This window comes from Streptomyces sp. NPDC048211, from assembly GCF_043202315.1.
In the GTDB taxonomy this organism is placed as follows: Bacteria; Actinomycetota; Actinomycetes; order Streptomycetales; family Streptomycetaceae; genus Streptomyces.
Window position 1 is genome coordinate 743053 of sequence record NZ_JBIDAD010000003.1, and the last position, 55560, is coordinate 798612.

Sequence of the window (55560 nt, forward strand, 5' to 3'; positions counted from 1 at the left end):
GAGGAGGTACTGCCCCACGGGCTCACGGTCTCCCTGGAGGGCCAGTTGACCAGCTACCGGGTGCAGCTGTGGCAGGACGCGACGCGGCTGGCCGGGCAGCAGCCGTGGCTCGGCGTCGGCCCCGACCGCTTCGCCGACCTGAGCCCCACCGCGCAGCAGACCCTGGGTTCGGACGGGAAGCCGCACTCGGCGGCGCTGCAGCAGGCGGCCGAGCAGGGGGTGGTCGGTGTGGTGCTTCTGGCGGCCGCGTTCGGCTGGCTTCTGTACGTCCTGTGGCGCTCACCCCGCAGCACCGCGGTGGCTCTGACCGCCGGCGCCGCGCTCACGGCCCTGGCGGGGCTGGCGAGCGTCGGCAACGCGCTGAGCTTCACACCCGTGACGGCCGGGGCGGGGCTGCTCGCCGGGCTGGCGTCGGCCAGGCGGCCGATCGGGGAGGCCGACCCCGCGGGCGGCGTCGCCGTGGAGCGGTTGCCGCACGGCGGGGACGGTGTACCGGGGTCCGAAGCGCAGGCGGACCGCGCGGGACGGTGAGACCGGCCGGGGAACCGCTTGGCTGCGGGCTTCACGCCGGGCGGCGCCGAGGCGTCGGCGGACTCCTCACGGACCGGAGCGGCGACGTCCCGAAGGTCAGGCGCCAGCCGCTGCACCGGTGGACGGCAGGTGCAGGCGGTCGCGGATGAACCGGACGCCCGCCTCGGCGTCGTCGACCGTGACGGTGAAGGTCCTGCCGTCGCCGAGCCTGAGCACCAGGCCCTCGCCTCGGCGCACGACCACGGCCGTGCCCTGCTCGGGCCGCCAGCGGTAGCCCCAGCCGCCCCACTGGCGCGGGGTGACGCGGGGTGCGAACTCCGCGCCCACCACATGGGTGAGCAGGATGCGGCGGCGCGGCAGCCCCATGTGGCCGCAGCGCACTTCGAGGGCGTCGCCGTCGACACGGACCGCCACGTTCACGAAGGCGAGGGTCCCGAACAGCATGAGCAGTCCGGCCGCCACGCAGCCGATCACCGACATGAGCAGCGGAGCGATGCCGGAGGTCCAGGTGGAGCTGACGGCGAGCTGGATGCCGAGCGCCAGACAGGCGGCGCCTGCGGCCGCGAGTACCCACTGGGTCCGGTTGGTGGCCCGGCCGACCCAGACCGCTGTGTGGGTATCGGCACCGGTACGCGTCGGTTTGCGGGGGTGGTCCCTCATGCCAAGCAGCGTACTGAACAATGCGCACGAGGGGACGGGTCTCACGGCCCCGTTCGGGCCGCCGGGCGGTCAGCGGGCGGTGGTGACGGTGGCGAGCCCGCGCCCTTCCGCGTAGGCCAGGGCGGCTTCCGGCAGCTCGGCCGGCTGTCCGCCGAGGAGTACGGCGAGTCCGGCGGACGGTTCGGCCGACGGAGCGGGCTCGGCCCCGATCCGGCGCAGGGCCTGGGCGGCCACGGCGCCGGCGGAGCCGTGCAGGACGACGGGCGGGCGGCCGGGCTGCTGCACGGCGCCCCGGATGCGTTCGGCGACCAGTTCGTAGTGAGTACAGCCCAGCACCACGGCCTGCACATCGGGCGGCGTGAGCGCGGCGGCGGCGGCCAGGGCCTTCTCGATCCCGGCCTCGTCCGCGTACTGCACTGCGTCGGCCAGCCCGGGGCAGGGCACCTCGGTGACGGCGGCGGTCCCGGCGAAGTCACGGATCAGTCCGCGCTGGTAAGGGCTGCCGGTGGTGGCCGGGGTCGCCCAGATCGCGACCGGGCCGCCTGCCGCGGCGGCCGGCTTGATCGCGGGGACGGTCCCGATGACCGGCAGCGCGGGCTCCAGCGCGGCCCTGAGCGTGGCCAGTGCGTGGACGGAGGCCGTGTTGCAGGCGACGATCAGCGCGTCCGGCCGGTGGTCCGCGGCGGCCCGGGCAACGGCCAGGGCGCGTGCCGTGACGTCCTCGGGCGTCCGGGGCCCCCAGGGCATGCTGGCGGGGTCGGAGGAGAGCACCAGATCGGCGTCCGGCCTCAGCCGGCGTACTGCGGCGGCGGCGGCGAGGAGGCCGATTCCGGAGTCCATGAGCGCGATCTTCACCCAGTCACCATAGTCGACCGCCCTTGCGGTCCCGGCTCAGTGGGGCAGACTTCGGCCAATGAGCGCCGTTGCCTGGATCGCCGTGGGTTCGCTGGTCGTGTGGGTGTGGCTGCTGCTGGGGCAGGGGTTCTTCTGGCGGACCGACCAGCGGCTGCCGAGCCGCGCCGCCCCGGCGCAGTGGCCCTCGGTCGCCGTCGTCGTGCCCGCCCGCGACGAGGCGGACATGCTTCCGGTGAGCCTGCCGTCGCTGCTGGCGCAGGACTATCCGGGCACCGCCGAGATCTTCCTGGTCGACGACTGCAGCAAGGACGGCACGGGCGGTCTCGCCCGTGAGCTGTCCGTACGGTGCGCGGGGCTGCCCGTCACCGTGGTGTCCCCCGGGGAGCCCGAACCCGGCTGGACGGGCAAGCTCTGGGCGGTCCGGCACGGGATCGCGCTGGCCCGGTCCCGGGATCCCGAGTACCTGCTGCTGACGGATGCCGACATCGCGCACGAGCCCGACAGCCTGCGGGAACTGGTGGCGGCCGCCGAGTCGGGCGGCTTCGATCTGGTCTCGCAGATGGCGCGGCTGCGGGTGGAGAGCGTCTGGGAACGGCTCGTCGTGCCGGCCTTCGTCTACTTCTTCTCGCAGCTCTATCCGTTCCGGTGGGTGAACCGGGCGGGGACGCGCACGGCCGCCGCGGCGGGCGGATGCGTGCTGCTGCGGACCGAGGCGGCGGTACGGGCACGGGTGCCGGAGTCGATCCGGCAGGCGGTGATCGACGACGTGTCCCTTGCGCGGGCGGTGCGGCGCAGCGGTGGACGGATCTGGCTGGGGCTCGCGGAACGGGTGGACAGCGTGCGGCCGTACCCGCGCCTGGCCGACCTGTGGCACATGGTCTCGCGGAGCGCGTACGCGCAGCTGCGGCACAATCCGCTGGTGCTGCTCGGCACGGTGCTCGGCCTCGCACTCATCTACCTGGCGCCGCCCGTGACGCTGGTGGCGGGGCTGCTGGGCGGGGATCCGGCGGCCGCGTGGGCCGGGGGCGCCGCGTGGGCCGTGATGGCCGGGACGTACATGCCGATGCTGGGGTACTACCGTCAGTCGCTGTGGCTCGCTCCGCTGCTGCCGTTCACCGCACTGCTGTATCTGGTGATGACGGTCGATTCCGCGATGCAGCACTATCGCGGCCGCGGCGCGGCCTGGAAGGGGCGTACGTACGCCCGTCCCGAGGCCGCACCGGATCAGTGACCGCCTGCCGGTCTCACTTGCGGCCGGGGGTCCAGTTCATGCCCCAGCCGTATGCCTGGTCGATGGTGCGCTGGGGGCTCACACCGCGTTGCGGCACGAGGTAGCGGGCTTCGCGCTGCACGGTGAGGTCGTTCCCGTTGGTGGTGATGAGCGCGAGCGCGCAGACCGTCGAGGGGACGGTGCATTCGTCGAGCGAGAAGTCGATCGCCGCGCCGTGCTGGGGCTGGAGGGTGACGGTCGCATGGAGATCGGCGAAACTCCGGGCCCCTTCATAAATGGTGACGAAGATGAGGACCCGGCGGATCCTGGCCTTCTGGTCGAGGTTGATCGTCAGGTTCTCGCCGGAGGCGACGGCGCCCGTGCGGTCGTCGCCGTCGAGCTGGATGTAGGGCGGCTGGTGGAGGGCGCCGAAGGCGTTTCCGAGCGCCTGCACCACTCCCTTGCGGCCGTCGGTCAGTTCGTAGAGGGCGCAGAGGTCAAGATCGAGATCCGCGTGCTGCGCAACGGCCCTGCCGAGCTTGCTGCCCCATCCCTTGAATTGCTTGCGCACTTCCCAGTTGAGATTGACGCGCATGGCTCCCGACGTACCGCCCTGCTTCGCGAGCGAGACGGACGGCGCGTCCTTCGTGAGGGTCACCTTGGTGAGACGGACGGGCTGGGTGACGGGGGGCGCGGGAGGAACCGGCGGGGCCATCGGGGCGGCCAGCGTCGGCTGGGGGTACTGGGGCGGAGGCGGCGTGGCGGCAACCCGCGTTGCCGGGTGGGGCGGTTGGGGTTGCACGGGCGTGTGAGGCTGAGGTGCCCGTGCGGGCTGCTGCGGTTCGTCGACGGAGATCCCGAAGTCCGTGGCGAGCCCTTCGAGCCCGGTGCCGTAGCCCTGGCCGACCGCCCGGAACTTCCAGGAACCCTGGCGTCGGTAGAGCTCCCCCAGGATGAACGCGGTCTCGACCGTCGCGTCCGTGCTGTCGAAGCGCGCCAGTTCCGTGCCGTTCGCCGCGTCCGTGATCCGCACGTAGAGCCCGGTCACCCGGCCGAACGAACCGCCGTCCGCGGAGGCCGCCAGCACCACGCGGTCGACGGAGGGCTCCACCCCGGCCAGGTCGACGGCGAGCGTGTCGGTGGCTGATCCGGCAACGGTCCGCTTCCCCTCGTGACGCACCGCTCCGGACGCGTGGACCGGCTGGTTGTAAAAGACGAAGTCCGCGTCGCTGCGCACCTTCCCGGACCCGAGGAGAAGGAGTGCCGAGGCGTCCACGTCCGGGGTTCCGGGGGCGGTGCGCCACCCCAATTCGACACGCACGGCCTGAGCCGCCACTGGAACATTGGTTCCTTTTAGCATGGTCATGCTCGCCCCCATTGTGAGTCCGGCTGCCGAGACCTTTCCCGGTCAACCTAATGCCCCTCCTGTCACGAGGCCCACAGTGGTGCGCGCGCGGGCACGCGGACCCGTCGGCAACTCCCCGTGAACTCGCCCTCTACACGATCAGCACATCGCGGCCACCGCAGAAAGTGGCCCTCCACCGTTGGTAGCCGACGACCACCAGATGTTCCCGGAACAGCGTCACCTGACCTGGATCGGCTGAGTGAGGTTCACGGGGTTGCCGTCGGGGTCCTGGATATGGGCGACGCGCTGCCCCCACGGCATGTCGTTGGGGCTGCCGCTGACCGAGCCGCCCAGCGCCTCCACCCGGCCGAGCGTCTCGTCGACGTCGTCGACACCGATGCTGAGCAGGATCCGCGGCGCCGCCCCAGGTCCCAGGTCCTCCTTGGCCACCAGCCCGAGGTCGGTGTCGCCGATGCGCAGGCCGAGGTAGAAGGGCGGGCCCTCCGCCGGAATCCGGAAGATCTCCTCGGCTCCGAACAATTTCGTATAGAAGCCGAGCAGAACGTCCTGGTCGGCGGTCACGATCACTGGCTGGATGGTGGACATGGCACTCCTGTCACGAACGGTCGCGTCATTGGGTAGACCGTTCGAGGACGGTGAAATCATCGGCGGAACCATTCCGCCGGACGATCTGCCACACGGAATGCCGCCCACCATCAGCACGAGCACCCCGAACGAGGTCACGCCACCCTGCTGACCGGCGGCTTCACGATGTCGCCGCTTCACTGATCGTGGTCGGGAAGCCGGCCTCCAGCGGCGGCGCCTCGCTCGGCGGCGCATGGAGAAGCGCACGAGAACTCGGTGTTGAGGTCTGCATCGATCATGAGCCGGGCGAACCCCAGGTCTCCCACAACAGGACTTGGCGGAACGGGTGGCCCCCAGTCCGGCCGCAGGAGTGCCCAGGAACCGTAATCCAACCACTGCCCGAATCGAACAGGCCGGGCGCCGTCGACGTGATCCAAGGACAGCGGGACGAACAGGCCACAGGTAGCCCGTCCATCCCACCACACCGTGCCCGCCAGAGAGCCGGTCAGAGCCAGCAAGGTGGAGAAGCCGCAGCCATGTTCCTGGATGACGACCGCACCGGCCGTCTTCAGGTCCTCGAACCTGTCGGCCTCCTCGACCCACACACGCCTGGCCTCCCGGTACGCGGCATCGTCCTCGAACGCCTCAGGCTGTGGTTCACGCGCCATCAGCTCGTCGTCCGCCTCTGCGTAGGAGTCGGGATGCGGAAAGGGAGTTGCCAGCAACTCACGCTGTTCCTCGTCGTTCCCGGCCCACCACCAACCACGCCCGGTCCGCTCAAGCCGGAAGAGTGCCCCGCCGGCGCTCACCTCGCGCAGATACACCCGGTACTCATCGGGAAAGGAAACGCCGAGTTCCCATTCGGCCTCGACGATCTCGGCTTCGGTGAGGGGCGGCTCTGTCATGGAACGAGCCTAAGGGTGTCGTGCGGACCATCGGCCCACTCATGCAGACTCCAGGCAGTGAGGACAGCGTCCGCGCGTGCGAGGGGCACCCGGTAGTCGGCGAAGACCTCCCTCGGTTGACCTTCACCTTGGGGGAGCCCACAGCATGAGCGGGCCGGGCGACGTGCCCGGCATGAGGAGGAGCGGGCATGAGGTTGCTGACCATCGGGGCGTTCGCGAAGGCGTCCCGGCTGTCGCCGAAGGCGCTGCGTCTCTACGACGAACTCGGTCTGCTGACCCCCGCTCGTGTCGACCCGGTGACCGGATACCGCCTCTACGCACCGGAACAACTGGACCAGGCCCGGCTGGTCGCCTGGCTCCGCCGTCTGGGGATGCCCCTCGCCCGAATCCAGCAGATCCGCACGCTGGAGGCAGGTCGGGCAGCCCAGGAGATCCGCTCGTTCTGGGCCCAGGTCGAGGCCGACACCGCCGCTCGGCGGGACCTGGCCGCCTTCCTCATCGACCATCTGTCCTGGAAGGACCCTGCTATGTCCCCGACCACTGTGCCCCTGGGAATCCGATACGCCGCACTGTCCGACACCGGCCTTGTCCGTGAGAGCAACCAGGACACCGCCTACGCCGGACCCCGTCTGCTCGCCGTCGCCGACGGCTGCGGCAGCCGAGGAGCCACTGCCAGCGCAGCCGCCGTGAACGCGCTCAGGCACCTCGAAGCCGACAGCATCCCGGCCGGCAGCCTCCTCAACGTCCTCGAAGAGGTCGTCGAACAGGCCGGGCAGGCTGTGCGCGGCATCGCCGGGAACAGCCCTTCACCCGAGGAGACCGGCACGACACTCACCGCGATGCTCTGGACCGGATCGCAGCTGGCCCTCGTTCACATAGGCGACTCCCGTGTCTACCTCCTGCGGGACGGAGAGCTGTTCCAGATCACCCAGGACCACACCATGGTCCAGTCCATGGTCGACGAGGGACGCCTCAGCCCGGAGGAAGCCGCCTCCCACCCCCAACGGTCGTTGTTGGTCCGGGCCCTGGGCCAGGGAGCCCACACCACCCCCGACATGCGTCTCCGCGACGCCCAGCGGGAAGACCGCTATCTGCTCTGCTCCGACGGCCTGTCGACCGTCGTACCGACCGAAGAGATGCGTCGTGTGCTCTCCGAGATCCGGGAACCCGAGCAGGCGGTCCGCGAACTCATCGCCCTCGCCAACGGCGCAGGCGGCCCGGACAACGTCAGCTGCGTGGTTGCCGACGTCCTGGAGCTCCCGCAGTAGGAGCGAGCGGTGCGGGCGTGGAGTTGCGCCGGGCTTCGGCCGTTCGTCGTACCCGTGGAGAGGCCGGGCGGCATCACCGGGGCACCCGGGACGGCAGGAGACGCTGACGGCCAGTCAGTACGGCGCCGGCCGACCGGACGTGGCCCCGGCCGCGTCGAGAGCAGGAGGCTCGGCGGGCCGGCGCGTCGGCATCGGGAGGCTCAGCGGGCCAGCAGAGCCTGGATCGCCGCCACGATCTCGTCGGGTGCCTCCTCGGCCATGAAGTGCCCCGCTCGTGTCAGCCGGTGGTCCAGGTCCGGCGCCCACGCCTTCCACACCTCGGCAGCGTCGTAGCCCAACTGCGCGCCCCAGTCCTGCTGGATGACCGTCACGGGCATGGCCAGCTGCGTCCCGGCATCCAGGTCCGCCTGATCGTGCACGACGTCGATCTCCGCCGAGGCCCGGTAGTCCGCGACGATCGACGTCACCGCCGCGGCGCTCGCGCGCAGGTATTCGGCACGCACGTCCCCGGGCATGGCGGTCGGGTCGGTGGCCCAGGTGTCGAGGAACGAGCCGAAGAACGCGTCCGCGCTGCCTGTGATCATCGCCTCGGGCAGGCCCGGAGGCTGCGCCATCAGGAAGAGGTGGTATCCGACCGCCGCCGAGGCGCCGTGCAGGACGTTCCACATGTCGAGTGTCGGCACGATGTCGAGGATGCCCAGGTGCGTGACGGTCTCGGGGTGGTCCAACCCCGCCCGGAAGGCGACCAGGGCGCCCCGGTCGTGACCGACGAGGGCAAAGCGCTCGTGTCCGAGCGCCGCCGCCAGGGTCACGACATCGGTGGCCATGGTCCGCTTGGCGTACGCATCCGGGCAGGTGGCCATCGGCTTGTCGCTGGCGCCGTAGCCCCGCAGGTCGGGGCAGATCACCGTGTGCTCGTCGGCGAGGTACTCGGCGACGTGCCGCCACATCAGGTGGGTCTGGGGAAAGCCGTGCAACAGCACGACCGGGCTGCCGCTGCCGCCGACGGCTGCGGCCAGCTCCACACCGTCCGCACCGGGCAGCCGGATGTGATCGAAGCCCGGAATGGTGAGCGTCATGAGAGACCATCTTTTCGGGTCGGGGACTTGACCGGATTCACCGTGGACGACGGCGATCAGCAACCGATCAGTACGGTCGGGCGCAGCCGGCCCTCGGCACGGAGGATGGGGGCATGCAAATCGATGTGCTCGGTGCGGTGCGGGCCCTCCGCGACGACGGCAGCCCGGTTGACCTGGGCGGCCCTCGCCATCGCGAGGTACTCGCCCGGCTCGTCGCCGCCGAGGGACGCATGGTCACCACCGACGCCCTCGTCGATGACCTGTGGACCGATCCGCCCGTCCGCGCCGTGGGCGCTTTGCGGACGTTCGTCGCCGCGCTGCGCCGTGCCCTCGAACCTGACCGGCCGCCCCGCAATCCGCCGCGCGTCATCGTCACCGAAGGCCCCGGCTACGTGCTGCGCCTGCCGCGCGAGGACGTGGACGTCCATCGGTTCCAGGACACCCTGGCCCGCGCCCGCCGCTCCCCCGACGCGGTGACCGCGCTGGGCGCGGCACTCGCGGACTGGCGCGGACCCGCCTACGCCGATGTGACCTCCTCCGCCTGGGCGCAGCGCGAGCGGGCCCGGTTGGAGGAACTGAGGTTGGAAGGGGTGGAACTGCGCGCCCGCATACTCCTCGGCTCCGGGGCAGGGGCAGACCTCGTCGCCGAACTGGGTGCCCATGTCGCAGAACACCCGTGGCGCGAGCCGGCCTGGGAGCTGCTTGCCCGCGCCCAGTACCGCGCGGGCCGCCAGGCCGACGCGCTGGCCACCCTCCGCCGCGCCCGCGCCATGCTCGTTGACCAGCTCGGACTCGACCCCGGGGCAGACCTCCAGCGTCTGGAGACGGACATCCTCAACGGGTCCGTGCCCCCCGAAGGAGCCCCTGCCGCGTGGAGCGGCGCTGGTGTCCGGCTCGGTCCGCGCACCACCGTGGATCTGGCCCGCACCCTCGCGCTGGCGGGTGGGGACGCCCTCGTCCACTCACGGCGCGACCGCCTCGCCGCCATCCAGGCGGCGGAACGCACAGGTGACCTCGCCCTGACCGCCCGGATCATCGGCGCCTACGACGTACCCGCCATCTGGAGCCGGGCGGACGACCCCGAGCAGTCCCGCGCCGTCGTCGCCGCTGCCGAGCGCACGCTCACCGGGCTCGGCCCGGACGGCCCCGCCGACCTGCGCGCCCGCCTCCTGGCCACGGTCGCTGTCGAAAGCCGCAGCGCCGATCTCTCCGGGGCCGAGCTGAAGCACGCGCGGCACGCGGCGCGTCAGGCCGAGGAACTCGCACGGCACCTCGCCGATCCCGCCCTGCTGGCCTTCGCCCTCAACGGAGTGTTCCTGCACTCCTTCACCCGCCCCGGGCTCGCGCCGGAGCGGGACAGGACCGGCGCCGAGATCCTCGATCTGGCCACCCGGCACGACCTGCCGAACTTCGCCGTGCTCGGCCGGCTCGTCCGCCTGCAATCCGCCTCGGCCCTCGGCGACCTCGACGCCGCGACCTCGCATGCCAAGGCGGTCGACCAACTCGCCGCCACCAGCGAGGCGCCCCTCGTCCCCGTCCTCACGGGGTGGTTCAGGGCCCGGGTCACGGCCGCCCGCAGCGCGGAACCCGGCGGACCGACCGCTGCCACGGCCGCAGCGCACTACCGCGCTGCCGAGAACGCCCTCCGGGCGGCCGGAATGCCGGGGCTGCACCGGGGCCTCTTCCCGCTCGCCCTGCTGGGGCTGCGCCTTTTGCACGGCCGGCCGGCGCCCACCGACCCGCACCTCGACTGGGGCCCGTACCGCCCCTGGGCGCGCCCCCTCGTGCTCCTCGCACAGGGCCGGGACGAGGAGGCTCGTGCCGCCCTCGCCGCGGTGCCCGAACCACCGCGTGACCATGTGCAGGAGGCGCTGTGGTGCCTGACCGCGCGCGCCGCGGCACTCCTCGGTGAGGGCGGCACCGCCGTGCGCGCCGCGGCTGCTCTGCGTACCGCCGGTGCAGAGCACGCCGGCGCCGCCAGCGGAATGCTGACCCTGGGCCCGGTGGCGCGGTACCTGGCTGAGGCGGAGGCGTGCGCCGCGGGGTGAGCGTCCGCGATTCCCGAGCCCCCGTCCGCGCCCGCCCGCGGCCCCGCTGGAATCTGCTCGCCATGCCGTTCAGCCGACCGACCCAACGGGTGCGCCGTCTGGGTTCCGCCGCACCATCCCCGACCAGGCCGCCAAGCACGCGACCGTAAGCGGCGCAACTCCCGCAGGGGCCGGCCTTCGCGATTCGATCCGGCCGACGGCCGCGAGTGCCACATTGTCGAGTGCGGGATCCACCGCTTCGAGAAACACCACGCTGTCGCCATGCGAGAGGACGGGCTCACGGTCCGCCACGAGGCAGCCGTTCTCGTCTCTGCCGTCAGCGAGCGACTACGCCCCTCGGCCGTCATGCGGCGGGATCCACGTTCCACACCACAGGCAGGCCGCTGCCACAGAAGACGCAGACGAAGTCGTCCTCGCGCACGATGTTGTGTTCCTGGCAGTCGGGGCACCGCCGGAACACCATCTCGTGAGTGAAGCCGGAGGGCCGCCCGAGCTCCACGTCGTCCAGAGCACGGGCGACTTCCGGCCAGGAGCTGCCGTCCGGGCAGTATCCGGTGGACTGGTTGCTGACCTCGCTCACGGTCCAGCGGTCCGCCTCACGGATGAAGCTGATCTCGCCGGCGCTCAGAACCATGTCTCCGCCGGCGCAGGCCACGTGCTCGCTCCGTCGGGGCGCCAGGCGAAGAGCAGCGTCCATACCGACCACGAAGGTGAACGGTTCGGCCAGTTCCGCCGACAACCGCCCAGCGATCCAGGCGTCGAAGTCAGCCGCCGAGCCGATCCGGCACCCGCCGCCACCAGGCCGGATCGCGTTCCTCAGCTCCACCGGTCCGACATTCCGTAACTCCGCCCCCGCGCACTCACGTCAGCCAATTCAGAGCACGCCCGACAGCCCTTAGCAGAGCGCCGGTCGGCTGTCACCGTTACGGACCATCCCGCACAGCCCCTCGGCCATGATCGGCCCCACGGGCAGCCCTCTCCCGACGCCGGTCACGCCGACGATTCAGCAGGTCAGGTGGTAAGAATCAGCAAAAAACAGATGACCACAAGATTGGGGCTCCCCAATCAGCACATCGTGGGCTTAACTTAGGTGGCATGACCTCCCCCCGCTCCACCTACGGCGGCGGCTACTACGCCGCGCCGTCGTTCCCCGACACTCCGATCTACGACTCCCTGGTCGCGGAGCGGGGCACGCCTCAGATCGCACCGATCCGAGTGCCCGCCGCGTATGACACCGGCAACAGCTACCTGCCGGCGCTCCCGTCGGCCCTGCCGGCGCTGCCCGCGGCACCCTCCCAGCAGAATCCGGCGTACGGCTACCAGCAGCCGATGGCGCAGCAGGGCTACGCGCCCATGCAGCCGGCGCAGCTGCAGCACGCCCCGGCGCCGTACATCCCGCAGCAGCCTTCCGCCGGCCGCGGGGGCTATCAGTCGCCGCCGCAGTACCAGCAGCAGCGGCCCGCACCGGGTACCGGGTACGAGTCGATGCGTCCGGCGTCGCCGCGGCCCGCACCCGCGCCCGCGCAATCTCCGTACGAGGACCCGTACAACCGCCCGTACCAGGGCCGGGGCTACTAGACCGGAGCTGCGGGAGGGGTGTCCGACACCTCTGGGAGCACCGCCCGCAGGCAGCGAGGGGCCGGTGGGGAGTGGCTGGCAGGATAGGGGCATGCCCTCCCCCGAACTGAGTGCCGTCCACATCCACCCGGTCAAATCGCTGGCCGCGTGCACAGTCGGCGAGGCCGCCGTCGAGCCATGGGGACTCGACGGCGACCGTCGCTGGATGCTGGTCGACACCACGGGCAAGGTGATCACGCAGCGTCAGCAGCCCCGCATGGCGCTGATCTCCGCCACCCCCGTGCCGGGTGGCGGAATCGTGCTGGCCGCGCCAGGGAGCGCGGCGCTCACCGTGGAGGTCCCCGAGCCGCGGGAAACGATCGACGTGCTGCTGCACAGCAGCCGGCTCGACGTGGTCGAGGCCGCGCGGAGTGCCCACGCCTGGCTGGGCGGGTTCCTCGGCACGGAGGTCAGGCTGGTCCATCTCGACGCGCCGGACCGGCGCAGACTCATCAACCCCGCCTACGCACGGCCGGGTGAGACCGTCAGCCTGGCCGACGGCTTCCCCCTGCTGCTCACCACCCTCGCCTCGCTCGACGCCTTGAACGCGCTCATCGCGCAGGGCGACCGCCCCGGCGAGGGGCCGCTGCCGATGGACCGCTTCCGGCCCAACGTCGTCGTGGCCGGCACGGCCGCGTGGGAGGAGGACGGCTGGTCCCGGCTCTCGATCGGCGACGTGACGTTCCGCGTGGTCAAGCCGAGCGCCCGCTGTGTCATCACCACGACCGATCAGCTCACCGCACGCCGGGGCGCCGAGCCCCTGCGCACGCTCGCCCGGCACCGCCGGTCCGGCAAGGAACTGCTCTTCGGCCAGAATCTGATCCCGGACACGTCGGGGGTCATCCGGATCGGGGACCCGGTGCGCGTCCTGTAACCGACAAATCCCGGGGACCCGATAAATCCGGGAGAACCGGGAACTCCCGGGGAGGCGGGGCGGGTTGACGGGGTGAGGTTGCTCTCTCTTCGCCGCTCCGGCGCGCGGACCGCGCCGTATCGGGTTATGACGGATACGGAAGGGGGTGCAGGACTGTGCGAACGTTCACGGGAGTCTGGCGTTGGCGTCACAATCCCCTGCGCCGCGCCACGGACAGGCGCGAGGCGTGGGTGGCTCTGGTGGCGTTTCTTCTGCTCGTGCTGGTGGCGCCGGCGCTCGGCTGGTACTGCGGTGCGCGTACCGACCACGCGCTGCAGGCGTCGGTACGGGCCCAGCAGGCGGACCGCCGGCTCACCGACGCCGTCGTGCTGCGCCGCGTGGCCGACCGGCACCACGTGTCGGACCCCGAGGTCTCCACGGACCGGATGGCGCAGACCACCGTGCTGGCCCGCTGGCACACTCAGGACGGTACGGCGCGCAGCGCCACGGTGACGACCACTTCGCGTGACACCGCGCCCGGCGCACGGGTTCGGATCTGGACCGACCTCGCGGGCAACCCCGCGCTCCGCCCCATGGACGCGCCGACGGCGCACACCCATGCCGCGCTGGCCGGATTCGGGGCGGCGATGCTGACCGTCCTGCTGATCGAGGGCGGGCGGCGTCTGATCGTATGGCGCATGGTGCAACGGCGGTACGAGCGGCTCGACCAAGCATGGGCCAAGGCCGGTCCGGACTGGGGCAGGACGGGCACCGGCAGCTGAAGACCTGCTGATCGGGTCAACTCCCGCCCTTCGCGCGCGCTACGGTGGACCGGCCCGCCCGTCACTCCTTCGAGGGGACCCGGGTGGTCGCTGCCGCGAGGCCGGTGACACGGGCATCACACACGCACGAGGTGGGGGCACAACAGCGCCATGGCACAGGGCACGGTCCAGGTGACGCACACCGGCACATCGCGGTGGCGGCGCCGCACAGGCGAATACGCCTCCCTCACCGCGGCTCTGGAAGCGGCGGCGGACGGTGACGTGCTCACCGTCGCCCCGGGCACCTACCGGGAGAATCTGGTCATCGAACGCGCGGTGACGCTGCGCGGGCCCGAGGGCTCCGTCGGTTCGGTGCGGATCGCCCCTGCCGACGGCGTCCCGCTGACCCTGCGCGCCTCCGCCGTCGTCCAGGACCTGCATGTGGAGGGTCAGGACTCCGCCGCCCCGGCCCTGCTGGTCGAGGAGGGCGCCCCGGAGATCGCCGATCTGCGGATCGTGACGCGCTCGGCCGCCGGGATAGAGGTGCGCGGCGCGGCCCGGCCCACCGTGCGCCGTTGCACCGTCGACAATCCGGCCGGCGTCGGCATTGCCGTACTCGACGGGGCGGGCGGGGTGTTCGAGGAGTGCGAGATCGTCTCGGCCGGGCAGTCGGGCGTCTCGGTGCGCGACGGGGCGCACCCGCGGCTGGAGCGCTGCCGCGTCCATCACGCCTCGGGCGCGGGCCTGTCCGTCACGGGCGAGGGCAGTGGCCTGGAGGCGGTCGGCTGCGAGATCTACGAGATCAAGGGCAGCGGGATACAGGTGTCCGCCCGGGCCGCGGCCCACCTCACCGACTGCACGGTGCACCGGACTTCCGCGGACGGTGTCACGCTGGACACCGATGCCGTGCTCACGCTGGCCGACTGCGACATCCACGACATTCCCGAGAACGCGGTGGACCTGCGGTCCCGTTCGGTCCTCACGCTGACCCGCTCGACGGTGCGGCGGTTCGGCCGCAACGGACTCTCGGTCTGGGACCCGGGCACCCGGGTCGACGCCAACCAGTGCGAGATCCACGACAGCACCGGCGACTACCCCGCGGTCTGGGTGAGCGACGGGGCCACGGTGATACTGGATGCGTGCCGCGTCCACGACGTGCCGGACGCCCTCTTCGTCCTCGACCGGGGCTCGCGCGCCGATGTCGTGGACAGTGATCTGTCCCAGGTCCGCAACACGGCGGTGTCGGTCAGCGACGGGGCGACCGCGCAGCTCGACGACTGCCGGATCCGGGAGGCGTCCACGGGTGCCTGGTTCCGTGACCACGGCAGCGGCGGGACCTTGAACAACTGCACCATCGACGCGGTACAGACCGGAGTGATCGTCACCAAGGGCGCCGATCCGACGATCGAGCGTTGCACCGTCACCTCCCCCGCCGAGGCAGGCTTCTACGTATCTGCCGAGGGGCGCGGAACCTTCCACAGCTGCCGGGTCACCGGCAGCGAGGGGTACGGCTTCCATGTCATGGACGGCTGCCGTACGACGCTGACGCGCTGCCGCACCGAGCGGTGTGCCCGCGGCGGTTACGAGTTCGCGGAGGGCGGGGCCCATGGCGATGCCTCGGCCACCGGGCCGGTCGTCGAGGACTGCAGCAGCGACGAGAGCGGTCTGCGTACCGCCACTCCCCCGCCGCCCACCGTCCTGACCGCCACCCAGTCGACGCCCGGACTGCTGGGCGCGGTCCCCGCACCGCGCTCCGCGGAGCCGGTGGCGGCCGAGCCCGCGCGTACGTCCCAGGCGGTGCTCGGCGAACTGGACGCGCTGGTCGGCCTCGACAGCGTCAAGCGCGAGGTGCGTGCCCTCACCGACATGATCGAGGTGGGGCGCCGGCGTCAGCTCGCCGGCCTGAAGGCGGCTTCGGTCCGCCGCCATCTCGTCTTCACCGGCTCCCCCGGCACCGGCAAGACCACGGTGGCCCGGCTGTACGGCGAGATCCTGGCCTCCCTCGGAGTGCTGGAGCGGGGTCATCTCGTCGAGGTGTCCCGGGTCGACCTGGTCGGCGAGCACATCGGCTCGACGGCCATCCGCACCCAGGAGGCCTTCGACCGGGCACGCGGCGGGGTGCTGTTCGTCGACGAGGCGTACGCCCTGTCGCCCGAGGACTCCGGCCGGGACTTCGGCCGGGAGGCGATCGACACGCTGGTGAAGCTGATGGAGGACCACCGCGACGCGGTGGTCGTCATCGTCGCCGGTTACACCCATGAGATGGAGCGGTTCCTCACCGTCAACCCCGGCGTGGCGTCCCGCTTCTCACGGACGATCACCTTCAGTGACTACGCGCCCGACGAGCTCCTGCGTATCGTCGAGCAGCAGACCGAGGAGCAGGAGTACAGCCTGGCCTCCGGGACCGGGGACGCGCTGCTGAAGTACTTCACCGAGCTTCCCAAGGGGCCCGCCTTCGGCAACGGCCGCACGGCCCGCCAGACCTTCGAGTCGATGGTCGAACGCCATGCGGGCCGCGTCGCGCAGCTTGCCGAGATGAGCACGGACGACCTCACTCTGCTGTTCCCGGAAGACCTTCCGCAACTCCCCTGACGCGTCTCCCGGCCTCGTCCGCCTGATGGGGCACTACGGGGACGAGCCGGGCCAGGAGCGCGGCACGCTCCTCGGCGAAGACGGGGTCCGCCTGGTAGTCGGAGTGCCCCAGCACCGGCTCGGGGAGCGGGTGTTCGGGGGTGCGCCCGTAGACCAGCGGATCCCTCAGCGGGCCCCGGTCCACCTCCGGGCCTGACTCCTCACCGAGGCGGACCTCGCCGCCGATCGGGTCGGTGGCACGCCACAGGTTGCGCCAGCAGTGCACCGACCGGTGCAGCCCGTGCAACTGGACGGGCCCGAAGTAGGCAGGGAACCAGCGCCCGTAGAGTCGTTCGATCGGCGAGCCGTAGGTGAGCAGGGCGACCCGGCCACGGGTCTCGGCAGGCAGTTGCCAGACCGCGGAGGCGGCCAGAACGCTGCCCTGGGAGTGGCCCGAGATGACGAGCCGGCCGCGGGTGCGCGCGGTCCAGCCGGACATGCGTGAGGCCAGGTCGGGAACGGCCCGCTCCGCGTAGCAGGGCGGGGCGAAGGGGTGTGCGGCGCGCGGCCAGAACGTCCCCACGTCCCAGAGGATGCCGATGGTGCGCCGCGCGGAGGCGTCCCGGTAGGCGCGCCGTCCGCAGGCGACGAACAGCAGGAAGCCGAAGCCGATCAGCCAGGATCCGGTGGACTGTGCCGCCTCGGCCACCGATTCCACGAAGGGGCTGCTGCCGTCCATCGCGAGCCCGGGAACCTGCCCGCTCGCCCACGCCCCGCCGACCGCCGCCGCGCCGAGCAGCAGGGTGGCGCCGGAGACCAGGCCCAGCATGCCGGGTGCGGAGTCGGTGAGTGCGGCGGTGGCCCGGGTCCTGGCGATCTGCTTCGTGCGCGCCGGGTCGGGCCGCTCCTCCTCGTACTCCGTGTCGATCTGCGGCTCCAGACGGCGGGCCACGCGATAGGTGCGTACGCCGAGCGCGAGGCCCGGGACCAGGAGGAGGACCAGCAGCACGGGAATGACGGAGGCCTGCCAGCTGAGGAGCACCGGCGGTCCGTCTATGACGGCGCTGCGCCCCATGCCGGGGCTGCCGGGACCGTCGAGCCAGTCCGCGACGCGCTGGGCCACTCCGCCGGTCATCACGCCGCCGAGCGCGCAGGCGAGCATCGCGACGGCGGGGCCGCCGAGGCCGCGCAGCACGGTGCGGGGCTCGGGACTGCGCCGGTACAGGTTCAGTGACACGACGGCGAGGACGACGACGAGCGCGCCCTGGGCGAGCGTGACGACGCGGAACATGACGTCACCGGGGAGCGTGCCGGCGCTGACCCAGCCGGGGCGTGACCAGGCGGCGTGCAGTGCGGCGAGGACGAGCAGGGCCAGGGCGGTCGTGGGCAGGTAGGTGACGACGGCGCGGTCGAGGCGGTTGTCCAGGCGCCGTTCGCTCCGTCCGCGCCGGCAGACCACCCAGATCACGACGAGCGTCCCCGCGATGAGCAGCGCCTCGATCAGCCTCCCGAACACCTCGGGCACCGGTCCGGCGACGGACCGGTCCTGGCGGGCCGCCGCGCCGGTGACGAAGGCGGTGACGGTGAGGAATCCGGCCGCGGTGTGGGCGGCGCGCAGTCGTGCGACGAGCCGGCGTCCGTACCAGAATCCGGGCCGTCCGAGCGCGGGCCGCACCGCGGGAGCCGTGTCCGTGCCGGGGGCCGGCGGCGGTGTGTCCTCCTCCGGGTCCGTGCCGGTGAGCGGTCGCTGCGATTCGTACGCGCTCCAGGTCCGGTTGGACAGGTACCAGAGCAGGACCACCAGCGCGGCCGGCGCCAGGGCGGCCAGGGCGAGACGGCGGCCCGGCTGGGACCACCACCCGCCCTGCGCCGCCGACAGGAACCCCAGCCAGGACCGCTGGTCGGAACAGTCCGGCACGCCCGCGCACTGCCAGGCGGTCAGATCGAGCGCGACTTCGCAGACGGCAGCGGTCAGCAGGACGGTGAGGCTCAGCGCGATGAGGCGGACGACCACCCCGTACAGCCGGATCGCCCGGGGGCGGCGCGCGGCTGCCGGGCGCATCCAGTGGGCGAGGTTGATCACCATGAACGGGAGCAGCAGGAGCCAGAGCGCGCGGGAGCCGTTGCCGGATGTCAGGTTGGACCAGCAGTACGCCTCGGCGATGGGCCGGTCCCGGTAGCGCTCGGGGTGCGCCTCCGCGTCGAGGTCTCCGGAACGCCGGAAGATGGCCGCGGTGGCGTCGCCGGTGACCCGGACGGTGCGCGGATCGACGAGCATCTCCTGAGGCGTCGCTCCTCCCACGCCGTGGACCAGCAGCTCCAGTGCGGGCCCCTCGCTCTGCGGGGCCGGGGTGACAGATGGCACGGGGGTGACTCGCTCTCGAAGGTGGAAGCCCGAAGGGGACGCTGCTGATGCCCGGTCACCAGAGTGCTGGACGGGGCCGGGTGCCCGCATCGTTCCTACGGAATCTCCCCAGTGCGGCGGCCCGCGACACCGCGTGGCAGGATGAGCCGTCGGCATGGAGTGCCGCACGGCCAGAGGGAAGGACCGGGCACAGCGTTGAGCGAGAATCAGAATCTGCTCGCGGAGCAGCGGCGTGCGCTGATCCTCGACGAGGTGCGCAGGCGTGGCGGGGTCAGGGTCAACGAGCTGACCAGGAAGCTGAACGTCTCGGACATGACCGTCCGCCGGGACCTGGACGCGCTGGCCCGCCAGGGCGTCATCGAGAAGGTGCACGGCGGCGCGGTGCCCGTGGTCGAGGCGAGTACGCACGAGCCCGGCTTCGAGGCGAAGTCGGCGCTCGAGCTGACCGCGAAGGAGGACATCGCGCGGGCCGCCGCGTCGATGGCCGTGCCCGGCAGCGCCATCGCGCTCTCCGGCGGTACCACCACCTACGCCCTGGCCCAGCATCTGCTGGACGTGCCGGACCTGACGGTGGTGACCAACTCGGTTAGGGTGGCCGACGTGTTCCATGCGGCGCAGCGTCCGGGCTCGCCCGGCGCGCGGCCCGGTGCCGCGACCGTGGTGCTCACCGGCGGGGTACGGACGCCGTCCGACTCGCTGGTCGGCCCCGTCGCCGACCGGGCCATCGCCTCGCTCCACTTCGATGTGCTCTTTCTCGGTGTGCACGGGATCTCGGTGGAGGGCGGGCTGTCCACGCCGAATCTGGCGGAGGCCGAGACCAACCGCCGCTTCGTCCAGTCGGCGCGGCGCGTGGTGGTGGTCGCCGACCACACCAAGTGGGGCACGGTGGGCCTGAGTTCGTTCGCCACACTGGAACAGGTGCACACGTTCGTCACGGACGCGGGCCTGTCCGGGGGCGCCCGCGAGGAGATGGAGGAACATCTTCCGGGTCTCGTGGTGGCGGGCCGGAGCACGGACGGCGAGCCGTCGCAGGACTGAGCCACGATTCCGCTCAGCTCGCGCCGGGGCCATGACGTCCTAGGATCGTCTTGTGGCCGTCTTCCGCATCGAGCGCTTCACCCCTCTGCCCGCAGCCGAGTCCTGGCGCCGCGTGACGGACTGGGAGCGGCACGCCGCTCATGTCCCGCTGACGACGATCACGGTGCCCACCGGGGTGCCGACCCGGAGCGGAACGGTATTCGTGGCCCGCACCGGACTCGGCCCGCTGGCGTTCGACGATCCGATGGAAGTGGTCCGGTGGTCGCCGCCGGCCGGCAGCCGGGCGGGGATGTGCCGGCTGGAGAAGCGCGGCCGGGTGGTGCGGGGCCGGGCGTCGATCGATGTCTATCCGACCCATGCCGGCTCCCATGTGGTGTGGGTGGAGGAGCTGAGCGTGCGGCTGCTGCCGCGGTGGGGCGATCCGCTGATCGCCGGCGCGGGCCGTCGGATCTTCGGCCGGGTGCTGGACTCCATGCTGGACAGGCCCGCGCAGCCGCACCCCTGAGGGACGGGGCCCGGTCCGCCGCGGCGCGGGTCCGGGCACAGGCGCCATGAGCAGGTGATGTGACCGTCACACGATCGAGTCGTTTGTCGGTGTGACGTCTTTCGCCCACGGCTCAGAAGGCACCGAATCATGCCGATCCACCCACCGCGACAGCGGTCCACCGGCAGTAACGAGCGCCCCGGCGTGCAACAGGCCGAGTCCGCGCTCGTGGAGCACTACCCCCGTCTGGTCCGGATCGCCTATCTGGTCCTGCCGCCACCCCTCGGCCGGCACCGCCGGGTGCTCGCCGCACACGCGCTGGTACAGCGCGCGCTGCCCGGCGGGCGAACCGCGCCCGAAACCCCGGCCCTTACGCGGATCCCGGCGCAGACCCGTGGTACTGCCCACCGTACGGCCGCGGACAGCACCGCCCCGGCGTACGCCTGGATGCGGCTGCGCGTGCTGCGCGCCGCCCTGGCGTATGAACGGCGGCCGCGCTGGTGGCCGGGGCAGCTCCCGGTGCCCGCGGCGCTGCGCCCCTCGCTCCCGGCCGTCTGGGGCCTGCGGCTCCACCCACGGGCCGGCGGTGCGGGTGAACTGGCACTGGACCAGGCGCTGTCGGCGGTTCCCGGGGCCGTACGGGCCGCGTGCGCGCTGCGGCTGCTGGAGGACCTGGACGTCCCCGAGGCGCAGGCCCTGCTGACCCAGGCAGGTGCGACGGACCCGGCAGGGGCGGTGCGGGCCGCGATGCGGCTGGAGGGCGCCGACCGGGCGGAGACCGGGGAACTCCTGCGTTCCGGCGAGTTCGACCCGTGTGTGCTGCAGACGCGTCCCAGCGATCTGCTGCGGCGCAGGCACCGGATGCGGGCGGTCGCGGTGGTCGCGGCGCTGTGCGTGGCGGCCGGCGGTCTGGGCGCGCTGACGGAGCAGGGTACGCCGGCCCCGGCACCCGGCGGCGGCGAGCGCAGCGCGGTCGCTCCCGCACTCGATCCGGCGCAGCTGCTGAGGACCGCGGCCGAGGAGTGGGCGGACACCTCCCGCATCGACTTCACGGCCTGGCCGGCCCGCGGCAGCCGCACCGGGGATCAAGCTCTGTTGCGCCGGGCCTTGCGGGCCTGGGGCCGTGCCCAGGGCGGCACCGCTGTCTCGGCCACACCCGGGACGCTCGCGGTGCCGCCGGCGCAGCCGCCGCAGCTGTTGTACGCGGGTGAGGTGGACGGCGCCGCCGTGGTGCTGTTCCATGACCGCGGCGTGCGGGTGGTGCGCTACGCGGAGCCGCGGGCCGGGTCCGGGGCGCCTGCACTGGACTTCGCCCGGACGGACGGCGCGGATGTGACGACGGGCGCCGCTCTGGTCGTCAGCCGCGACGGAGACCGGGCCCGGTTCCTGATGGCTCCCTGGATTGCGCGAACCACGACGCGCGACCTGCTGTCGCCCAACAGCCCGGCGCGCGCCCTGGAGGTGAACGCGGACGGGGTCACCGCTGCCGTACCGCGGCCGTCACCGGGCGGACGCTGTGACTCCTGGCCGGTGCTCCAGTTGCGCTCGTCCGAACGCATCGTGGAGAACCACGCGTTCCTCCTCACCGACCTGGGCGACCTCGCCCCGGTCCACCTGACGTTCACTCCGGGTCCGGCCGCTCGCGCCGGGGCGCGGCAGCCGAGGGAGGCTACGAGCACTCCCGCCCTGCTGGCCTGGGCCCGCACCGCCTGTTCGCTGACGGCGCTGCGGGGCTCCGGTGTCCGCGCAGTGAACAACTGGAACTTCGCCGAGCAGCGTCTGCCGGAGTCCGGCACTCCGGCCCAGTGGCTCTGCACCCGCGCCGACACCTGGCAGGGGCCCGGGCGCGTGATGGTGCAGTTCTTGCCGCCCAGCGCCTCGCTCACCGGGCCGGGGACGGTGGTGGGGGACGAGCGCGACACCGCACGGTGCAGCAGATTCGGACAGCACGTCCTGGCGGGTACGCGCTGGAGGGCGCCGTCCGGACACTGGTACGTGCTGGCGGCGGGCAGCCGTGCGGTGAGCCGGATCGAGGCCACCGGGGCCGTGCGGGAATCGGCGGCCGGGACGGCGCTCGCGGTCCGGGCGCCGCGGGACGCGCCGGTGGAGCTGACGGCCCGGCTGAAGGAGGGCGGATCGCTCACCGCAGTGCGCTGACCCCGTCCGCGGAGCGCTGGCGATCCGGTTCCGTTGCACCTGACGACTTCTGACGGCCTGCCGGTTATGGTGTGCGCGGCCCCGTCCGCCGCCGATCGCACGGGAGGTGCGTTCCATGGCACGCCGACTCCGCTCCGTGGACCTCGACTTCGTCGAGTCCGCTCCGGTCAGGCTGGTCTTCGCCGCCGATGTGTCCGCACCGCCCGACACCGTGTACCGGGCGCTGGCCGACGACGTCGAGGGCTGGCCCGGATGGTTCACCCAGGTGACCGCGGCGCTGCCGCTCGACGGCGGCGCCGGCCGCGAGGTGCGGCTGCGGGGCGGGATCGCTTTCCGGGAGACGGTCGTCGCCGCCGATCCCGGCGAGCGGTACGCCTACCGCGTCGACCAGACCAACGCCCCCGGTATGCGAGCCCTGTTGGAGGAGTGGCGGCTGACGCCGTCCGGGACCGGCACCCGGGTGCAGTGGACCTTCGCCGCCGACGGTTCGGCGCTGTTCCGGTTCACGTTGCGGCGGGCGCGGGGTGCGGTCGGCCGGTCGTTCCGGGACGCGGTGCGCAATCTGGACCGCCGGCTGTCGGCAGCTGCCGCATGAGGGCCGGATCCCGTCCGGGCGGTTCGCTCACGCCGGACACTCCTCCTGCCCCGGCCAGTTGCCCGTGGCGAGGAAGTGGTCGATCGTCCGCGTGTACGGGGCGATGTCGAGGCCCTGGGCGGCCAGCCAGGTGTCGGAGTAGTACTTGTCGAGGTAGCGGTCGCCCGGGTCGCAGATCAGGGTGACGATACTGCCGGTACGGCCCTGCGCGAGCATCTCGGCGACCAGCTTGAAGGCGCTCCACAGCCCCGTTCCGGTGGAGCCGCCCGCCTTGCGGCCGATGGAGCGCTCCAGGGCACGCACGGCCGCGACGCTGGCCGCGTCCGGGACCTTCATCATCCGGTCGATGGCGCCCGGGACGAAGCTCGGCTCCATCCGCGGCCTGCCGATCCCCTCGATGCGGGAGCCGCGGTCACTGGTGGCGTGGGGGTCGTGGTGCGTCCAGCCGTCGAAGAAGCAGGAGTTCTCGGGATCGGGTACGCAGATACGGGTGTCGTGCTGCATGTAGTGCACGTACCGCGCGATGGTGGCCGAGGTGCCGCCCGTGCCCGCCGTGGCGACGATCCAGGCCGGCTCGGGGTACCGCTCCAGCCTGAGCTGCTGGTAGATGGACTCCGCGATGTTGTTGTTGCCCCGCCAGTCCGTGGCCCGCTCGGCGTACGTGAACTGGTCCATGTAGTGACCGCCGGACTCCGCCGCGAGACCGGCCGACTCCTCGTAGAGCTTGCGCGAGTCGTCGACGAAGTGGCAGCGGCCGCCGTGGAATTCGATGAGCCGGCACTTCTCGGGGCTGGTGGTGCGGGGCATCACGGCGATGAACGGGACGCCGATCAGCTTCGCGAAGTACGCCTCCGACACGGCGGTCGAACCGCTCGACGCCTCGATCACGGGCTTGCCGGGTCGGATCCAGCCGTTGCAGAGCCCGTAGAGGAACAGCGACCGGGCCAGCCGGTGCTTGAGGCTGCCGGTGGGGTGCGTCGACTCGTCCTTGAGATAGAGGTCGATGCCCCAGCTCTCGGGCAGCGGGAACCTCAGCAGATGGGTGTCGGCGGAGCGGTTGGCGTCGGCCTGGACCTTGCGGACGGCCTCCTTGAGCCATGCGCGGTACGTCAGGTCGGTACGGTCGATGTCGACGGTCGCCACGGCTTCGACGTCGTGTCTGTGCTCACTCGTGCCCATCAGCGCGCTTCTCCTCGTACGACCGGTCTCGACGGGCCCCACGATATGCCCCCTACCTGGGCAAACATTGACTTTGATACTCCATAGCCCTGCCTTGGTGCCGCGGGGCGCGACCGGCGGTCCATGGCGTCGGGAATGGACATGTGCGTCCCGTTCCGCCCTGGTGCATACGCCCCTGGATGTGCACACTTCCTCTCAGGGGTGCGATGAAGGGGGCGAAGGGGCCGTGCAGGAACTCGAGTTCAGCGAGACGGGCGTGCGCATCGACCGGTGGGCGCGCTCGCTCACCCGGGCCGGGCAGGTCACCGTCAAGGACGGCAGGGTGGCCCTGCTCACCAGCTACGGCGTGGAGATCGACAGTGCGCCGGTGGGAACGGTGAGCGCGGGCAGACCGTGGTTCGCGGGCGAGAACGCGACGGTGGCGCGGGTCAACGGGACGCGGTACCGGCTGACGATGCCGCGACAGCGCGGCAAGCCCGACGACGCCGCCCCCGCCCACCGTTTCCTCGAAGCGGTGCGCAGGGCGGGGGGCGGGACCGGCTGACGGAGCGGCACGGGAGGGACACCGCGAGTTGCGGAGCCGTGGCGGCTGGGCGACATTGGAGACACGTCACTCATGGTTCACCGGCGGTGACACTGCGATCCAGGCCGCCGGGCCAGAATCAGCAGCCAGCCATCTGCTGGATCCGTTCCTTCGTCTTCTTCCGGACCTACTTCGGGGAGTCGCAGCCGTGATCAGCGAGCCAAGCAGGCACTGCACGGTGGAGCTCCAGGCCCTGCCGTCGCGGATCGGTCAGGTCCGCAGAATCATCTCGGCGCAACTGCGCTACTGGCATCTCGATCCTTTGATCGACCAGGCAGCGCTCGGCGTCACCGAACTGCTGACCAATGTCCACCGGCATGCACAGCCGGACAAATCATGCACCGTCGAGGTCGAGTTGCTGCTCGAACGGCTGACGGTGTCCGTCCATGACCACGACCCACGGATGCCGACCGTGCGCGAGGCCAGTGACTCCAGTACGTCGGGGCGCGGACTCGCACTGATTGCCGCGGTCAGCGAGAGCTGGGGCGTCCGCCCCCGGGACGGTACGGGGAAGGTGGTCTGGTTCACTCTTCCCACTCCCTCCCTGTTCGCCACGCAGCCACCGCACGCGCTGTACGGGGCGACGACCGACGGTCCGTTCGAGTGGAACGGCATCACGGCCACGGAAGGTGTGACGCCTTCCGCGGCACGATCGGTGGTCGTCGGCTGACCCGACGGGACGGGGCGCCCAGCCACGGGCGCCCGACTCAACGGAGCGGGACGCCCCTCCACGGGGCGCCCCGCTCCTGTCGTGTGCCTGAGGCCGCTCTCAGTCTGCGGCGATGGCGCGGAGCACGTCCAGCCGCGCCGCCCGCCGGGCCGGCCGCCCGCCGGCCAGTGCGCCCGCCGCGATGCCCACCAGGGCGACCACGAGCAGCCGCGTCGGCGGGAGCGCGAAGGCGAACGCGGTGTCGCCCGTGCCTTCCGACGCCTTGACCAGCACCCAGCCGAGGAAGCCGCCCAGCAGGAGACCGCCGGCCGTGCCGAACGCGGCGACCAGGACGGACTCCCAGCGGACCATGGCCCGCAGCTGCCGCCTGGTCTGCCCGACGGCCCGCAACAGGCCCAGTTCCCTGGTGCGTTCGTGAACGGCCAGCGTCAGGGTGTTGGCGATGCCGAGCAGCGCGATCAGTACCGCCAGGGCCAGCAGCGCGTAGACCAGAGTGAGCATCATGTCGATACCGCCCGCCGAGGACTGCGCGTACTCACCGCGGGTCTGCACCTGCGGGTTCCCGTACGCGGCGACGGCCTGCTCGACCGCGGCCCTGCCGTCGGACGCGGACACCCCGTCCTTGAACGACACGGCGACCAGCGAGTCGGAGTCCTGGCCGCGGTGCGGGGCCCACGCCTGGCGGGTGAGGACGTAGTCACCGGCCAGTTCCGACCGGCCGTACACGGCCCGGACCGTGAAGGTCCGCTCCTTGCCGTCGGTGAAGGCGAGCCGGACGGTGGAGCCGGTGTGGAGCCCTCGCTTGCCCGCCTCGGTACCGGAGACGGCGAGGCCGTGCGTACCCAGCGCCTTCATCGAACCGTCGACCTTGCCGAGGTCGAGGACCGCGGCAAGCGCGGCCGGGTCGGTGACCGTGAGGGCGCGTCCGGAGCCGTTGACCTCCGCGACGCCCTTGCCCAGGCCGACGGCGGTGGCCACGTCGGGCAGCCGGTCGACGGCCGGGGCGAGCCGGGGGCTGAGCCCGCTGCCGCCGGCGCCGAATCCGGGTGCGCTGATGGCCAGGTCCCCGGCGAAGGAACGGTCGACGGTCTGGTTCATGGTGGCCTTCAGGGAGGCGCCGAACACCGTGAAGAGCGAGACCACCGCCACGCCGGTCATCAGTGCGGTCGCCGTCGAAGCGGTCCGCTTCGGGCTGCGCAGCGCGTTGCGCCGGGCGAGGTGCCCCGTGGCGCCGCGCAGCCGGCCGAGCGGTGCGCCGAGCACGCGTACGGCGCAGGTGGAAGCGAACGGTCCGAGTACGACGAAGGCGGCGAGGGCCAGTACCGCGCCGACGGCCGACAGCCGGACGGACAGGTCGGCCAGGGCGCCGGTCAGGACCACCCCGACCGAGGCGAGCAGCAGCAGGAGCCCGGTGACGGTGCGGGTCCGGGAGCCGGCCGAGTCGTCGACGACGGTCTCGCGCAGCGCGGCGAGCGGTGCGGTGCGTCCGGCGTGGACGGCGGGCATCAGTGCGGAGCCGGCACAGACGACGACGCCGACACCGAGGGGCAGCAGCAGGGACACCCCGCTGATGACCAGGGGACCGTCGGGGAACGGGAATCCGATCACGGGGAAGAGCGCCTGGAGCCCGGCGGCCACCCCGATGCCGCCGGCCAGTCCGGCCGCGGAGGCGGTCACGCCGACGATGCCCGCCTCGGTCAGGGTCGATCCGAGGATCTGCCGGCGGGAGGCGCCGAGTGCGCGCAGCAGGGCGTTCTCACGGGTGCGCTGCGCGACGACGATGGCGAAGGTGTTGTGGATGGAGAAGGTCGCGACCAGCAGCACGATGCCGGAGAACACCAGCAGCAGCGTCGTGAAGAGGCTGAGGAAGGCGCCGGAGATCATGTCCTGGTTCTCGGTGGCCGAGGCCTGTCCGGTGATCGCCTCGGTGCCCGGGGGCAGCACGGGCCGCAGCGCGTCGACGAGTTCCTGCTGACTGGTCCCGGGGCCCGCTCTGACCTGGATGCCCGATGCCCGGCCGGGCTTCGGGGTCAGGTGCTTCTCGGCGTCGGCGAGGGTCATTCCGGTGTACGTCACCTGCGCCATGCCGTCCTCGCCGCCGAAGGTGGCCAGGCCGACGACGGTGACGCGGACCGGATCGGGGGTGCGCAGGACGGTCGTGTCACCGATCTTCAGCCCGCCCTTGTCCGCGGTTCCGCGGTTGACGACGACTTCGCCGGGCGCGGACGGGGTGCGGCCCTCGGCGAGCCGGTAGGGGTTGAGCTCGGGATCGTCGATCCAGTTTCCGGCGAGGGTGGGCGGCCCCTGGCCGCCGATCGGTTTGCCGTCGGCTCCGATCAGCTGGCCGGCGCCCTGGATGTCGGGGGCGGCTGCGGCGACCTGGGGAAGCCGTTCTATGCGCGGTACGAGGCCGATGGAGACGGGCTGCCGGGTGCCCTCCGAGTCGCCGGAGACGGTGACGACGTCAGTGCTGCGTACGACGGCGTCGGTGCCGCTCGCCGCGTCGGCGAACATCGTGTCGAAGCTCGCGCGCAGGGTGTCCCCCATGACGAGGGTCCCGGCGAGGAAGGCGACGCCGAGCAGGACGGCGGTCAGGGTGCCGAGGAAGCGGCGCCGGTGGGCGCGGAGCGAGGAGAGACCGATGCGCACGGAGGCGCGGGCGCTGGTCATGGGGTCCCCTGGAGGCCCGGTGCGGGATCGAAGGCCTTGAGCCGGTCGAGTACGCGTTCGGCGGTGGGGGCCTGCATCCGGTCGACGAGCCTGCCGTCGGCCAGGAAGACCACCTCGTCGGCGTGTGCGGCGGCGACCGGGTCGTGGGTGACCATGACGACGGTGCGGCCGGTCTGCCGGACGGTGCGGCCGAGCAGCCGGAGCACCTCCTGGCCGGCGCGCGAGTCGAGATTGCCGGTGGGCTCGTCGGCGAAGACCACCTCCGGATCGCCCGCGAAGGCCCGGGCGACGGCTACCCGTTGCTGCTGCCCGCCGGAGAGTTCGCCGGGCCGGTGGTGGAGCCGGTCCCGCAGTCCGACGGTGTCGATGATCGCGTCCAGCCGGGCCGGGTCGGGGCGCTCCCCCGCCAGGTCCATGGGGAGCGTGATGTTCTCGGTGACCGTGAGCGTCGGCAGCAGGTTGAAGGCCTGGAAGACGAACCCGATGCGGCGGCGGCGCAACAGGGTGAGCCTGCGGTCGTCGAGGGCCCCGAGTTCGGTGTCGCCGATGAAGGCCGTGCCGGAGGTGAGGCCGTCGAGTCCGGCGGCGCAGTGCATCAGCGTGGACTTGCCGGAGCCCGAGGGCCCCATGATCGCGGTGAAGCGGCCGGCCGGGAAGCCGACGCTCACCCCGTCCAGGGCCCTGACCACGGTGTCGCCCGTGCCGTAGATCTTCACTGCGTCGACGACCCGGGCGGCGGTCGTGGTGCCGGTGGCGGGAGCGGCCGTGGTCATGCCGCACCGCCCTTGCCGAGGGTGCCGAACTGCTCGTCGAGGACGGAGAGGCGGCGCCAGTACTCGTCCTCGTCGATCTCCCCGGCGGCGAAGCGCCGCCCGAGCAGGGTGATCGGTGAGGCTTCGGCGGGACCGTTCCGCTCCGCGCGGGCCTGCCAGGGGCCGCGCCGGCCACGCCAGGCGGTGCGGCGCAGGACGGTGACGACGGTGAGGACGACGGCTGCCCAGACGAGCGGGAAGAGAAGGACCCACGGTCCGGGTCCACCGTCGAAGGCCAGGGTGTTCATCTCGGTCAGCTCCTTGGTTCACGGTGCGAAAGCACGCTTTCCGACACCTCCGAGCCTGTCGCCACAGGGGGGTCCGCGTCGTCGTACGGCCAGCGGCCGTGCGCGTACCCCGCCGGGAGTAGACGGCGGTCGCGCTCCTGCTCCCGGCCGGCGCGCACCGGACCCTGGACTCTGTACCTACTGGTATGTACAGTGAACGCATGAGCACTTCGGACCGTCTGATCGAAGCCACCAGGGAGCTCCTGTGGGAGCGCGGGTATGTGGGCACCAGCCCCAAGGCCATCCAGCAGCACGCGGGCGCGGGCCAGGGCAGCATGTACCACCACTTCGCCGGCAAGCCGGATCTGGCGCTGGCGGCCATCCGCCGCACGGCCGAGGAGTTGCGCGCCACGGCGGGCCGGGTGCTGGACGCGCCCGGGTCGGCGTACGAGCGGATCTCGGGCTATCTGCTGCGCGAGCGCGATGTGCTTCGCGGCTGCCCCGTGGGGCGGCTGACGATGGACCCGGAGGTCATCGCGAGCGACGAACTGCGGGCACCCGTCGACGAGACGATCGCCTGGCTCCGCGGCCGGCTCGGCGCGATCGTCCAGGAGGGCCTGGACAACGACGAGTTCGCTCCTTCACTGGTGCCCGACGACATCGCGGCGACGATCGTCGCGACCGTGCAGGGCGGCTACGTGCTGGCACGCGCCTCGGGATCGACGGACGCCTTCGATGCGGCCGCACGCGGACTGCTGGCACTGCTCGCCCCCCGCACAGACGCTTCCTGACCCCCTGTCATTCGTCATCCACCCCGAGGAGCACCTCGCGCATGCGCATCACCAGGAACCGGCCCGACACTCAGTCCGGGCCCGCCGAGCACTTCAATGGAACCGTCTGGCTCGACGAGATCGCGGCGCCCGAACCGCCCTCCAGGCTGCGGCTGTTCAGCGTGCACTTCGCGCCGGGCGGCCACACCGGCTGGCACACCCACCCGCACGGCCAGGTCCTCCACGTCACCGAGGGCGAAGGCCTGGTGCAGCGCAGGGGCGGGCCCGTCGAGGCGATCCGGGCGGGCGACACGGTGTGGATCGAGCCGGACGAGTGGCACTGGCACGGCGCCGCACCGCGCACGTTCATGACCCATCTCGCCCTCGTCGAGGCGGCAGAGGACGGCAGCACCATCCACTGGCACGACGAGGCCCGCGTCCCCGAGTACCCGGAAGCCTGAGGAGGACCCGATGCATGCGATGCAGTACGAGATCACGCTGCCCGCCGACTACGACATGGGCATCATCCGCGACCGGGTGGCGACACGGGGGCACCTCATGGATGCCATTCCGGGGCTCGGCATCAAGGCCTACCTGATGCGGGAACGCGGCGAGGACTCCCCCGTGAACCAGTACGCGCCGTTCTACCTGTGGACCGCGCCCGAAGGCATGAACTCCTTCCTCCGGGGCCCCGGTTTCCAGGGCATCGTCCACGACTTCGGGCGCCCCGAGGTGCAGCACTGGACCGGCCTGTCGTACGAGCAGGGCCCTGCGCCGGCCGCACTCCCCCGCTCCGCCACCCGGCTCCGCCTTCCCGTACCGGCCTCGGCCCCTCCGGCGGACGCGATCGACGCCGCGCTGGAGGAGAGCCTCCGGCTCGCCAAGTCCCCCGGCGCGGTCGCCACGGCGCTGGCCGTCGACCCCCGTCACTGGGAACTGCTCCACTTCACCCTCTGGGACCACCCCGCACCGCAGGAGCCCGGCGACCGCTACGAGGTGCTCCACCTCAGCGGGCCGGAGCGCGAGCGGCTCGGGACGGGGCACCGGTGGTAGCCGCGGTCCGCACCGTCCTCGGGGACATCCCCGCAGACGGACTCGGGGTGTGCGACGCCCATGACCATCTCTTCCTGCGCAGCCCCGTACTGCCGGGCCAGGAGCTCGACGACCCCGTGGCCGCGGCCGGACGGCTGCGCGCCTTCGGCGGGTTCGGCGGCCGGTCCGTGGTCCAGTGGACGCCGTACGGCATGGGGCGGCGGGCCGATCTGCTGGCGGAGCTGTCCCGTTCGGCGGGTGTGCATGTGGTGGCGGCGACGGGGCTGCACCAGGCCGTGCACTACCCGGCCGAACTGCTCGGCCGGATCCGGGACACCCTCGCCTCGCTGTTCGTCTCCGAGCTGACCGTCGGGATCGGCTCCACGACGGTGCGAGCAGGGCTGATCAAGGTCGCCGGCGCCTTCCACACGGTCGACGCCCATGCCCGGCTCACCATGACGGCGGCCGCCGAGGCGCATCACCGCACGGGCGCGCCGATCGCCGTCCATCTGGAGCTGGGCACGGCCGCCCTGGACGTACTCGACCTGTTGTGCGGCACGTTGGGCGTCCCGCCGCACCGCGTCGTCCTCGGTCATCTCGGCCGCTCACCCGACGGTGCCGCCCATCGGGAGGTGGCGCGGGCCGGAGCGTTTCTCGCCTTCGACGGCCCGTCGCGGGCCCACCACGCGACGGACTGGCGGCTGCCCGAGGAACTCGCGGCGCTGGCCGGAGCGGGATTCGGCGGACAACTGCTGCTGGGTGGCGACACCACGGTGCCGGAGACTCCGGGCATGCCGCATCTGCTGCAACGACTGCGCCCCCGGCTGACGGAGGTGCTGGGAGCCGGGGCCGTGGAGGACATGCTGATCGCCAACCCGGCTCGGGCGTTCGCCTTCGAGGCGCCGGCGCGGGTCGCCTGAGGACCGGCCCCCGGCGGCCGGCCGTCACCCCAAGGGCTGTCCCGCAATTCCTGGTGGATCAGCGCGCGGCGTCAGATGCGGTGCATCGCAAGGCGGAGGGGCGCCCGCATACTGGATGTATTCGGGCGTTTCGACAACGCGGCGAGGTGCCGTAGCGGTCGCCGTGCGCCCGCCAGGAATTGCGGGACAGCCCTTAGGCGAGCGCGCCCAGCGGGTCGTCCAGCACCGGCTGCCAGGCCAGCTCCGCCGCGCCGACCAGGCTGTTGTGGTCGAGGGTGCAGGGCAGGATCGGCACGCTGCCGCTGCGTCCCCACAGGCTGCGGTCCGCGACCACCGCGCGCAGCCGCTCCGGATCGGCGTCCAGCAGGGCGCGGTGCAGTCCGCCGAGGATGATGCGGTCCGGGTTGAGGATGTTGACGAGTCCGGCGAGCCCGAGGCCCAGCCGGTCGATCAGTTCCTCCGCGGCGGTGCGCACCGCCGCGTCACCGTACTCGTTGCGCAGCAGGTCGCCGGACTGCTTGAGCAGCGACTCCACGGGGCCGGGGGCGCGTCCGGCCGCGGTGAGGAAGGCGAGCGGGTCGGTCTCGACGTCGAGACAGCCGCGGCCGCCGCAGTGGCAGGGGCGCCCCTCGGGGTTGACGGTGAGATGGCCGACCTCCAGGGCGAGGCCGGAACTCCCGGTGTGCAGGCGGCCGTCCAGGACGAGCGCGCCGCCGACACCGCGGTGGCCGGTGGCGACGCACAGCAGGTGCTGGGCCCCGCGTCCGGCTCCGTGACGGTGCTCGGCGAGCGCGGCGAGGTTGACGTCGTTCCCGGTGAACGCCGGTCCGGTGATGCCCGCTTCGCGGACACATGTGGCGAAGATCTCGCGGACCGGGGCGCCGGCGGGCCAGGCGATGTGGAGCGGATTGAGGGCGGTGCCCTCGGGCTCGGCGACGGCGGACGGCACCGCGAGGCCCGCCCCGACGCACCGCAGACCACTGTCGCGCAGCAACCGTGCGCAGTCGTCCACCACTTCACCGATGACCTGGGCGGGATCGGCCGTGATGGTGACACAGCCGGGGGCGGTCGCGACGAGCCGGCCGCCGAGCCCGACCAGAGCGGCCCGGAATCCGTCCGAGTGCACCTGGGCGGCGAGGGCCACCGGCCCGGTCTCGCGCACGGCGAGCCGATGGGAGGGCCGGCCCTGCGATCCGGCGGCCGAGCCGGGGCTGGAGTCGACCTGGATCAGGCCGAGCGCCTCCAGCTCCGCGGCGACCGCTCCGGCCGTGGCACGGGTGACACCGAGCTCGGAGGTGAGGACGGCGCGGGTGGGCGCGCGTCCGGTGTGGACCAGTTCCAGCGCGGGTCCGAGCGCGCTGCGGCCCCTCTCCAACTTCGTCCGGGTGGTGGTCCCCTTGCCGTTCATGGGGGCGAGTCTCCCATGATCCGGAGGTGGTGCGGACGCCATGGCGCCCTTCCCCTCCCCCGCGCCGCCCGGCTCCCGCGCGTGGAACAGCAGCCCGTGGCACATCCTCCGGGCCGGGTGGGCAGCCGTCTTGCGCACGTCGTCCGCGGCCCCCTATGCTGAGTTTGTGCCGCAACTAAACAAACTGCGGACGGCACTGCCGGGGGGACCGGGCGGCAACACCGCCCCACCTCCGTCGACACGCCTCCGTACCGCGCTGACCGTGTTCTTCGCCCTCGACGGGTTCCTCTTCGCCGGCTGGGTGGTCCGCATCCCGGCCATCAAGCAGCAGACCGGCGCCTCGGCCTCCACCCTCGGCCTCGCACTTCTCGGCGTATCCGCCGGCGCCGTGATCACCATGATGCTCACCGGCCGGCTCTGCCGTCGCTTCGGAAGCCATCCGGTGGCCGTCGCCTGCGGTGTCCTCCTGCCGCTCAGCATCGCGCTGCCCGCCCAGACCCATTCGGCGCTCTCGCTCGGGCTGGTGCTGCTGGTGTTCGGCGCCGCGTACGGCGGCATGAACGTGGCGATGAACAGCGCGGCGGTAGATCTGGTCGCCGCTCTGCGGCGCCCGGTGATGCCCAGCTTCCACGCCGCGTTCAGCCTCGGCGGCATGATCGGCGCCGGACTGGGCGGTCTGGTCGCGGGGGGCCTCTCGCCGTCCGCGCACCTCCTCTGTCTGACCGGAATCGGACTGCTCGTCACCGCCTTCGCGGGCCCGGTCCTGCTGCGGTACCCGTCTCGGAAGCCCGTTCCGACGACGGCCGACGGCGAGGCGGCCCCCCAGCACCTGACCCCACGCGCACGCCGTGTGGTGATCCTGTTCGGCGTGATCGCGCTCTGCACCGCGTACGGCGAGGGGGCCCTGGCCGACTGGGGCGCCCTCCACCTGGAGCAGGACCTGCACGCCCACCCCGGAGTGGCGGCAGCCGGATACTCGCTGTTCGCGCTCGCCATGACGGCGGGGCGGCTCACCGGCACGGCACTGCTCGAACGGCTCGGCCAGACCCGCACCCTGGTCGCGGGCGGCACCACCGCGGCAGCCGGCATGCTGCTCGGCTCCCTCGCCCCGACCAGCTGGCTCGCGCTCCTCGGATTCGCCGTCACCGGGCTCGGACTGGCCAACATCTTCCCGGTGGCGGTCGGCAGGGCCGGCGAGCTGGCCGGTCCCGGCGGAGTGGCCGCGGCCTCCACACTCGGCTACGGCGGCATGCTGCTCGGACCTCCCGCGATCGGCTTCCTGACCGACTGGTTCTCCCTGCCCGTGGCCCTGACCACGGTGGCGCTGCTGGCTCTGGCCGCGGCGGCGCTGGGATACGGCGCACGTCATGCGACGCACACGTGAGTGAGTAGCCGTACTCAGGCAGGAACGGTTCTGCCGCCGCACGATGGAGACGTCACCACCCCTCCCGCCGGCTGTCGCGGGCGGGGTCGGAAACCATCTACGGGGAGCACGCCATGAACAAGCCGGTCCTGACCGAGCAGCACGTCCGCACGCTCGCACGCCTCACGTTCGGCAACGCCGCGTCGCGGATCTACCTGGGCGTGGTGGCGGCGACCACGGTGTTCGTCACCATGGACACGCTGTTCGTCACCCACGAGGACGCCTCGTTCGCCGGGGTGTGGCTCTTCCTCCTGGCGGCGCCGACCGTCTTCGTCTTCCTCGTCGGTAGTTCGACGCTGGGCGCGGAGGCGCTCGGGCCCGACTGGTTCGTCTACCTGGCGCTGGTGGTGTCCGTGCTGGTGCAGTCGCTCGCGCTGGGCTGGTTCGCACGGCTGCTGCGCGGCGGCCGCGGCCGGTCCCGTCAGGCCGGCCCACAGGGCGCCTGATCCCCTGGCACAATCCCAGCCATGAAGATCGCTGAGCACATACATTCCCTGGCCGCCGAGGGCCGGTTGCTGGCGGACGCGGCCGAGGAGGCGGGGACCGGGGCTCCGGTGCCGACCTGTCCGGACTGGCAGGTGCGCGACCTGCTCAGGCACACCGCGATGGTGCACACCTGGGCGGCCGCATTCGTGACCGAGGGCCACACCTCGTACGTCCCCGACGCCCGGGAGCCGGACCTGGACGGGCCCGCTCTGCTCGACCGGTTCCGTGCGGGGCACCGGCTCCTGGTGGAGGCGCTGGAGCGCGCGCCGGAGGACCTGGACTGCTGGGCCTTCTTCGCGGCGCCGTCGCCCCTGGCCTTCTGGGCGAGGCGGCAGGCTCACGAGACGACGATCCACCGGGTGGACGCGGAGTCCGCGCGTGGCGGGGCGCTCTCCCCGGTGGCGTCCGCCAGGGCGGTGGACGGCATCGACGAGTTGCTGCAAGGGTTCCACGCCCGCCCGAAGAGCAGGGTGCGCACCGACGCCCCGCGCACGTTGCGCGTACGGGCGACGGATACGGACACCGTGTGGACCGTACGGCTCTCCACCGAGCCTCCGGCGGCCGTGCGCGAGGACGGGCCCTCCGCACTGCCGCCCGCGGACTGCGAGTTGAGCGCTACCGCCCAGGAGCTCTATCTCACGCTCTGGAACCGGCGGCCCCTCACGGCTCTGACGGTGACGGGCGACCCCGCCCTCGCGCGGCTGTGGCGCGAGCGCTCCTCGGTCACCTGGTCCTGAGCCGGCGGGGACACGCGGCGGGCGGCCTTGTCCGCCCGCCACCGCACCTGTGACACTCCGGGCATGGGACACCGAAGCCAGTCGGACCGTGACGCCGTGACCGTCGAGATCGGTTTCGCCGTGATGACCGGGGCCCTCTCGGCGGCGGCCGCGTTCGTCACGGTCTGCGCCCCCGCGTGGCTGCTTGCCGCGGGCGGCGGTGTGAGCCGCGGGCCGCTCGTGGCGGCGTCCGTCGTGGCGGTGCTGGTCTTCCTCGGCCGCGTCGTCGACGTGCTGTGGCGGTTCGGCCACCGTGACACGGAGCGCGAGATCGGCCGGCGCGGCCCCGTGCTGCCGGATCAGCCCAGCCAGCCAGGACGCACCAGTCCCGACTCATAGGCCAGCACGACCAGTTGGGCGCGGTCGCGGGCACCGAGCTTCACCATCGTCCGGCTGACATGGGTCTTCGCGGTGAGCGGGCTGACGACGAGACGGCGGGCGATCTCCTCGTTGGACAGGCCGATGCCGACCAGCGCCATCACTTCCCGCTCCCTGTCGGTCAGTTCGTTCAGCGTGGTCCCTGCGGCGGGCTCCTTGGACCGGGCGGCGAACTCGGCGATCAGGCGTCGCGTGACGCCCGGCGAGAGGAGTGCGTCACCGCCGACCACCGCCCGGACGGCCCGCAGCAGTTCCTCCGGCTCGGTGTCCTTGACCAGGAAGCCGGAAGCTCCGGAGCGGATCGCCTCGAAGACGTACTCGTCGAGCTCGAAGGTGGTGAGCATGACCACCTTCACCTCGTCGAGCGCGGGGTCCCGGGTGATCGTGCGGGTCGCGGCCAGGCCGTCGAGCCGGGGCATCCGGATGTCCATCAGCACGGTGTCCGGCCGCAGTTCACGCACCAGGCGGACGGCCTCCTCGCCGTCGGCCGCCTCGCCCGCCACCTCGATGTCCGGCTGGGCGTCCAGCAGGGCCCGGAATCCCGCCCGGACCAGCAGCTGGTCATCGGCGAGCAGTACGCGAATCACGGTGTCTCCTTCCGGTGCGCCGCCCGGCCCGTACCGTCGGCCGGGAGCGGAAGTCCGGCCCGCACCCGGAAGCCGCCGTCGGGCCTGGTCCCCGCCTCGATCGTGCCACCCAGGGCAGCCGCCCGCTCCCGCATCCCGGCCAGTCCGTTGCCGCTGCCCCCTGCGTCCGTACCGGTGGCGGGTCCCTCGTCGTCGATGCGGAGCGTGATGCGGTCCGGCTCGTATCCCACCCGGACCTCCGCGGTGCGCGAGCCGGAGTGCCGCACCACATTGGTCAGCGCCTCCTGCACGATCCGGAACGCGGCCAGGTCCGCGCCGGGCGGTACGGCTCCGCGTACGCCGTCCGTGGTGACGGTGACGGTCAGTCCGGCGCCTGCGGCCTGTTCGACCAGTTCGGGAAGCCGGTCGAGGCCGGGGGCCGGCGCCCTCGGCGCGTCACCGGGCGTCCGGAGGGTGTCCAGGACCTGGCGCACCTCGCCGAGCGCCTCCTTGCTGGCGGCCTTGATCGTGGTGAGCGCCGTACGCGCCTGCTCGGGATCGGTGTCGAGCAGGGCCAGTCCGACACCCGCCTGGACGTTGATGACGGAGATGCTGTGGGCGAGGACGTCATGGAGCTCGCGGGCCATCCGCAGCCGTTCCTCGTCGGCTCGCCGCTTCTCCGCACGTTCCCGCTCGGCTCGTTGCGCGGTCCACTGCTCACGGCGTACGCGGACGAACTCGGCGGCCGCGACGATGGCCACCACCCAGGCGGCGACGCCGAGTTCCTGTCCCCAGGGCGCCGCCGCGTCACCGTCGGGCGGCAGCCAACGGTAGAGCCAGTGCCCCACCACGAGGTGCCCCACCCACACCATGGCGACCGCCGCCCACGCGGCCCGGCGGTGCCCGGCGACGACCGCGCTGAAACAGCCCACCGCGACGGTCAGGAAGACCGGACCGTACGGGTAGCCGGAGCCGAGATAGAGCGTTGCCGCGGCCGAGGCCCCGAAGACGGCCACGACGGGGTGACGATGGCGGAACAGCAGTACCGCCACGGCGGCGACCAGGAGCAGCCGGGCGAAGAGGTCGAGCGGGGCCTTCTCGTCAAGCTGCCCGCGGGCCGCGAAGGACGATCCGGCCATGACGACCACGCCGAGCAGAATCGTGGACGCCCAGGGCAGCCGGCCGGGCGACCGGCTCTGCGTACCCGTCAGCCAGCGCGGCGGCTCGCCGTTGTTCCCGAAGCCCCTCGGGCCCTGCGGGCCGGTGGTCCGGCCGTCCGGCCCGCCGAGCGCCCAGGGCGGTCGGCGTGACGTTCCGCCCTGATCCCCAGGGGTATCGCCGCCGGTCTGTGCGCGCTGCTCTTCCATGGCGGCCACGCTAGACCGCGCACCTGCGCCGGGGCGTCCGCCAGGCGTGGTGATCACCCGTACTCCCCGGGGAGTACGGCGAACGCGGCCTGACGGGTGAGACCGCCGCGCGGCTGCGGCTCACGGCCGCGATCGCGCCTTCGGCCTCGAACCGCCCGACAGCCCGGCGGACAGGCTCTACCGCCGGGCGCCGAGCAGGCCGACCGTGCGGGCCAGTTCCGTCACCGCCTGGCGGAAGAAGACCTCACGGGCCTCCACCACGCGGTTGAACTGGCCGAAGATCTCGAACGACAGCAGCCCGAAGAGCTGCGACCACGCGGCGACGAGCTGAGGAGCCACCGCCGGCGGGAGACCCGGGGCGATGTCCGCGGCAAGCCGTTCGGCCTCGGGGCGCAGTTCCTCGGCGAGCGGCGGAAGCGCGAGCCCCTCCTCGCGATGCGCGTCCTCGACGACGGCGATGAGGACGAGGCCCACCCGGGACGCGGGACCGATGGTGTCCTGCGGCGCGGTGTACCCGGGCACGGGCGATCCGTAGATGAGCGCGTACTCATGGGGGTGGGCCAGCGCCCAGTCGCGTACGGCGCACGCGACCGCGACCCAGCGGGCCGGATGAGCACCGGTCCGGGCGGACGAGATGGCCTTCGCGCCGGTGGCGGTTCCGGCGGGTGCGGCGGCCCTGGCGGCGACTGTCCCGGGTGCTGTGGCCCCGGCGCCGGTGGCGGTCCCGGCCGTGGCGCCTGCCGCCTCTTCCACTGCCGTCCGGTGGGCGTGCTCGGCGGCTTCGCCGACCGAGTCGTACGCATCGACGATCAAGGCGGTGAGCAGCTCGTCGCGGCTGGGGAAGTAGCGGTAGAGCGCCGAGGACGCCATACCGAGTTCACGTGCCACTGCGCGCAGCGAGAGCTTCGCCGCGCCCTCGGCCGCGAGCTGCTTCCTCGCCTCGTTCTTGATGGCGGCGGTGACCTCGATACGGGCCCGTTCCCTGGCTCCCCGGATAGCGCTCATGGTCGCCAGTCTGCCACGGAATGGGAACACCGACCAATAACGAGAGCAGTGCTCTTGCTTTTGAACGCAAGTCACGTGCACACTGATCTCAAGCGAGAGCACCGCTCTCTCAAACTGTGGGGGTCCCCATGTCGCAGCCGTACTACCTTCAGGGCAGCGCGTTCGCCATCCGCTTCAACAGCGTCATCGGCTGGCTGGCCCGGCACGGGGTCAGCCTGCTCGGTTCGCAGGAGCTTTCGGTACGGGGCCGTAAGAGCGGAAACCTGCAGCGCATCCCCGTGAACCTCCACACCCATGAGGGCGTGCAGTACCTCGTCTCCGCCCGGGGGCACTCGCAGTGGGTACGCAACATGCGGGCCGCGGGCGGCGGCGAGCTGCGGGTGGGCCGCAGGACCCGCGCCTTCACTGCCGTGGAGATCGCGGACGACGACCTCAAGATGATCGTCGTCCGCACCTACCTGGAGCGCTGGGGCTGGGAGGTCAACCAGTACTTCAAGGGCATCACGGCCAAGTCCACGGACGCCGAACTCCTGGCGGCCTGCCCCGACCACCCCGTCTTCCGGGTCACCGTCGAGCGCTGACCCGCGGCCGGATCGTCCACCGTCCCGATCCGGCCGGACCTGCGACAGGCCGTCGGCCCCGGCAGTCCCTACCGGTCCATCGCCGAGAGCGCGCGCTGCGCCAGCGGGTGCGAACGGACCAGTTCCGCCAGCGAGGTCGTGCCCCGGGTGATGCCCGCGAACGCGTTCCATGCGGGACGGAAGCCCGTCAGCACCGCGTGCAGCAGGCCCGGACGCCGCTCGAAGAGCTTCAGCATGCGCCGTCCCACGCTCATCTCGACCCCGAGTCCGGCCTTGATGGCGAACGCGTAGTTGAGCGCCTGTCGGCGGGCGTCCACCGCGTCGTGCGACTCCGCGACCCGCACCGCCCACTCACCGGCGAGCCGTCCCGAACGCAACGCGAACGAGATGCCCTCACGGGTCCACGGCTCCAGCAGACCGGCGGCGTCACCGCACACGAGCACCCGGCCGCGTGAGAGCGGCGAGTCGTCGCTGCGGCAGCGCGTCAGGTGGCCGGAGGAGATCTTCGGCTCGAACCCGGCCAGGCCGAGCCGCGCGATGAAGTCCTCCAGATACCGCTTGGTGCCACCGCCGTCGCCACGCGCCGAGATCACACCGACCGTCAGGGTGTCCCCCTTGGGGAAGACCCAGCCGTAACTCCCGGGCATGGGGCCCCAGTCGATCAGCACCCGGCCGGCCCAGTCCTCCGCGACCGTCTCGGGCACGGGGATCTCGGCCTCCAGACCGAGGTCCACCTGGTCGAGCTTCACCCCGACATGGGCTCCTATCCGGCCGGCGCTGCCGTCCGCGCCCACGACCGCACGGGCCAGGACGGTCTCGCCGCCGGACAGCACGACCGCGACGGTGCGCCGGTCGGGCACGGCGGCGCCGTGCTGCTCGACCCGGGAGACCGTCGCCCCCGTGCGGAGTTCGGCACCGGCCTTCTGTGCCTCCTCGACCAGACCCGCGTCGAACTCGGGACGGTTGATGAGGCCGAAGAGCATGCGCCTGGAGCGGCGGGTGCGTGCCAGTCTGCCGTTCAGCGAGAACGTGACCGCGTGGATCCGGTCTCGCAGGGGCAGTTCGAAACCGGGCGGCAGCGAATCGCGCGAATACCCGATGATGCCGCCGCCGCATGTCTTGTAGCGGGGCAGTTCCGCTTTCTCCAGGAGCAGTACCCGACGGCCGGCGACCGCCGCCGCGTATGCCGCCGAGGCTCCCGCCGGTCCGGCGCCGACTACGACGACGTCCCACACGGACGAGTCTTCGTGCTCATGTCCGGCGTCTGCGTTCTCGCTGCTCACGATGTGCTTCTGCTCCCGATCCGACCAGTGGCCCAAGCTGCTCCCGGCATCCTACGGCGCGTTCCGGCCGGAACCTGCTGTGGGAGGATCGGCCGGACCTCCGTCGTACCTGCAACGCCACACTCCTGGCGTTCCTGTACCCGGATACGTACACATAACGTCGCACCTACCAGGAGCGTGCCCATGACCGCCCATCCGATTTCCGAGACCGTCGCCTCGCTGATGCCCCGCGCCAAGGCGGAGCTGACCGAGCTGGTGGCTTTCCAGTCGGTGGCGGATCCCGCGGTGTTCCCCAAAAGCGAGTGCGAGGCGGCCGCCTCGTGGGTCGCCGACGCACTGCGCGCCGAGGGATTCCAGGATGTCGCCCTGCTCGACACCCCGGACGGCACCCAGTCCGTCTACGGCTTCCTGCCCGGCCCGGCAGAAGCACCCACCGTGCTGCTCTACGCGCACTACGACGTGCAGCCGCCGCTCGACGAGTCCGCCTGGCTCTCCCCGCCGTTCGAGCTGACGGAGCGTGACGGCCGCTGGTTCGGCCGGGGCTCGGCCGACTGCAAGGGCGGCTTCATCATGCACCTCCTCGCGCTGCGTGCCCTGAAGGCGAACGGCGGGGTCCCGGTCTCGGTCAAGGTGATCGTCGAGGGCTCGGAGGAACAGGGCACCGGGGGGCTGGAGCAGTACGCCCAGGCGCACCCGGAACTGCTCGCCGCCGACACCGTGGTGATCGGCGACACCGGGAACTTCCGGGCCGGTCTGCCGACCGTCACCTCGACGCTGCGCGGGATGACGATGCTGCGGGTGCAGCTCGACACCCTCGAAGGCAACCTGCACTCCGGTCAGTTCGGCGGCGCCGCGCCGGATGCCCTGGCCGCGATGATCCAGCTGCTCGCGTCGCTGCGCGCCGAGGACGGCTCGACGACCGTCGACGGTCTCACCGCGGACACGAAGTGGGACGGTCTGCAGTACCCGGAGGAGGAGTTCCGCAAGGATGCCAGGGTCCTCGACGGAGTGGGCCTGATCGGCGCAGGCACCGTCGCCGACCGGATCTGGGCGCGTCCCGCGGTCACGGTCGTCGGGATCGACTGCCCCGCGGTGGTGGGCGCGATGCCCTCGATCCAGGCGAGCGCACGAGCGCAGATCAGCCTGCGGGTGCCGCCGGGGGAGGACGCCGCCGAGGCGGCGGAGCTGCTGACCGCCCACCTGCGGGCGCACGCCCCGTGGGGGTCGCGTGTCTCGGTCGAGCAGGTCGGCCAGGGACAGCCGTTCCGCGCCGACATCACGAGCCCCGCGTACACCGCGATGGCGGACGCCATGCGGATCGCGTACCCCGGCCAGGAGATGCAGTCCTCGGGCATGGGGGGTTCGATTCCGTTCTGCAACAAGCTGTCCGAGCTGTATCCGGAGGCGGAGATCCTGCTGATCGGGCTGAGCGAGCCCGAGGCGCAGATCCACGCGGTGAACGAGAGCGTGTCGCCCCAGGAGCTGGAGCGGCTGTCGGTGACCGAGGCCCTGTTCCTGCAGAACTACGCCGCCTCCAAGAAGGCCTGAACAGCGGAGTGGCCGGCCGGGACCGGGGCACGCTCCGTCCCGGCCGGCCGCTACGCGCTGAGCGAAGCTCGCCCAGAGCGTAGTTCCGTACGGGGGACGCCCGCTCCCCCGTACGTTCGCGTCATGGAACTCGTCGAGGTGCTTCCCCAGCTGCACATGTTCCGTTTCCCGATCGGCCAGGCCTATCTCTGGCGCGACGGCACGGAGCTGACCCTGATCGACGCGGGCGACGTGAACGCGGCGCCCGCCATCGAGGACGCGGTGCGCGGCCTCGGTCTCGACCCGGCCCGCATCGCCCGGATCGTGATCACCCACGGGCATCGCGACCACTACGGCGCGGCCCAGGAGCTCGCCGACTGCCACGGCGCCACGATCCTGGCGCACCGGCTCGACGCCCCGGTGATCCGCGGTGAGGAGGAGATCGGCGATCCCGTGCTGCTCGACTGGGAGCGCCCGCTGTACGAGCACGGGCTGACCGTGCCCGTGGCTCCGCCGACCCGGGTCGACGCCGAGCTGTCCGACGGCGCGGTGCTGCCGTTCGGCGGTGGGGCGCGGGTGGTCCACTCCCCCGGCCACACCCCGGGCTCCATCGGCCTGCATCTGCCGGAACACGGGGTGCTGTTCACGGGTGACTGCGTGGCCGGTGTGGGGCAGGTGATGCTCGGCGTCTTCAACATCGACCGCGAGCAGGCCGTGGCCTCGTTCCGGCGGCTGGCCGCGCTGGAGGCGGCCACGGTCTGCTTCGGCCACGGCGATCCCCTCACCACCGACGCGGTCGCGGTCATGTCCGCCTCAGCCGACCGGGACGCCGGCCTCCAGGTTGAGCACGGCTGAGCGCTCGCGGGCACGCAGCGCCCATCGCAGCCGTTCGTAGCGGGTGGGCGGCAGCATCGTGGCCGCCTCCTCCTCGGTGACGAACCGCCAGCCACGCAGCTCGGACCCGGGCAGCAGCAGCCGCTCGGCATCCGCGCCCGGCAGCCTCCCGCCGTCGAAGAGGAGCCGCAGCCCTCCGTATCCGGGGGGCTGCGGCGCCTCCCAGTCGACGACGAGGAGTCTGGGCACCCGTTCGAGGTGGATTCCTATCTCTTCGGCCACCTCCCTGATCCCCGCCTGCGCCGGAGCTTCGCCCGCCTCCACGACTCCTCCGGGGAACTCCCAGCCGGGCTTGTACGTGGGGTCGACGAGCAGCACCCGGTCGTGCTCGTCGAAGAGCAGCACGCCGGCCGCGACGGTCTCCGCCGTGGGGTCGGGTGTCTGGACGATCTCGCAGGCCCGGGCCGCCCCGGTTCGCACGGCCTCCGCTATGCGTTCGGCCGTCTCGCGGGGTGTGAGTGCGCTGTTGTCGATGACGTGGGCGTCCAGGGTGATCCAGTCGAGCGCCGAACGGTAGGGCTCGATCCGCTCGTACGCCCACTGCCCGGTCCCGTCCACGTTCTCCGGATCCTCGGGGAACTCCGCCCGGTGGGCGATCCGTTGACGCAGGATCGTTTCCTCAGGTGAGAGCAGTACATGGCGCACCGCGATGCGCCGGGAGGCGAGCCCTCCGAATATCTCGTCGCGATACTCCTGTCGCAAGAGCGTCATCGGCACCACCAGCACCCCACCGACCTCGGCGAGCAGCGCTGCCGCGGTGTCCACCACGAGACGACGCCAGATCGGCAGGTCCTGGAAGTCGGACACCTCGGCGAACTTCTTCTGCGGCAGCAGGGATCCCAGCCCCGTGCCGGTCAGTTCCGGATCGTAGAAGGTGCTGTTCGGGATCAGATCGATCAGTTCACGCGCGGCGCTGGTCTTGCCCGCCCCGAACGCACCGTTGATCCAGACGATCACGGTTCCCCCTCTTCCGTAGCCCCCATGGGCTTGCCCGCAACACCCTGCCGCGAAAACACGACTGTGGCGATGACGTTGCGCGAGCGCAACCACGCCCGGCGGGCGACAGGCGTCTTTCGGTACGGGTAACGGCGCCCGTCCGAACGGCATCCGGCCGTAACGGCGAAGGCGGGACGTCGTTGGAGCGAGCAGCAGAACGAACGACAGGGGGCGGACCGTGCGTCGCACCGTACTTGAGCAGTTTCCCGCCGGGGGCCCGCGGGGGAGCTGGCCCGCGGAGGAGTTCGCGGCGGCCCGCCGTGGGGAGGGTGTCGCGGCGGAGGTCGTGATGGACCTGGAACAGGACGCGTTCCTGGTGGTCGTCCCGCAGCAGTCGTCGGAGCGGGGCCGCTGAGGGCCTGCGGCACGGGACGGACCGCCCCGGCCGCAGGTCAGTACGCCCGGCCGCCGGCACCCTGAGCCGGGACCGCTTCGGCCTCGGGACGGCGGACGGACACCGCGCCGGGCAGGAACGGGCCGTCGGCCGTCCGGGGCACCGTGTCATCGGCACCCCGGCCATGGGCCGCCGCCGGCTCGCCGAACAGAGCGACGGAGGGGGCGGCCTCGACGACGTGTCGCCGGGGCTCCGCCGCGCCGCGGACACGGCCGGGCGCTAAGGCGTGTCGCCCCGCCAGTCCCACTTGTTCGGATCCTCCGCCCGCGGCCCGTACTCGGCGCGGCCACCCGCCCCGTAGGCGCCGATCTCGGTGACCAGCGCGGAACCGTCCGCCAGGGCCACCTTCGTCCAGCCGGTCACGTCCAGCAGCAGCCCGTCGAGCGGTCCGCCCACCAGCTCCCGGTAGTCCCGCCCCGGCCTGGGGCCCGGATCCGGGTCGTCGTGATCGGCGCCGTACACCCGTCGCCGCATGATCTCGTCCATACCCGAAGGATCGCATCGACCACTGACAACTTCCTCGGCCGGTGAACCTGCGTGACTCGATCGGCCGCACGTGCGCGCGTCCTGGCGCTGGTCCGCCGGTTCCGCGCCGGTCGGTCAGCAGATGACCGGCGCACCCCTGCCCACCGGGACCCGTGGCCGCCCTGTCCGTTCCCGGCCGTCCCGGCGCACGAACCAGGAGTGGTCGCACGGTCCGGGCACCAGCCGGGCAGCTCCGGCAGAAGCGCTCGTCAGCCTGCCCGGAGTGGCAAAGAGCCCTGGCCCGGGCTGCCCCGCGCCGGAAACCGGGATGCGGGTACCGCGCGGCCCCTCCTAGGATGCACTCGCGGAACGGGCCGGGCACCGTGACGTCCACCGACGAAGCGGAGATACCGGGAGCATGACCAGTCACCTGTTCGCCATCTGCTTCCACGCGACCCGGCCATCCGGTCTGGCACGGTTCTGGTCCGGGGTCCTCGGCTGGGAGTCGGCTGCCGGTCCGGACAACGGCATGGCCCTCCTGCCCCCGGATCCAGCCGGGTTCCGCATCCGGTTCCTGCCGGGCCAGGAGCCGAAGACCGGCCGGAACCGGGCGCACTTCGACCTGACGAGCACCTCCCCGGAGGATCAGCGGCGGACGGTGGCACGTGCGTTGGAGCTCGGTGGACAGCACATCGATGTCGGTCAACTCCCCGAGGACGGGCATGTGGTGCTCGCCGATCCGGACGGCAACGAGTTCTGCGTCATCGAGCCCGGCAACGAGTTCCTCGCCGGCACCGGGTTCATCGGAGCGCTGGCCTGTGACGGCACGCAGGAGGTCGGCTACTTCTGGAGCAAGGCCCTGCGGTGGCCACTGGTCTGGGACCAGGACCAGGAGACCGCGATCCAGTCACCGCACGGCGGCACGAAGATCACATGGGGCGGGCCGCCTGTGGCGCCGAAGGCGGGCACGAACAGGCTGTACTTCGAGCTGGCGCTCCCTGCCGGTGCCGACGGGGCAGCGGAGGTCGACCGCCTGATCTCGCTCGGCGCGACGCGGACCAACTTCAGCGACGACGAAGGCGGCAGGATTCTGCTGCTCGACCCCGACGGCAACGAGTTCTCCGTGCAGCGGTCTTGACCGCGGAGGCCGCTGCCGGACGACGGCGCTTCACGGACGTCGGCCCGTAGCGCGAGCGCCTCCTCAACTGTCCGCCACGAATCGGCTCAGCCGGTAGGTGGTCGGTTGCACCAGGCGGCCGCAGAGCGTGTCGATCCGGATCGTCGCCTCGTCGACCCGCGCTTCCCGAAGGCTGCGGAGCCGCGCGCGCAGCTCCGCCTGATCCTCGGTCTCGAAGATCACTTCCCACCGCCCCGATCCGGACGATGTGCGTGCGGCCGACCGCAGATTCCCGGCCTCCTGCCGCCGCCTCCTCTTCGCCTGTCCTGGCACCGGCTCAGAATCGCAGGCCGGTGCCGGCGCGGCAAGAGACCCGGCACCAGAACGCTTTCATGGCCGACCGATGGTCGGCGAACTGCGACGACCCACGAGAGATCCACTTTCCCTTCACATCCTGGTCACAAATTCGTCACCACCGGAACATTGGCCTCCCTTACCGCATACGGCGCGGCTAACGTCACCTCTCCACGCACATTTCAGGGGGACTCATGTCGCACAATCCGCCGTCCGTCCAGCCGCCCTGGGGCCAGCCGCCCCAGCCCGCCGGCCCCGGCCCGCACGGGAGCCCGCCGCCGTCCGCGCCCCGGCCGGGCTGGACCAGGAAGCGGATCATCATTCCCGCTGCGATCGTCCTGTTCTTCATCGGCGTCGGCATAGGCGGGGCCGGCGACGGTGCCGCGCCCGAGAAGACCGCCTCCGCCTCGGCGGCCCCCGCGGTGACCGTCACAGCGACCGCCACCGCATCGGCGAAGCCCGGCCCCACGGTGACGGAGACCGTCACGGCCGCCCCGAAGCCCGTGCCCACGGTCACCAGGACGGTGACGGTGAAGGTCACGACAGCACCCGGCTCCGGGACGGCCGCAGGCTCCGAGCCGGATGACGACGGCGGCGGGGCGACGTACTACGCCAACTGCTCCGCCGTTCGGGCAGCCGGCGCCGCACCCATTCACGCGGGAGACCCCGGCTACGGTTCGCACCTCGACCGCGACGGGGATGGTGTGGCCTGCGAGTAGGCGGACGGACCGCGGAGCCGCCCGCCGATCCCTGCGCGGGTCGGCGGGCCTGGTTCCGGAAGTCCACCGGTCACCCCTTGCTGGACCCCAGCGTGAGTCCCGCGATGAAGTGCCGCTGGAGCAGCAGGAAGACCACCAGGGTCGGAAGCGCGACGATCACCGAGCCGGCGGCAAGCAGGTTGTAGTCGGTGAAGAATTGGCCGCGCAGGTTGTTCAGTGCCGATGTGACCGGCAGCTTGTCCCCGTCGGAGATGAAGACCAGGGCCCAGAGGAAGTCGTTGTACATCCAGGTGAACTGGAGCGTGCCCAGGGCCGCGAGCGCGGGGCGGCACAAGGGCAGGGTGATGCGCCAGAACTGGGTCCAGACGCCCGCCCCGTCCACCACGGCCGCCTCCAGGATCTCCTGCGGCAGGGTCCGCATGAAGTTGGCGAGGACGAACACGCAGAAGCCGAGCTGGAATCCGACCTGCACCAGGATGACGGCCCAGTAGGAGTCGAACATCGTCATCGAGTCCGACATCCAGTAGGGCAGCGGAATGCGGTTGAAGACGACGTACAGCGGGGTGACGATCACCTGTTGCGGAAGCAGGTTCCCCGCGGTGAAGAGCATCAGCAGGACGAGCCCGCCGCGCATCCTCAGCCGGGCGAGCGCGAACGCCACGAACGACGCGAGGAACAGGGTGACGAGAACCCCGGGCACAGCGATGATCATGGTGTTGACGAAGTACTTCGTCATCCCCGAGTCGGTGAACGCCTGCCGGTAGTAGTCCAGCGAGAGATGGCGGGGCAGCGAGAAGTAGCCGTGCTCCGAGGTTTCGTCGTACGGCCTGAGCGAGGCGTACACGGCGAGCAGGAGCGGGGCGAGGAAGGCGAGCGAGACCGTCATCAGGAAGGCGTGCACGCCGAGCCGGCCGGGACGGATTCCGCGCCGGGCCGTGGTGGGGACGGGCGCTGCCGGACGGGCGGCGGCTGTTTGCGTGGTCATCGGTCCTTCTCCCCTCGGATCTCCTGGACCAGGTACGTCACGACGAATCCCAGGGAGACGACCAGCAGGACGACGGCGATGGCGGAGCCGAACCCGATCCGGCTGGCCTCACCGATGATGTTGTCGGTGACGAGCACCGAGAGCAGTTCCAGGCCGTTGCGGCCGTGGTTGACCGCGTACACGATGTCGAAGGCGCGCAGCGACTCGATGACGGTGATGACCCCGACGATGATGTTGACCGGGCGCAGCGTCGGAAAGACGATGCGGAAGAAGGTCTGGCTCTCGCTCGCCCCGTCGATCGCGGCGGCCTCCTTGAGGGAGGAGTCCACGGCCTTGAGCCCGGCGAGATAGAGGATCATCACGTAGCCGGTATGGCGCCAGGCGGCGGCGAGCAGGACCATCCAGATGTTGAGGTCGGGGTCGCCCAGCCAGTCGGTCGGTGACGCGGTGTCGCCGACGATCGCGTTGAGGGCTCCCTGGTCACGGGAGAAGACCAGTTGTGCGATGAAGCCGACCACGGCGAGGGAGAGCACGACGGGCATGTACAGGGTCGACTGGTAGAAGCGGCTGAAGCGCACCCCCTTGTCGATGAGTACGGCGAGGAGCAGCCCGAACGGCGTGGCCACCAGACCGAGGAAGGCGAGCCAGAGCAGGTTGTGGCGGGCCGCCGGCCAGAACTGCGGGTAGTTCGTGAAGAGGTTCGTGTAGTTGCGCGTGCCGACCCACTCGATGTCACCGATGCCGTCCCAGCTGGTGAACGAGAGGGCGACGGAGGCGAGGGTCGGCCCCCACACGATGGCGATGTCGAGCAGTACGGGTATGCCGAGCAGCACGCCGAGCACGACAAGGTCGCGGCGGGTGAACCGCCGCGAGCCCCGTCGTCCGGTGCGCCGCCCCGAGATGAACGACACGGTCGGTACTCCCGGTTCACTCCGAGGCGAAGATGGTCTTCTTCTGCCGTTCGATGTCGTTGACCAGCCCGTCCACGTCGTTCGGACTGCTGATGAAACTCTGGATCGCCTGGATCATGACCGTGGACGAGAAGTCCGGGCGGGTGTCCCGGTCCAGGAACTGGGAGATCTGCTTCGCTCCCGACACCAGCTCGACGGCCTTCTTCTGGATGGCGGAGTACTGGGAGGTGTCGGCCTGGTCGCTGACCGCGATGTTGTTCGGGTCGCTCTTGAGGTAGATGTCCTCGGCCTTGCCGGTGGCGAGCCACTTCAGCAGGTCCTTGGCGCTCTCCAGGTTCTTCTTGTTCTTGAGGTTCTTCGACTTCTTCGCCAGCAGGAACCCGTCGATCGGAGCCTCCACGGCATCCTGACCGTGCTCCGGGTTGATGACGGGGAACGGGAAGAAGTCGAGGTCGCCCTGTTCCGCCTTGGGGAACTGGGCTCCGGGGTGCGGCAGGCCGAAGACCGCCATCCCGGCCTCGCGCTTCTGCAGGCTGGTGGCGGCCTCCTGCCAGGTGCGGCCGTTGGCGCCCTGCTGGCAGTACGGAAGCAGGCGTCGCCAGGTGTCGAAGACCTCCCTCACCCGCTTGTCCGTCCAGGCTTCCTCGCCGGCCATCAGACTCTTGTGGAACTCGTATCCGTTTGTCCGCATGTTGATGTAGTCGAACGTGCCCATTGCGGGCCATCCGTCCTTGTCGCAGAAGGCGATGGGGTCCATCTTGTCCTTCTGCATCTGCTTGGCGAGGGCCACGTACTCGTCCAGCGTCTTGGGCGCCTGATAGCCGCGTTCGGCAAAGAGGCTCTTCCGGTGGAAGACGGCCCAGGGATAGTAGTAGTACGGCGTGAGGTACTGCTTGCCGTCCTCGCCGGTGGACTGGGCCTTCAGGGCGTCCGAGAATCCCTCGTAGCCCTCCCAGTTGTCGCTGATGTCGTACAGCAGCCCCTTCTCGGCGAAGAACTGCATGCGGTTTCCGGCGAACCACATGAAGACGTCGTCGGGCTTGCCCTGCAGATAGCGGTTGATGTTCTCCTGGAAGGTGTTGTGGTCAACGGTGTTGACCTTCACCTTTCGGCCGTCGGACTGGTCGGCATAGGCCTTGAAGGCGTCGGCGAACGCCTTCTTCGGGATGGGGTCGGACGAATTCGAGCCCAGGGTGATGGTCTTGCCGTCACCCCCCGGGCCCCCTCCGCACGCGGTGAGCAGCGCGGGAAGCGTGACCGCGCCGGCTCCGACTGCCGCGCCACGCAGCAGACTTCGCCGGGACATCCGATGTCCCGCGACACTGCCGGGCAGATCTGACCTGTCGTACGAGTGCACCACGATCCCCTCCTCCGGAAGGCAACCCAACACAACCGAACGTGCGCTTGGATCACACCCCCAACCAAGGGCCCAGTCAAGGGTTTTGACGAGATACCGAACAACCGGCATCGCCCCTCTTCCAACATAGTTCAACAGGCTCTAACGTAATCGCTCGTCTTGGCGTGCACATGCCGCCCATTGATTCGGCACGAGTACGGAGGAACGTAACGATGCGTCATCTTCCAGGCCGTACCACCCGCACAAGCCGCCTCAGAGTCATCGGAGCGCTGACCGCGGGCCTCCTGTGTGCGGCGGGAGCCACCCTTCCCGCCGTCGCCCAGTCCCCGGCTCCTGCCCCCTCGCCGACGGTGGGCGCACGGGCCGGAAACGGTCTCGCACTCACCCCTCCCATGGGCTTCAACAACTGGAACTCCACCCATTGCCGGGCCGAGTTCGACGAGGCGATGGTCAAGGGCATCGCCGATATCTTCGTCGAGAAGGGGCTCAAGGAAGCGGGCTACGAATTCGTCAATCTGGACGACTGCTGGGCGAAGCCGCAGCGTAATGCGGACGGAAAACTGGAAGCCGACCCGGCGCGGTTCCCGAACGGGATCAAGGCAGTCGCCGACTACGTCCACTCCAAGGGTCTCAAGCTCGGCATATACACCAGCGCCGGCACCAAGACCTGCGACAGCGTCGGGCTTCCCGGAGCGCTCGGGCACGAGTACAGCGACGCCCGGCAGTTCGCCGACTGGGGCGTCGACTATCTCAAGTACGACAACTGCAACAACCAGGGCGTGGACGCGAAAGAGCGTTATACGACCATGCGGGACGCGCTGGCCGCCACCGGCCGGCCCATCGTCTACAGCATCTGTGAATGGGGCGAGAACAAACCCTGGGAGTGGGCCGCCGGTCTGGGCAATCTCTGGCGCACGACGGGTGACATCAACGACAGCTGGAGCAGCATGCTGTCGATCATGAAGCAGAACCTGCCGCTCGCCGCGGCGGCCGGTCCCGGCCACTGGAACGACCCCGACATGCTGGAGGTCGGGAACGGCGGCATGACGGACACGGAGTACCGCACCCACTTCTCCATGTGGTCGGTGATGGCCGCGCCCCTGCTCATCGGCTCCGATCTGCGCACGGCGACGCCCGAGACGTACCGGATCCTCTCCAACCACGAGGTCATCGCCGTCGACCAGGACCCGTTGGGCAAGCAGGGTGTCGTGCTCTCCTCCGACGGCGGGCGCTGGATCGTCGCCAAGGAGATGCAGGACGGCAGCCGGGTCGTGGCGCTGTTCAACGAGACCGGGAGTGCGCAGCGGATCTCGACGACGGCTGCGGCGGCGGGGCTTCCGCAGGCCGCCGCGTACACCGTGCGCGACCTGTGGGCTCACACCACGCGCAACACGGCGGGCGGCCTCTCCGCGACCGTCCCGGCCCATGGGACGGTCCTGCTGCGCGTGGCCGGGGACAGCCGCTGGGCCGCGTATCCGCCCGCGGTGGAACTGGCCCTGGACGGGAGCCCTCTGGTGGAGGCGGGCCGTACGGCGCGGCTGACGACCACGGTCACCGGACTGGGCCGGACACCGGCAGTGAAGGTGTCGGCCGCACTCACCGGGCCGTCCGGCTGGCGGATCGGGGCCGAATCCGCGACCACGGCGGCCGCACTGCCGACGGACAGGGCTCTGACCACACGCTGGCGTGTGACGGCTCCGGCCGGCACGGCCACCGGTACCTACGATCTGACACTCACCGCGCAGTACCGCTCGCCTTCCGGAGAGCGGGTGCGGTCCTCCGTGCCGTTCCAGGCCCATGTGGTGGTGGCGCCACCGGCCGGTGGCGGCTACCTGAGCGATCTGCCGCAGCTCTCCGCGTCCAACGGCTACGGACCGGTCGAGAAGGACACCAGCAACGGTGAGAGCGCGGCGGGCGACGGGAATCCCCTGACCGTCGGCGGCGAGGTGTACGCGAAGGGGCTGGGCGTGCACGCCGACAGCGCCGTCGAGTACTACGTGGGCGGTGCGTGCAGCACCGTGACGGCCCGGGTCGGGGTCGACGACGAGAAGGGTGCCAAGGGAAGCGTGGCCTTCGAGATCTGGTCGGACGGCACGAAGGCGGCGTCCACCGGAGTCCTGACCAACGCGATGGCGGCGCAGTCCCTCTCGGCGGACGTCGGCGGTGCGCAGGTCGTACGCCTGGTGGTCACGGACGGGGGCGACGGCGTCGACTCCGACCACGCGGACTGGGCGGACCTCCGCATCACCTGCTGAGGCAGCCCGTCCGCGGGAACGGGTGGCGGCGTCATACCTCGTCGCCACCCGTCGGGGGTGGGCCTGCCCTTCGAGGACGGGCCGCCCCTCGGAATCATGGCGGTGGCGGACCAGGGCGGGGACAAGGCCCGGCCCCGCCCGCTCCGGGGAGAAGTCCGCACGGCCGTCCGGTCGGCGAGGACAGCGCTCGCCGACCGGACAGCCCCCGAAGCCGACGGCGAACGCGCGCGGTCCGGCCCGGCGGCGAACGCCGTTGCGCGCCGACGCTCAGAGCCCCACGGGGTCAGTCCTTCAGGAACTCGAGCAGGTCCTGGTTGAAGCGCTCCTTGTCACCCGGGACGACGGCGATGCCGTGCGACCCGCCCTCGTACACCTTGAGGACCGCGCCGGGGACCAGCTTCGCGGTCTTGCGGCCGGTGGCGTCGATCGGGACGACCTGGTCGTCGTCACCGTGGACGATCAGCAGCGGAACGTCGAACTTCTTGAGGTCCTCGTGGAAGTCGGTGTAGCCGAAGGCGTCCACGCAGTCGACGCCGCCCTTGATGGTCTGCGCCATCGCCATGTACCAGAACGCGTCCTTGTTGCCCTCCGTCGCCTTGGTGCCGGGCCGGTTCGCTGAGAGGAACCCGACCGCGGTTTCCTTCCAGAACTGCGAGCGCTCGTTCAGGATGCCCGTCTTGATGGAATCGAAGACGCTGCCCGGCACGCCCTCGGGGTTGTCGGGGCCCTGGATCATCAGCGGCGGGATCGCGGACAGCAGCACGGCGGACTTGATCCGCGAGGTGCCGTGCCGGCCGATGTAGCGGGCCAGCTCACCGCCGCCCATCGAGTGCGCGACCAGGGTGACGTCCCGCAGGTCGAGGTGGGTGAGCAGGTCGTTCAGGTCGTCGGCGAAGGTATCGAAGTCGTAGCCGTCGTAGACGGGGGTGGAGCGGCCGTGGCCTCGGCGGTCGTGTGCGATACCGCGAAAGCCCGCGTCGGCGACGGCCTTCAGCTGGTCCTGCCAGGCATCGCCGTTCAGGGGCCAGCCGTGGATGAAGACGACCGGGCGTCCGCTCCCCCAGTCCTTGTAGAAGATCTCCACACCGTCACGGGTCTTGCAAACAGGCATGAGTGACTCCGAATCCAGCGTCAGGGGAAACCTGGTCCACCGGTCGAGGGGTCGAGGGCCCGGCCTGCGGCGCCGAAGACAGACGCACGCAGACATCCGCACTCCTGTGGAAGGAGGGCAGGACGACGACTCGGTGCACGGCCCAGCCAACCGCAGGTCGGCGCGCCCCGCATCCGCCGCACCACGCCGAGGGTCCGAGCGGGTGACAGGCCTTGCGATCGACCGGTACCTCTCCGCGCTGGAGGTCTCGCACAAACGCTCCCGAACTCCCGCGAGAGCGTGGTACTCGTCCTGGAGGTGGCCCGCCGTACCCAGTAGTGCCTCCGCGAGGGACGCGGGCGAGCGGGAGGGAACCCCCGGTCCCAGCCCCCTGTCGCAGCCCTGCCCCTGCCCCGTCCAAGAGCGCATCCAAGGAGCAACGGGGCGGAAGGTCACCTGATCCGAACGGCTGGGCTCTGGACGGAAACGGCCCCGTTCGCTCCCACCCGCGCGGCGAAGGCCGCCGCCGCCGCGCCCACCAGCCCCGCGTCGTTGCCCATGACCGCCGGCGTCACGGTCAGCCGCTGGACGAACGACAGCGTCGCGTACCGCCGCAGGGCGCTGCGGAGCGGGGCGAACAGCACCTCTCCGGCGCCGGCCACTCCCCCGCCGATCACCGCGATGTCGATCTCGACCAGGGTGGCCGTCGCGGCGATGCCCGCGGCGAGCGCCTGTGCCGCCCGTTCGAACGAAGCCACGGCGACCGGGTCGCCCGCCCGCGCCGCCGCCGCGACCGCCGCGGCGGTCGCGTCACCGTCCGGTCCGGGCCGCCAGCCGCCCTCAAGGGCGCGGCAGGCGATGTTGGGGCCGCTCGCGATGCGTTCGACGCAGCCGCGCGCTCCGCACGGGCACGGGTCACCGTCGAGGTCGACGCTGATGTGCCCGATGTGGCCCGCGTTGCCGCTGGGGCCGGGGTGGAGTGCCCCGCCGAGGACGAGCCCGCCCCCGACTCCGGTCGACACGACCATGCACAGGGCGTTGTCGTGGCCGCGGGCGGCGCCCAGCCAGTGCTCGGCCGCCGTGATCGCGACCCCGTCGCCGACCAGCTCGACAGGGAGACCGCCGGTGGCCGCGCTCACGCGTTCCACCAGCGGAAAGCCCCGCCAGCCGGGCACGTTCACGGGGCTGACGGTCCCGGCGACGGCGTCCACCGGACCGGCGCTGCCGATACCGACGGCCGTGGCCCGGCTCCACAGCGGTGACGCGGACAGCTCCGCCAGGACGTCACCGACCGCCGTCATCACCGTCTCGCCGTCCTCGCGGGCAGGCGTCGGACGCTGCACCCGTACCCGGAGCGTGCCGTCGCCGTCCACCAATGCTCCGGCGATCTTGGTGCCGCCGATGTCCAGCGCGGCGACGAGGTCGGTATGCAT

General features: G+C 71.6%; 53 protein-coding genes and 1 pseudogene (1 of these 54 only partly in view). 29 read left to right on the top strand and 25 right to left on the bottom strand.

What is annotated here, in order from left to right:
- A protein-coding gene (locus ACGFZA_RS16115) for an O-antigen ligase family protein (protein WP_393679606.1) crosses the window boundary here: on the top strand, nt 1-531 show its 3' portion. Its footprint begins 579 nt before the window's first position; the window shows 531 of its 1110 coding nt (coding positions 580-1110); the start codon falls outside the window, past its left edge; it ends in the stop codon at nt 529-531.
- 96 nt (nt 532-627) lie between these two features.
- Here ACGFZA_RS16115 and ACGFZA_RS16120 read toward each other — a convergent pair whose 3' ends face one another.
- Both ACGFZA_RS16120 and ACGFZA_RS16125 read right to left on the bottom strand, forming a co-directional pair.
- Nucleotides 628-1191 carry a hypothetical protein gene (locus ACGFZA_RS16120; RefSeq protein ID WP_385271711.1) on the bottom strand — a complete coding sequence of 188 codons (564 nt, stop codon included), beginning with the start codon at nt 1189-1191 and terminating at the stop codon, nt 628-630.
- A 69-nt stretch (nt 1192-1260) separates the two neighbouring features.
- Nucleotides 1261-2046 carry a glutamate racemase gene (locus tag ACGFZA_RS16125; RefSeq protein ID WP_385271713.1) on the bottom strand — a complete coding sequence of 262 codons (786 nt, stop codon included), beginning with the start codon at nt 2044-2046 and terminating at the stop codon, nt 1261-1263.
- Between the two features lie 58 nt (nt 2047-2104).
- On the opposite strand from ACGFZA_RS16125, the gene ACGFZA_RS16130 reads away from it, so the two are divergent.
- Nucleotides 2105-3277, top strand: coding sequence for a glycosyltransferase (locus tag ACGFZA_RS16130; RefSeq protein WP_393679609.1), 1173 nt, complete (start codon nt 2105-2107; stop codon nt 3275-3277).
- 13 nt (nt 3278-3290) lie between these two features.
- Here ACGFZA_RS16130 and ACGFZA_RS16135 read toward each other — a convergent pair whose 3' ends face one another.
- The 3 genes from ACGFZA_RS16135 to ACGFZA_RS16145 all read right to left on the bottom strand — a co-directional run bounded on the left by ACGFZA_RS16135 (nt 3291) and on the right by ACGFZA_RS16145 (nt 6091).
- A complete protein-coding gene (locus tag ACGFZA_RS16135; protein ID WP_393679611.1) occupies nt 3291-4634 on the bottom strand; it encodes a TerD family protein in 1344 nt (447 codons plus the stop codon).
- Nucleotides 4635-4838: 204 nt separating this feature from the next.
- Complete coding sequence (locus tag ACGFZA_RS16140) at nt 4839-5207, bottom strand: VOC family protein (RefSeq protein WP_385271722.1); 369 nt, start codon at nt 5205-5207, stop codon at nt 4839-4841.
- A gap of 176 nt (nt 5208-5383) precedes the next feature.
- Entirely contained in the window at nt 5384-6091 is a 708-nt protein-coding gene (locus tag ACGFZA_RS16145; protein ID WP_393679614.1) for an SMI1/KNR4 family protein, read from the bottom strand.
- A 188-nt stretch (nt 6092-6279) separates the two neighbouring features.
- On the opposite strand from ACGFZA_RS16145, the gene ACGFZA_RS16150 reads away from it, so the two are divergent.
- Nucleotides 6280-7359, top strand: coding sequence for a protein phosphatase 2C domain-containing protein (locus ACGFZA_RS16150; protein WP_393679616.1), 1080 nt, complete (start codon nt 6280-6282; stop codon nt 7357-7359).
- Nucleotides 7360-7559: 200 nt separating this feature from the next.
- Here ACGFZA_RS16150 and ACGFZA_RS16155 read toward each other — a convergent pair whose 3' ends face one another.
- Entirely contained in the window at nt 7560-8438 is an 879-nt protein-coding gene (locus tag ACGFZA_RS16155) for an alpha/beta fold hydrolase (RefSeq protein WP_385271731.1), read from the bottom strand.
- A gap of 113 nt (nt 8439-8551) precedes the next feature.
- On the opposite strand from ACGFZA_RS16155, the gene ACGFZA_RS16160 reads away from it, so the two are divergent.
- Complete coding sequence (locus ACGFZA_RS16160; protein WP_393679619.1) at nt 8552-10486, top strand: BTAD domain-containing putative transcriptional regulator; 1935 nt, start codon at nt 8552-8554, stop codon at nt 10484-10486.
- 343 nt (nt 10487-10829) lie between these two features.
- On the opposite strand, the gene ACGFZA_RS16165 is transcribed toward ACGFZA_RS16160, so the two are convergent.
- A complete protein-coding gene (locus tag ACGFZA_RS16165; protein ID WP_393679711.1) occupies nt 10830-11294 on the bottom strand; it encodes a hypothetical protein in 465 nt (154 codons plus the stop codon).
- 287 nt (nt 11295-11581) lie between these two features.
- On the opposite strand from ACGFZA_RS16165, the gene ACGFZA_RS16170 reads away from it, so the two are divergent.
- The 4 genes from ACGFZA_RS16170 (at nt 11582) to ACGFZA_RS16185 (ending at nt 16309) form a co-directional block, all read left to right on the top strand.
- Nucleotides 11582-12064 carry a DUF6643 family protein gene (locus ACGFZA_RS16170; protein WP_385271740.1) on the top strand — a complete coding sequence of 161 codons (483 nt, stop codon included), beginning with the start codon at nt 11582-11584 and terminating at the stop codon, nt 12062-12064.
- 91 nt (nt 12065-12155) lie between these two features.
- A complete protein-coding gene (locus ACGFZA_RS16175; protein WP_385271743.1) occupies nt 12156-12977 on the top strand; it encodes an MOSC domain-containing protein in 822 nt (273 codons plus the stop codon).
- Nucleotides 12978-13132: 155 nt separating this feature from the next.
- Entirely contained in the window at nt 13133-13738 is a 606-nt protein-coding gene (locus tag ACGFZA_RS16180) for a hypothetical protein (RefSeq protein ID WP_385271745.1), read from the top strand.
- A gap of 150 nt (nt 13739-13888) precedes the next feature.
- The gene (locus tag ACGFZA_RS16185; protein WP_393679622.1) at nt 13889-16309 is read left to right on the top strand and encodes a right-handed parallel beta-helix repeat-containing protein; all 2421 of its coding nucleotides are present in this window, start codon (nt 13889-13891) and stop codon (nt 16307-16309) included.
- Here ACGFZA_RS16185 and ACGFZA_RS16190 read toward each other — a convergent pair.
- Nucleotides 16282-18809: pseudogene (locus ACGFZA_RS16190) on the bottom strand (hypothetical protein); the annotation flags it as partial. The gene ACGFZA_RS16185 and the pseudogene ACGFZA_RS16190 overlap by 28 nt on opposite strands.
- 39 nt (nt 18810-18848) lie before the next feature.
- Between ACGFZA_RS16190 and ACGFZA_RS16195 the strand changes: the two are divergent.
- From ACGFZA_RS16195 to ACGFZA_RS16210, 4 genes are all read left to right on the top strand, one after another.
- Complete coding sequence (locus tag ACGFZA_RS16195; RefSeq protein WP_385271751.1) at nt 18849-19691, top strand: DeoR/GlpR family DNA-binding transcription regulator; 843 nt, start codon at nt 18849-18851, stop codon at nt 19689-19691.
- Nucleotides 19692-19743: 52 nt separating this feature from the next.
- Nucleotides 19744-20196, top strand: a complete 453-nt coding sequence (locus ACGFZA_RS16200; RefSeq protein ID WP_393679624.1) for an SRPBCC family protein — start codon at nt 19744-19746, stop codon at nt 20194-20196.
- A gap of 129 nt (nt 20197-20325) precedes the next feature.
- Nucleotides 20326-22332: a hypothetical protein gene (locus ACGFZA_RS16205; RefSeq protein ID WP_393679626.1), complete on the top strand. Its 2007-nt coding sequence runs from the start codon at nt 20326-20328 to the stop codon at nt 22330-22332.
- A 115-nt stretch (nt 22333-22447) separates the two neighbouring features.
- Entirely contained in the window at nt 22448-22927 is a 480-nt protein-coding gene (locus ACGFZA_RS16210) for an SRPBCC family protein (RefSeq protein WP_393679628.1), read from the top strand.
- 27 nt (nt 22928-22954) lie between these two features.
- Here ACGFZA_RS16210 and ACGFZA_RS16215 read toward each other — a convergent pair whose 3' ends face one another.
- Nucleotides 22955-24106 (bottom strand): PLP-dependent cysteine synthase family protein, encoded by a 1152-nt coding sequence (locus ACGFZA_RS16215; protein ID WP_385271762.1) that lies wholly within the window; start codon nt 24104-24106, stop codon nt 22955-22957.
- A gap of 226 nt (nt 24107-24332) precedes the next feature.
- Here ACGFZA_RS16215 and ACGFZA_RS16220 point away from each other — a divergent pair, with 226 nt between their 5' ends.
- Nucleotides 24333-24650 (top strand): hypothetical protein, encoded by a 318-nt coding sequence (locus ACGFZA_RS16220; RefSeq protein WP_393679630.1) that lies wholly within the window; start codon nt 24333-24335, stop codon nt 24648-24650.
- Between the two features lie 187 nt (nt 24651-24837).
- On the top strand, nt 24838-25359 hold the full coding sequence (locus tag ACGFZA_RS16225; protein WP_385271768.1) for an ATP-binding protein: 522 nt from the start codon (nt 24838-24840) through the stop codon (nt 25357-25359).
- A gap of 99 nt (nt 25360-25458) precedes the next feature.
- On the opposite strand, the gene ACGFZA_RS16230 is transcribed toward ACGFZA_RS16225, so the two are convergent.
- From ACGFZA_RS16230 to ACGFZA_RS16240, 3 genes are read right to left on the bottom strand one after another with little or no spacing between them, the layout of a single operon-like run.
- The gene (locus ACGFZA_RS16230; RefSeq protein WP_393679633.1) at nt 25459-28029 is read right to left on the bottom strand and encodes an ABC transporter permease; all 2571 of its coding nucleotides are present in this window, start codon (nt 28027-28029) and stop codon (nt 25459-25461) included.
- Nucleotides 28026-28802 (bottom strand): ABC transporter ATP-binding protein, encoded by a 777-nt coding sequence (locus ACGFZA_RS16235; protein WP_385271774.1) that lies wholly within the window; start codon nt 28800-28802, stop codon nt 28026-28028. Before ACGFZA_RS16235 ends, ACGFZA_RS16230 begins: the two co-directional genes overlap by 4 nt.
- Nucleotides 28799-29089: an SHOCT domain-containing protein gene (locus ACGFZA_RS16240; protein WP_385271777.1), complete on the bottom strand. Its 291-nt coding sequence runs from the start codon at nt 29087-29089 to the stop codon at nt 28799-28801. Before ACGFZA_RS16240 ends, ACGFZA_RS16235 begins: the two co-directional genes overlap by 4 nt.
- 200 nt (nt 29090-29289) lie before the next feature.
- On the opposite strand from ACGFZA_RS16240, the gene ACGFZA_RS16245 reads away from it, so the two are divergent.
- From ACGFZA_RS16245 to ACGFZA_RS16260, 4 genes are read left to right on the top strand one after another with little or no spacing between them, the layout of a single operon-like run.
- Complete coding sequence (locus ACGFZA_RS16245) at nt 29290-29859, top strand: TetR/AcrR family transcriptional regulator (RefSeq protein ID WP_385271780.1); 570 nt, start codon at nt 29290-29292, stop codon at nt 29857-29859.
- Between the two features lie 41 nt (nt 29860-29900).
- Complete coding sequence (locus ACGFZA_RS16250) at nt 29901-30299, top strand: cupin domain-containing protein (RefSeq protein WP_385271783.1); 399 nt, start codon at nt 29901-29903, stop codon at nt 30297-30299.
- Nucleotides 30300-30309: 10 nt separating this feature from the next.
- Entirely contained in the window at nt 30310-30891 is a 582-nt protein-coding gene (locus tag ACGFZA_RS16255) for a DUF4865 family protein (protein WP_393679637.1), read from the top strand.
- Nucleotides 30885-31790 carry a phosphotriesterase gene (locus ACGFZA_RS16260; protein ID WP_385271788.1) on the top strand — a complete coding sequence of 302 codons (906 nt, stop codon included), beginning with the start codon at nt 30885-30887 and terminating at the stop codon, nt 31788-31790. Before ACGFZA_RS16255 ends, ACGFZA_RS16260 begins: the two co-directional genes overlap by 7 nt.
- Nucleotides 31791-31983: 193 nt before the next feature.
- On the opposite strand, the gene ACGFZA_RS16265 is transcribed toward ACGFZA_RS16260, so the two are convergent.
- Nucleotides 31984-33198: an ROK family protein gene (locus tag ACGFZA_RS16265; RefSeq protein ID WP_385271791.1), complete on the bottom strand. Its 1215-nt coding sequence runs from the start codon at nt 33196-33198 to the stop codon at nt 31984-31986.
- A gap of 262 nt (nt 33199-33460) precedes the next feature.
- Between ACGFZA_RS16265 and ACGFZA_RS16270 the strand changes: the two genes are divergently transcribed.
- The 4 genes from ACGFZA_RS16270 to ACGFZA_RS16285 all read left to right on the top strand — a co-directional run bounded on the left by ACGFZA_RS16270 (nt 33461) and on the right by ACGFZA_RS16285 (nt 36222).
- A complete protein-coding gene (locus tag ACGFZA_RS16270; RefSeq protein ID WP_393679713.1) occupies nt 33461-34582 on the top strand; it encodes an MFS transporter in 1122 nt (373 codons plus the stop codon).
- 113 nt (nt 34583-34695) lie between these two features.
- Nucleotides 34696-35067 (top strand): SCO4225 family membrane protein, encoded by a 372-nt coding sequence (locus tag ACGFZA_RS16275; RefSeq protein ID WP_393679640.1) that lies wholly within the window; start codon nt 34696-34698, stop codon nt 35065-35067.
- 21 nt (nt 35068-35088) lie between these two features.
- Nucleotides 35089-35844, top strand: a complete 756-nt coding sequence (locus ACGFZA_RS16280) for a maleylpyruvate isomerase family mycothiol-dependent enzyme (protein WP_393679642.1) — start codon at nt 35089-35091, stop codon at nt 35842-35844.
- 63 nt (nt 35845-35907) lie between these two features.
- Nucleotides 35908-36222 carry a DUF6332 family protein gene (locus ACGFZA_RS16285; protein ID WP_393679644.1) on the top strand — a complete coding sequence of 105 codons (315 nt, stop codon included), beginning with the start codon at nt 35908-35910 and terminating at the stop codon, nt 36220-36222.
- On the opposite strand, the gene ACGFZA_RS16290 is transcribed toward ACGFZA_RS16285, so the two are convergent.
- The 3 genes from ACGFZA_RS16290 to ACGFZA_RS16300 form a co-directional block, all read right to left on the bottom strand.
- Nucleotides 36183-36848, bottom strand: coding sequence for a response regulator (locus tag ACGFZA_RS16290; protein WP_385271805.1), 666 nt, complete (start codon nt 36846-36848; stop codon nt 36183-36185). The genes ACGFZA_RS16285 and ACGFZA_RS16290 overlap by 40 nt on opposite strands.
- Nucleotides 36845-38194, bottom strand: a complete 1350-nt coding sequence (locus ACGFZA_RS16295) for a sensor histidine kinase (RefSeq protein ID WP_385271808.1) — start codon at nt 38192-38194, stop codon at nt 36845-36847. The genes ACGFZA_RS16290 and ACGFZA_RS16295 overlap by 4 nt, the downstream gene beginning before the upstream one ends.
- Nucleotides 38195-38371: 177 nt before the next feature.
- Complete coding sequence (locus tag ACGFZA_RS16300; RefSeq protein ID WP_385271811.1) at nt 38372-39199, bottom strand: TetR/AcrR family transcriptional regulator; 828 nt, start codon at nt 39197-39199, stop codon at nt 38372-38374.
- A gap of 128 nt (nt 39200-39327) precedes the next feature.
- Between ACGFZA_RS16300 and ACGFZA_RS16305 the strand changes: the two genes are divergently transcribed.
- Nucleotides 39328-39780 (top strand): nitroreductase family deazaflavin-dependent oxidoreductase, encoded by a 453-nt coding sequence (locus ACGFZA_RS16305; protein WP_385271814.1) that lies wholly within the window; start codon nt 39328-39330, stop codon nt 39778-39780.
- Nucleotides 39781-39848: 68 nt separating this feature from the next.
- Here ACGFZA_RS16305 and ACGFZA_RS16310 read toward each other — a convergent pair whose 3' ends face one another.
- The gene (locus ACGFZA_RS16310; RefSeq protein WP_385271817.1) at nt 39849-41063 is read right to left on the bottom strand and encodes a geranylgeranyl reductase family protein; all 1215 of its coding nucleotides are present in this window, start codon (nt 41061-41063) and stop codon (nt 39849-39851) included.
- Nucleotides 41064-41246: 183 nt separating this feature from the next.
- Here ACGFZA_RS16310 and ACGFZA_RS16315 point away from each other — a divergent pair, with 183 nt between their 5' ends.
- Together ACGFZA_RS16315 and ACGFZA_RS16320 are read left to right on the top strand one after the other, a co-directional pair.
- A complete protein-coding gene (locus tag ACGFZA_RS16315; RefSeq protein WP_385271820.1) occupies nt 41247-42611 on the top strand; it encodes a dipeptidase in 1365 nt (454 codons plus the stop codon).
- A 123-nt stretch (nt 42612-42734) separates the two neighbouring features.
- Entirely contained in the window at nt 42735-43445 is a 711-nt protein-coding gene (locus ACGFZA_RS16320; protein WP_393679649.1) for an MBL fold metallo-hydrolase, read from the top strand.
- Here ACGFZA_RS16320 and ACGFZA_RS16325 read toward each other — a convergent pair.
- Nucleotides 43404-44441 carry an NUDIX domain-containing protein gene (locus ACGFZA_RS16325; protein WP_393679651.1) on the bottom strand — a complete coding sequence of 346 codons (1038 nt, stop codon included), beginning with the start codon at nt 44439-44441 and terminating at the stop codon, nt 43404-43406. The genes ACGFZA_RS16320 and ACGFZA_RS16325 overlap by 42 nt on opposite strands.
- A gap of 217 nt (nt 44442-44658) precedes the next feature.
- On the opposite strand from ACGFZA_RS16325, the gene ACGFZA_RS16330 reads away from it, so the two are divergent.
- Entirely contained in the window at nt 44659-44835 is a 177-nt protein-coding gene (locus ACGFZA_RS16330; protein ID WP_330830413.1) for a hypothetical protein, read from the top strand.
- Nucleotides 44836-45093: 258 nt separating this feature from the next.
- Here ACGFZA_RS16330 and ACGFZA_RS16335 read toward each other — a convergent pair whose 3' ends face one another.
- Nucleotides 45094-45360 (bottom strand): hypothetical protein, encoded by a 267-nt coding sequence (locus tag ACGFZA_RS16335; protein ID WP_385271829.1) that lies wholly within the window; start codon nt 45358-45360, stop codon nt 45094-45096.
- A gap of 397 nt (nt 45361-45757) precedes the next feature.
- On the opposite strand from ACGFZA_RS16335, the gene ACGFZA_RS16340 reads away from it, so the two are divergent.
- Nucleotides 45758-46477 carry a VOC family protein gene (locus ACGFZA_RS16340; RefSeq protein WP_393679653.1) on the top strand — a complete coding sequence of 240 codons (720 nt, stop codon included), beginning with the start codon at nt 45758-45760 and terminating at the stop codon, nt 46475-46477.
- Between the two features lie 63 nt (nt 46478-46540).
- Here the strand turns inward: ACGFZA_RS16340 and ACGFZA_RS16345 are convergent, their stop codons facing one another.
- Nucleotides 46541-46699, bottom strand: coding sequence for a hypothetical protein (locus ACGFZA_RS16345; RefSeq protein WP_393679655.1), 159 nt, complete (start codon nt 46697-46699; stop codon nt 46541-46543).
- Nucleotides 46700-47004: 305 nt separating this feature from the next.
- Here ACGFZA_RS16345 and ACGFZA_RS16350 point away from each other — a divergent pair, with 305 nt between their 5' ends.
- Nucleotides 47005-47529, top strand: coding sequence for an excalibur calcium-binding domain-containing protein (locus ACGFZA_RS16350; protein ID WP_393679657.1), 525 nt, complete (start codon nt 47005-47007; stop codon nt 47527-47529).
- A 70-nt stretch (nt 47530-47599) separates the two neighbouring features.
- Here ACGFZA_RS16350 and ACGFZA_RS16355 read toward each other — a convergent pair whose 3' ends face one another.
- The 3 genes from ACGFZA_RS16355 to ACGFZA_RS16365 are packed head-to-tail and all read right to left on the bottom strand — an operon-like array spanning nt 47600 to nt 50731.
- Nucleotides 47600-48514 (bottom strand): carbohydrate ABC transporter permease, encoded by a 915-nt coding sequence (locus ACGFZA_RS16355; protein ID WP_385271841.1) that lies wholly within the window; start codon nt 48512-48514, stop codon nt 47600-47602.
- A complete protein-coding gene (locus tag ACGFZA_RS16360; RefSeq protein ID WP_385271843.1) occupies nt 48511-49425 on the bottom strand; it encodes a carbohydrate ABC transporter permease in 915 nt (304 codons plus the stop codon). The genes ACGFZA_RS16355 and ACGFZA_RS16360 overlap by 4 nt, the downstream gene beginning before the upstream one ends.
- Before the next feature lie 16 nt (nt 49426-49441).
- Complete coding sequence (locus tag ACGFZA_RS16365; protein WP_393679661.1) at nt 49442-50731, bottom strand: ABC transporter substrate-binding protein; 1290 nt, start codon at nt 50729-50731, stop codon at nt 49442-49444.
- Between the two features lie 263 nt (nt 50732-50994).
- Here ACGFZA_RS16365 and ACGFZA_RS16370 point away from each other — a divergent pair, with 263 nt between their 5' ends.
- Nucleotides 50995-53037 carry an NPCBM/NEW2 domain-containing protein gene (locus ACGFZA_RS16370; protein WP_393679663.1) on the top strand — a complete coding sequence of 681 codons (2043 nt, stop codon included), beginning with the start codon at nt 50995-50997 and terminating at the stop codon, nt 53035-53037.
- Between the two features lie 283 nt (nt 53038-53320).
- Here ACGFZA_RS16370 and ACGFZA_RS16375 read toward each other — a convergent pair whose 3' ends face one another.
- Entirely contained in the window at nt 53321-54148 is an 828-nt protein-coding gene (locus ACGFZA_RS16375) for an alpha/beta fold hydrolase (RefSeq protein WP_385271852.1), read from the bottom strand.
- Nucleotides 54149-54579: 431 nt separating this feature from the next.
- Nucleotides 54580-55560, bottom strand: coding sequence for an ROK family protein (locus ACGFZA_RS16380; protein ID WP_393679666.1), 981 nt, complete (start codon nt 55558-55560; stop codon nt 54580-54582).

What these genes read in the sequence shown, in the direction of transcription:
- ACGFZA_RS16175 (WP_385271743.1), top strand. Translation starts at nt 12,156, where the DNA reads ATGCCCTCCCCCGAACTGAGTGCCGTCCACATCCACCCGGTCAAATCG.
- ACGFZA_RS16315 (WP_385271820.1), top strand. Translation starts at nt 41,247, where the DNA reads ATGACCGCCCATCCGATTTCCGAGACCGTCGCCTCGCTGATGCCCCGC.
- ACGFZA_RS16230 (WP_393679633.1), bottom strand. Translation starts at nt 28,029, where the DNA reads ATGACCAGCGCCCGCGCCTCCGTGCGCATCGGTCTCTCCTCGCTCCGC.
- ACGFZA_RS16265 (WP_385271791.1), bottom strand. Translation starts at nt 33,198, where the DNA reads ATGAACGGCAAGGGGACCACCACCCGGACGAAGTTGGAGAGGGGCCGC.
- ACGFZA_RS16255 (WP_393679637.1), top strand. Translation starts at nt 30,310, where the DNA reads ATGCATGCGATGCAGTACGAGATCACGCTGCCCGCCGACTACGACATG.
- ACGFZA_RS16170 (WP_385271740.1), top strand. Translation starts at nt 11,582, where the DNA reads ATGACCTCCCCCCGCTCCACCTACGGCGGCGGCTACTACGCCGCGCCG.
- ACGFZA_RS16215 (WP_385271762.1), bottom strand. Translation starts at nt 24,106, where the DNA reads ATGGGCACGAGTGAGCACAGACACGACGTCGAAGCCGTGGCGACCGTC.
- ACGFZA_RS16250 (WP_385271783.1), top strand. Translation starts at nt 29,901, where the DNA reads ATGCGCATCACCAGGAACCGGCCCGACACTCAGTCCGGGCCCGCCGAG.
- ACGFZA_RS16340 (WP_393679653.1), top strand. Translation starts at nt 45,758, where the DNA reads ATGACCAGTCACCTGTTCGCCATCTGCTTCCACGCGACCCGGCCATCC.
- ACGFZA_RS16335 (WP_385271829.1), bottom strand. Translation starts at nt 45,360, where the DNA reads ATGGACGAGATCATGCGGCGACGGGTGTACGGCGCCGATCACGACGAC.
- ACGFZA_RS16240 (WP_385271777.1), bottom strand. Translation starts at nt 29,089, where the DNA reads ATGAACACCCTGGCCTTCGACGGTGGACCCGGACCGTGGGTCCTTCTC.
- ACGFZA_RS16245 (WP_385271780.1), top strand. Translation starts at nt 29,290, where the DNA reads ATGAGCACTTCGGACCGTCTGATCGAAGCCACCAGGGAGCTCCTGTGG.
- ACGFZA_RS16300 (WP_385271811.1), bottom strand. Translation starts at nt 39,199, where the DNA reads ATGAGCGCTATCCGGGGAGCCAGGGAACGGGCCCGTATCGAGGTCACC.
- ACGFZA_RS16160 (WP_393679619.1), top strand. Translation starts at nt 8,552, where the DNA reads ATGCAAATCGATGTGCTCGGTGCGGTGCGGGCCCTCCGCGACGACGGC.
- ACGFZA_RS16130 (WP_393679609.1), top strand. Translation starts at nt 2,105, where the DNA reads ATGAGCGCCGTTGCCTGGATCGCCGTGGGTTCGCTGGTCGTGTGGGTG.
- ACGFZA_RS16285 (WP_393679644.1), top strand. Translation starts at nt 35,908, where the DNA reads ATGGGACACCGAAGCCAGTCGGACCGTGACGCCGTGACCGTCGAGATC.
- ACGFZA_RS16210 (WP_393679628.1), top strand. Translation starts at nt 22,448, where the DNA reads ATGGCACGCCGACTCCGCTCCGTGGACCTCGACTTCGTCGAGTCCGCT.
- ACGFZA_RS16355 (WP_385271841.1), bottom strand. Translation starts at nt 48,514, where the DNA reads ATGACCACGCAAACAGCCGCCGCCCGTCCGGCAGCGCCCGTCCCCACC.
- ACGFZA_RS16235 (WP_385271774.1), bottom strand. Translation starts at nt 28,802, where the DNA reads ATGACCACGGCCGCTCCCGCCACCGGCACCACGACCGCCGCCCGGGTC.
- ACGFZA_RS16155 (WP_385271731.1), bottom strand. Translation starts at nt 8,438, where the DNA reads ATGACGCTCACCATTCCGGGCTTCGATCACATCCGGCTGCCCGGTGCG.
- ACGFZA_RS16280 (WP_393679642.1), top strand. Translation starts at nt 35,089, where the DNA reads ATGAAGATCGCTGAGCACATACATTCCCTGGCCGCCGAGGGCCGGTTG.
- ACGFZA_RS16365 (WP_393679661.1), bottom strand. Translation starts at nt 50,731, where the DNA reads ATGTCCCGGCGAAGTCTGCTGCGTGGCGCGGCAGTCGGAGCCGGCGCG.
- ACGFZA_RS16350 (WP_393679657.1), top strand. Translation starts at nt 47,005, where the DNA reads ATGTCGCACAATCCGCCGTCCGTCCAGCCGCCCTGGGGCCAGCCGCCC.
- ACGFZA_RS16135 (WP_393679611.1), bottom strand. Translation starts at nt 4,634, where the DNA reads ATGGGGGCGAGCATGACCATGCTAAAAGGAACCAATGTTCCAGTGGCG.
- ACGFZA_RS16380 (WP_393679666.1), bottom strand. Translation starts at nt 55,560, where the DNA reads ATGCATACCGACCTCGTCGCCGCGCTGGACATCGGCGGCACCAAGATC.
- ACGFZA_RS16205 (WP_393679626.1), top strand. Translation starts at nt 20,326, where the DNA reads ATGCCGATCCACCCACCGCGACAGCGGTCCACCGGCAGTAACGAGCGC.
- ACGFZA_RS16140 (WP_385271722.1), bottom strand. Translation starts at nt 5,207, where the DNA reads ATGTCCACCATCCAGCCAGTGATCGTGACCGCCGACCAGGACGTTCTG.
- ACGFZA_RS16150 (WP_393679616.1), top strand. Translation starts at nt 6,280, where the DNA reads ATGAGGTTGCTGACCATCGGGGCGTTCGCGAAGGCGTCCCGGCTGTCG.
- ACGFZA_RS16275 (WP_393679640.1), top strand. Translation starts at nt 34,696, where the DNA reads ATGAACAAGCCGGTCCTGACCGAGCAGCACGTCCGCACGCTCGCACGC.
- ACGFZA_RS16305 (WP_385271814.1), top strand. Translation starts at nt 39,328, where the DNA reads ATGTCGCAGCCGTACTACCTTCAGGGCAGCGCGTTCGCCATCCGCTTC.
- ACGFZA_RS16375 (WP_385271852.1), bottom strand. Translation starts at nt 54,148, where the DNA reads ATGCCTGTTTGCAAGACCCGTGACGGTGTGGAGATCTTCTACAAGGAC.
- ACGFZA_RS16370 (WP_393679663.1), top strand. Translation starts at nt 50,995, where the DNA reads ATGCGTCATCTTCCAGGCCGTACCACCCGCACAAGCCGCCTCAGAGTC.
- ACGFZA_RS16185 (WP_393679622.1), top strand. Translation starts at nt 13,889, where the DNA reads ATGGCACAGGGCACGGTCCAGGTGACGCACACCGGCACATCGCGGTGG.
- ACGFZA_RS16145 (WP_393679614.1), bottom strand. Translation starts at nt 6,091, where the DNA reads ATGACAGAGCCGCCCCTCACCGAAGCCGAGATCGTCGAGGCCGAATGG.
- ACGFZA_RS16295 (WP_385271808.1), bottom strand. Translation starts at nt 38,194, where the DNA reads ATGGAAGAGCAGCGCGCACAGACCGGCGGCGATACCCCTGGGGATCAG.
- ACGFZA_RS16120 (WP_385271711.1), bottom strand. Translation starts at nt 1,191, where the DNA reads ATGAGGGACCACCCCCGCAAACCGACGCGTACCGGTGCCGATACCCAC.
- ACGFZA_RS16320 (WP_393679649.1), top strand. Translation starts at nt 42,735, where the DNA reads ATGGAACTCGTCGAGGTGCTTCCCCAGCTGCACATGTTCCGTTTCCCG.